The following is a 57,671-nucleotide window of genomic DNA, read 5'->3' on the forward strand; positions in this document are numbered from 1 at the left end:
AAGCTCGCCCGCGTCGCCCGCATGCACTTCTCACGCCTGCGTCTGGCCGCGGTGGGCCCGCGCCTTCCGGTGCGTCAGGAGCTGTTTAATAAACTGCTTAATTCCAAAGCGATCAAAAAAGCCATTGATGACGAGGCGCGCAGCAAGAAGCTCTCCCATGAGCGGGCGCAGCAAAACGCCATTGCCCTGATGGAAGAGATCGCCGCCGACTTTTCCTACGAAGCCGTGCGCTTATCGGATCGCGTATTAAGCTGGACCTGGAACCGCCTCTATCAAGGCATTAACGTCCATAACGCCGAACGCGTGCGTCAACTGGCGCAGGACGGGCATGAAATCGTTTATGTGCCCTGCCACCGCAGCCATATGGACTATCTGCTGCTTTCCTACGTGCTCTACCACCAGGGGCTGGTTCCGCCGCACATCGCCGCGGGGATCAATCTCAATTTCTGGCCTGCCGGTCCGATCTTCCGCAAATTGGGAGCCTTCTTTATTCGCCGTACGTTCAAAGGCAATAAGCTGTACTCCACCATTTTCCGCGAATATCTGGGCGAGCTATTTGCCCGCGGCTACTCCGTCGAATATTTCGTCGAAGGCGGACGCTCACGCACCGGACGACTGCTGGAACCGAAAACCGGTACGCTGGCCATGACCATCCAGGCCATGCTGCGCGGCGGCACGCGCCCCATTACGCTGGTGCCCATCTATGTGGGCTACGAGCATGTTATGGAAGTCGGCACCTATGCGAAAGAGCTGCGCGGCGCGACGAAAGAGAAAGAAGGATTTATCCAGATGGTGCGCGGTCTGCGTAAGCTGCGTAACCTCGGACAGGGTTATGTGAACTTCGGCGATCCGCTGCCATTGACCGCCTATCTGAATCAGCACGTGCCGCAATGGCGCGAGGCCATCGACCCGATTGAAGCCCAGCGCCCAAGCTGGTTATCGCCGACGGTGCAGGATATCGCGATGGATATCATGGTGCGCATCAACAACGCCGCCGCCGCCAATGCCATGAACCTCTGTTCAACGGCGCTACTGGCTTCTCGCCAGCGCTCCCTTACCCGAGAGCAAATGCACGAACAGCTGGACTGCTATCTGCAACTGCTGCGCAACGTTCCTTACCATAAAGATATCACCGTCCCTAAAAAGACGCCGGATGAGTTGCTGGAACACGCGTTGAGTATGGATAAATTTGAAGTCGAAAAAGACAATATCGGCGACATCATTATTCTGCCGCGGGAACAGGCGGTGCTGATGACCTATTACCGCAATAATATTCAGCATCTGCTGATCCTGCCGTCGCTTATTGCCAGTATGGCGATCCACCATCGCCGCATTACCCTGGGCGAACTGATCCGCCAGATTACGCTGGTTTATCCCCTGCTTCAGGCGGAACTATTCCTGCATTACAGCCAGGAACAGCTGCCGGAGGCGTTGTCCGCTCTGACGGCGGAACTGACGCGGCAACAGCTGCTGAGCGCCAAAGAGGATGAGTTGCTTATCAACCCCGCGCGCATCCGTACGCTACAGCTGTTAGCGGCCGGGGTGCGTGAAACCTTGCAACGCTATGCGATTACGCTGTCATTGCTGGGATCAAATCCGGGCATCAATCGCGGAGCGCTGGAAAAAGAGAGCCGCAATATGGCGCAGCGGCTGTCGGTTCTGCACGGTATCAACGCGCCTGAGTTCTTCGACAAAGCGGTGTTTTCCACCCTGGTCGCCACCCTGCGCAGCGAAGGCTACATCACGGATAGCAGCGAGGCGGCGCAGCGGGATATTCTGGAGATCTACAATATACTGGGCGATTTAATCACCCCGGAAGTCAGATTGACCATCGAGAGCGCCAGTACGCCGGTGCTGGCGGTGGCCGACAGCGAAAAGCCGACAAACGAAGAGAGTTCTCCCGCGGCGTAATGCCTAAAAAGAAAGGCGGCGCTTTCGCCGCCTTTCTCTCCATTTACAGACCGCACAACACGCCGACAAACAGCGTCATGCCGACATAGTTATTATTCTTGAAGGCCCGGAAACAGGCGTCCCGCTCGCGTCCGGCAATCAACTTCTGCTGGTAGACAAACAGCGCGGCGGCGACCAGCAGGGCCAGATAAAATACCGTCCCCAACGCCGCCATATACCCCATCGCCGCCAGCAGCGACAGCATGACCAACTGCAGCAGGCCGATAATCAAGGTGTCAAAACGGCCGAATAGGATAGCGGTGGATTTGATGCCGATCTTGAGATCATCGTCGCGGTCCACCATCGCATACTGGGTGTCGTAAGCCACCGTCCAGCAGACATAAGCCAGAAACATCATCCAGCAGGTTGCGGGCAGAGACTCGCTCACCGCAGCGTACGCCATCGGTATAGACCAGCCGAACGCCGCCCCCAGAACAAACTGGGGCAGGTGGCTGACGCGCTTCATAAACGGGTAGATCCACGCCAGCGCCAGCGCGGCGACGGAAAGCCAGATGGCCATCATGTTCAACGTCAGAACCAGGCCGAACGCCAGCAGCACCAGCACCACAAACAGCACCTTGGCCGACTGCTCGCTAACCATGCCGCTGGGCAGCGGGCGCGAGGCCGTGCGCTTTACGTGCCCGTCAAAATGGCGATCGGCATAATCATTGATGACGCAGCCCGCCGCCCGCATTAAAAAGACGCCGGCGACGAAAACCAGCAATGTCCACGGTTCAGGCGTTCCACGCCCGGCCAGCCATAGCGCCCATAACGTCGGCCATAGCAGCAGCAGAGAGCCTATCGGCTTATCAATACGCATCAACCGACAGTAAGCCAGCCACTTCCCCGCGGTTACACTTCTTTCCAACGTATTAATCTCCTAAATTGCCGGCTAGCCTTCACGGCTATCCATAAAATAAAGCGGCGCCTGTGGTAAAAACAGCTCGGTCAACAACAGTGGATGGCCGGAAAGACGCAAACGGGAACGACGCGCCCACAAACCTTCGCCGCGTCCGGTATGGATATAGTCACGCGTCAGGGCATCATGCTGAAACAGGTAGCGCCCCAGCGGTACGTTGCCGATGTTCATCAGCGCGGCGCCCGCATCGTCCAGCGTTTGTTGGGGTATCAGGGTGCGGCCAAACAGCCAGGGACGCCCGTCGCCATAAAGCATGACTTCACGCAGCCAATAACGTTCACTGACGGGCAGATGCGCGCGCTCGTCCTGCAACGCCTGCGGAGGGATAAAACGCTCATTGCGGACAGTCACCGTCAGGCGGTCGCAATAGCCGTCGAGACGCTGCGTCATTGATGCGGTTTCCATCAGCCAATCCCCGATGTGCGCAGGCATCATTGCGGGATGTTCGCTAAACCATTCAACAGTGTGCAGGGAAATTTGCGCATTATAGGACATTATCCCTACTCCACTCAGGGTTGCTTGGTGAATAAAGTAAACGTCTCATATTGTAGCGCAGAATAGCGCCCTGATAACACGCTCTAAACCAATTGATACCTGATACGGTAACATTTTTGCAATTTTCCGCGGAGGAAAGGCGTTACGAAACGGCATAGCGCTCGGGAAAATAATCGGAGGCAGGCGGGTTACGCAAATAGAAAAGGCACCGGCCGGCGATAATCAGCCAGACAGTGCCTTTTGCGGGAGAAATGACGCTAAACCCGACCAATCCGCCACGGAACGTCAGCCCCATGGCGGTGACGCGGTATTACATCATGCCGCCCATACCACCCATGCCGCCCATACCGCCGGCAGCGCCTAAATCGGCTTTATCTTCTTTCGGCAGGTCGGTCACCATACATTCAGTGGTGATCATCAGGCCGGCGATGGATGCGGCGTATTGCAGAGCGGAACGGGTAACTTTGGTCGGATCCAGGATACCCATGCCGATCATATCGCCGTACTCTTCGGTGTAGGCGTTATAGCCGTAGCTGCCTTCGCCCGCTTTAACGTTGTTGGCGATCACCGAGGCTTCTTCACCGGCATTGACCACGATCTGACGCAGCGGAGACTCCATGGCGCGCAGCGCAACTTTGATGCCCACGTTCTGGTCTTCGTTGTCGCCTTTCAGGCCGGCCGCGCTGATAGAAGAAGCGGCACGAATCAGCGCCACGCCGCCGCCGGCGACCACGCCTTCTTCCACTGCGGCGCGGGTAGCGTGCAGGGCGTCTTCAACGCGGGCTTTTTTCTCTTTCATTTCAACTTCAGTCGCCGCGCCAACTTTGATAACGGCTACGCCGCCGGCCAGTTTAGCCACGCGCTCCTGCAGTTTTTCTTTGTCGTAGTCGGACGTCGCGTCTTCAATCTGCTGGCGGATCTGAGTAACACGGCCCTGAATGGCGCCTTCGTCACCCACGCCATCGATGATGATGGTGGTGTCTTTGTTGATAACAACGCGTTTTGCCTGACCCAGATCTTCCAGCGTGGTTTTTTCCAGCTCCAGACCGATCTCTTCAGAGATAACGGTACCGCCGGTCAGGATGGCGATATCCTGCAACATGGCTTTACGGCGATCGCCGAAACCAGGCGCTTTAACCGCGGCCACTTTCACGATGCCGCGCATGGTGTTGACCACCAGCGTCGCCAGCGCTTCGCCTTCAACGTCTTCCGCCACGATCAGCAGCGGCTTGCCGGCTTTGGCAACCGCTTCCAGCACCGGCAACATTTCGCGGATGTTGGAGATTTTCTTGTCAGCCAGCAGGATGAACGGGCTTTCCAGCTCAACGGAGCCGGTTTCCGGTTTGTTGATGAAGTAAGGGGACAGGTAGCCGCGGTCAAACTGCATACCTTCAACCACGTCCAGTTCGTCCTGCAGGCCGGAACCTTCTTCAACGGTGATAACGCCTTCTTTACCCACTTTCTCCATCGCCTGAGCAATCAGTTTACCCACGGTTTCGTCGGAGTTGGCGGAGATGGTGCCCACCTGAGCGATGGCTTTGGAATCCGAACAGGGTACGGATTGCTTTTTCAATTCTTCAACGGCGGCGATAACGGCTTTATCGATACCGCGTTTCAAATCCATCGGGTTCATGCCCGCGGCAACCGCTTTCAGGCCTTCAGTGATGATCGACTGAGCCAGTACGGTGGCGGTGGTGGTACCGTCGCCGGCCGCGTCGTTCGCTTTGGAGGCAACTTCTTTCACCATCTGCGCGCCCATGTTTTCGAACTTGTCTTCCAGTTCGATTTCACGCGCAACGGACACGCCGTCTTTAGTAATAGTGGGTGCACCGAAGGATTTATCCAACACAACGTTGCGGCCTTTCGGGCCCAGGGTAACCTTCACTGCATCAGCCAGTACATTTACGCCGCGCAGCATTTTTACGCGAGCGTCATTACCGAATTTTACGTCTTTAGCTGCCATTGGTGTATTTCCCTTAAATTCGTTCAGTTCAGATGAGTTACGCGCAATTACGCTTCAACAATTGCCAGAATGTCGCTTTCGGACATGATCAACACTTCATCGTTGTCGATCTTCTCTGCCTTCACGCCGTAGCCATCATTGAAAATAACGATGTCGCCTACTTTCACATCCAGAGGTTTCACTTCACCGTTTTCCAGGATGCGGCCATGGCCGATGGCCAGTACTTCGCCACGGGTAGATTTACCTGCGGCGGAGCCGGTCAGAACGATGCCGCCAGCAGATTTGGACTCAACTTCTTTGCGCTTGACGATCACGCGGTCATGCAATGGACGAATTTTCATTGATAGCTCTCCTTTGAGAAAGTCCATATCAGTTTTGGGATAAACGCCGGATATGCCCTCATATCCGACCTTGTGGTGTTCTAAGTGGGGGCGTTTCCTATCCCTTCAAGGGAGGAAATTTATTTTTTTTGCGTCAAGTTGCGTTTTTTTGTTATCAATAAATAAAAAAACAAGGATTATCAATGTGATAATCCTTGTTTACTCTTCGATTCATCACCTCGCTCAGCGATCGTCTTTTTCATCCCGCTGCTCAATATTTCTACGACCGTCGTCTTTACGCTGGTATTCGCCTTCAAACGTATTGCCGCCGGAGGAAGGAGGAGCGCCGGGACCGGAACGCCAAATGTGCAAGTGGGGCATCAACCGGAGGGTTAACCGCTTTTGTACCGGCGGCAGCAACAGCAGCAGCCCGAGGAAATCGGTGAAAAATCCCGGGATCAGCAGCAGGAAGCCCGCCAGCACCAGCGACACGCTTTTGACCATCTCGGCGGCCGGACTTTCACCCAAGGCCATTTTCTGCTGCATCTGGACGATGGTTTTCATGCCCTGGTTACGCACCAGCGATACGCCGACGCAAGAAGTAAAGATCACCAGCAACAGGGTCATCGCCACGCCGAGTACCTCCGCCACCTGAATAAACAGCGATATCTCTATGTAAACGAAAAGAAAAATTAATAGCAACGGTAACCAGCGCACCTGACTCTCCTGTTTTTGAAACGCATGCTGTTAAAAACAAACGCGGCTGTTGTAAACAAATTATGTTATTGAAAACAAATATGACCAGGCATCACCGCACTACACATTATAATCTACCGAGATGGTAGCGCGATTGACTATTTTCAAGCCATGGCAGAGCCATTTATTATCTTAAAATAGTGACGCGTGATGACTATCACAGTTCGTTTGACTGCGTGCAAACGACGGGACGGATAGTGATCCGGCTACTATTTTTTTTCGACTTACAGAATATCATCATGACAACGGATGCAGTTATGGTTAAACATTCTGCGACCGTTGCCTGTGATCGTACAATAATTTCACTTTGGTGCTGGTCAGCAGCAGAATAATAGAAGGCTATCATGTCAGATAATGTTCGTATTGAAGAAGACCTGTTAGGTACTAAAGAAGTTCCCGCAGAGGCTTATTACGGCGTACATACCCTACGGGCCATTGAAAACTTTTATATCAGCAACAGCAAAATAAGCGATATCCCGGAATTTGTGCGCGGCATGGTAATGGTTAAAAAAGCCGCTGCACTGGCGAACAAGGAGCTGCAGACCATCCCGCGGAAAATTGCCGATGTTATCATCCAGGCCTGTGATGAGGTGTTGAATAACGGCAAATGCATGGATCAATTCCCGATTGACGTCTATCAAGGCGGCGCCGGCACCTCGGTAAACATGAACACCAACGAGGTGTTGGCCAATATCGGCCTGGAATTGATGGGACACCGGAAAGGCGAATACCAGTACCTGAATCCAAACGATCATCTGAATAAATGCCAATCGACCAACGACGCTTACCCCACCGGATTCCGTATCGCCGTTTATGCAGCCATTTTGAAACTGATTGATGCGCTAACGCTGCTTGGCGACGGCTTTGAACGCAAAGCCAAAGAATTTGCCAACGTATTGAAAATGGGGCGAACCCAGCTTCAGGATGCGGTTCCCATGACGTTGGGACAAGAGTTCCACGCCTTCAATGTGTTACTGAAAGAAGAAAACAAAAACCTGCTGCGTACCGCGGAATTACTATTGGAAGTCAACCTGGGAGCAACGGCGATCGGCACCAGGCTGAACACCCCGGACGGCTATCAGCAACTGGCGGTACAGCGGCTGGCGGAAGTCAGCGGTCTGCCGTGTATTCCGGCCGAAGACCTGATTGAGGCCACCTCCGACTGCGGCGCCTACGTGATGGTTCACAGTTCGCTCAAGCGCCTGGCGGTCAAGATGTCGAAAATCTGTAACGACCTGCGTCTGCTCTCTTCCGGCCCGCGCGCCGGTTTGAACGAAATCAACCTGCGGAGTTGCAGGCGGGCTCCTCCATTATGCCGGCGAAGGTTAACCCGGTGGTGCCGGAAGTGGTGAATCAGGTGTGCTTCAAGGTTATCGGCAACGACACCTGCGTTACCATGGCCGCGGAAGCGGGCCAGCTCCAACTGAACGTGATGGAACCGGTGATTGGGCAGGCCATGTTCGAGTCAACCCATATTCTGACCAACGCCTGCTACAACCTGCTGGAGAAATGCGTCAACGGCATTACCGCCAATAAAGAGGTGTGCGAAGCGTATGTCTTTAACTCCATCGGTATCGTGACCTACCTGAACCCGTTTATCGGCCACCATAACGGCGATATCGTCGGCAAGATCTGTGCGGAAACCGGGAAAAGCGTACGTGAAGTGGTGCTGGAGCGCGGTCTGCTGACCGAATCTGAACTGGATGATATTTTCTCTACTCAGAACCTGATGCAGCCGGCGTATAAAGCCAAACGCTACACCGACGAGAACGATATTTCCTAAAATCGCCACCAGGCGCGTCGGCTTTATCGGCGCAAAGAGAGCGGTAACCCGCAAACGGATCGGCCGGCCGCGCCGATCCGCATCATTCCCCTTATGCCGCAAAGCAAGGTATAGTGTCCGCATGTTTACCTGAAACCGAGGCCGCGATGTCCGACAGCCCAGCCTGCGACGCCGTCGTCATACTCTGTACCGCGCCTGACGAGACTTGCGCGCAACGGCTTGCCGTCTCCTTACTGGCGGTTCCGCTGGCCGCCTGCGTCACCCTCTTTCCCGGCGCCCGCTCGCTTTATTATTGGCAAGGCAGGCTGGAGCAGCAATCCGAAGTACAGATGCTGATCAAAAGCGACGCCTCACATCAGCAGGCTTTGCTGGATCACCTGAAACAACACCACCCTTATCAAACCCCGGAGCTGCTGGTGTTGCCGGTACTGGGCGGTGATAGCGATTATCTGACATGGCTCAACGCATCTTTACGCTGATTTTCCTGGTTTGGGCAACATGCGGCGCTATCACCGCCACGGCCGCGCCGTTCGCTCAAGACGCGATTGGCGGTAACCGGCATACGCAGTTTTTACCCGTCGATCGGGCTTTCGCCTTCGATTTCCAACAGCGGAAAAACCAGCTGATCGTACGCTGGGAGATACCGCCCGGCTATTATCTCTATCGCCAGCAGATCAAACTGGAAAGCGACAATGCCGTGCTCGGCAACGTCGATTTACCGCCGGGAATCAGCCATCGGGACGAGTTTTTCGGCGAGGTTTTCATTTTTACACAGCAATTGGCGCTGGCTATTCCACTGCTTCAGGCGCATGAAAATGCCACGGTAACCGTCACCTATCAGGGCTGCGCCGATGCCGGATTCTGCTATCCGCCGGAAACCCGGGTTATCCCGCTACGGCAGATTTCCCCAACCGCATCCGCAGATTCCGTCCCCAACCCGCTGCCCTTCTCGCCCTGGTGGGCGCTGCTAATTGGCATTGGCGTCGCCTTTACCCCTTGCGTGCTGCCGATGTATCCGCTGATATCCGCTCTGGTGCTCGGCAGAAAAGCGCCGCTCCCGCCCCGGCGAACCTTTTGGCTGTCGATGACCTACGTGCAGGGCATGGCGCTGACCTATACGTTGCTGGGGCTAATTGTCTCCGCCGCCGGGCTGCGTTTTCAGGCGGCGCTGCAACATCCTTACGTCTTGATTGCTCTGTCGGCGCTGTTTATCACGCTGGCGCTGGCGATGTTCGGTCTGTATACCTTGCAACTGCCGTCCGCCGTGCAAACCAGACTGGCTGAATGGAATAATCGTCAACAGAGCGGTTCTCTGACCGGCGTTTTCAGCATGGGCGCGCTGGCAGGACTGATTTGTTCCCCCTGTACCACCGCGCCGCTCAGCGCGATCCTGCTTTATATTGCGCAAAGCGGCAATCCGCTGGCGGGGGGCGGTACGCTGTATCTGTATGCTTTAGGGATGGGGCTGCCGCTGATTGCAATCACCCTGTTCGGCAATCGCCTGTTGCCACGCAGCGGTCCGTGGATGCAATACGTCAAAGAAGCGTTCGGCTTCGTCATTCTGGCGCTGCCCGTCTTTCTGCTGGAACGCATACTGGGCGAAAGCTGGGGAATAAGGCTATGGAGCCTGCTCGGCGTCGCCTTCTTCGGCTGGGCGTTTACCCTGAGCTTGCGCAGCCGAAAACGGGGAATGCGGGTTGTTCAACTGCTGCTGTTGGCGGGGGCGTTAATCGCCGCCCGGCCGTTGCAGGAGTGGGTATTCCCTCCCACGGGTTCTGAACGGCAACACGCCTCTTCCGCCCTCAATTTCATTCCGGTAACCAATATTGCCGGACTGGACAAGGCGCTGGCTGAGAGTCATCGCCCCGTCATGCTCGATCTTTACGCTGACTGGTGCGTGGCCTGTAAAGAGTTTGAAAAATACACCTTCAGCGACAGCGACGTGCAACGTCATTTATCGCGCATGTCGCTATTACAGGCTGATGTCACCGCCAACAGGGCGGAACAGAATACGCTGCTGCAACGACTGCAGGTGTTGGGGTTGCCGACGATTTTATTTTTTGACGCGCAGGGTAAAGAGATCCCCGGCTCGCGGGTGACCGGTTTTATGGACGCGGAGAAGTTTCGCGCGCATTTGCAGAAGTTCGCTCCTTAAACGACACTATTTATCTGGCCACCGCTCTTCTGGAGGAGACCCAATGCAACGGGAAGAGGTTCTTGAACATGCGCTCACTCTGCTGGAGCAGCACGGCTTCGCAATGACCACGCTGGAGATGCTGGCGAAGAAAATGGATGTTCCGGTAGCGGAACTCCTGCCTTTCTGGCCCGACCGCGAAGCCCTGCTTTATGACAGCCTGCGCCATCACAGCCAGCAGGTCGACGTCTGGCGGCGACAGCTCCTGCTGGACGACACGAAAAGCATTGAGCAAAAACTTCTGGCGCGATATCAGGTCCTGCATGATGCGGTAAAGCAACAGCGTTACCCTGGCTGCCTCTTTATTGCCGCCTGTAGCTTCTTTCCCGACGTTGACCATCCCATTCACCAAATTGCGGAACAGCAAAAGCAGGAGTCTTATCGCTATACGCGCGATTTACTGGAGGCGTTGGAAACGGACGATCCGGAAATGGTGGCGCAGCAGATGGAACTTATTCTGGAGGGCTGCTTAAGCCGGCTGCTGGTAAAGCGCCAGGCTTCCAACATTGCCACCGCACGGCGGCTGGCCGAAGACGTACTGCGCTTTTCACTCTGCCGCAAAAATGGCGCCCTGACCTGATATCCGGCGCAATGCGCGGCGCCTCCCGAACGCTGGCTGAAAAGTCGGCAGTCAGTCGGGTTTTCCGCTCTTTCACTCACAAACCCGTTGACGACGCGCAGGCAATACGGTTTAATGCGCCCCGTTGCCCGGATAGCTCAGTCGGTAGAGCAGAGGATTGAAAATCCTCGTGTCCTTGGTTCGATTCCGAGTCCGGGCACCACTAATTCTGCATCAAAGCACGCTGGTTAGAGGAGAAATCCTTTGACGGGCGGAAAAAATGGAACCGGAAAGTTAATATCGCAGTGTTTTTTAAGACCTGTACACTCGATGTTAATGATTAGGTTCCTCTCAAAAAGGATGCCTGTTGCTGCAGGCGTCCTTTTCTCGATCGCTGGTAATTCTTACAGTTCGTTAAAGTTATGTCAAGGCGTGACTGGTTTCTACCTCGCCCGCCGGAATGACATCCATATACAGCGACAATTCCTCCTCCAGTGCCTGCCCGGTGATCGCCAAATCCAACTCGACGTATTCCATTGTGGTACTGACGCTCCGATGCCCCAGCAACCCTTTGACCAGCGCCAGATTGCGATCGGGCGACTTCATCATTTCTGTCGCCAGGGTATGCCTGAATCGGTGAGGGCTCACCTTAAAACCACACTCCTTTGTCAGTCTGGTGAAAAACGAACGAACAGGCTGTATCGCCGGTTCGGGGCCGACTTCGCCTGATGGATTCAGGAATCTTGCCACATCAAACAGGTAGTTTTCGCGTTCGGCGCCTTGCGCTATAGCGCGTTCAACCAGTATCCGCACACGCTCGCGGACAAAACTGACAACAGGAACCCGCCACTCACGATGAGTTTTACTCCCCTCTCTGCACAGTAGAATGGCATTGGCCTCCAGATCGACGTCCATCAGACGTATGTGCAACAACTGGTTTTGCCGCATACCGGTCGAACGCAACACATCAATCACTGTCCGCCAATACCACACAGGATAAAGCGCGCAAGGCCGGTCTTCTCTCTCCCGGCGCTTTTCTTTTACTTCAAATTCCCCCAGAACCAGGTTCACCCTGACCAGTTGGTCACGACTCAGGATTTTCTTTCGTTTGCTCCCTAATGGCACCTGTGTTTCATTGAGCGGATTTTCCCCGATAATGAGCCATTTTTTCTTGATCCCCTGGTTGTAAAGCGCCCGTAAATGACGCACCTTATTATTCCAGGTGCTGGTCGTTAAACCTCTTCCCAGCATGTCCCTGCGCCATAAAAGCAAGTCACGGTGAGTCACTTCGTCAGGCAACCTGTCATGGCCGATGAATTTCCGAAACACCGCGACCACGCGCCGATAGCTATTTTCAGTATCCGGTCGCAATGGTTTGGAGAAAAAGTATTCATCAAGCAGTGCATCCCAGCTCATTAACCGTTCCTTATTCATGATTGACATCCCTCTTGTTTAACAGACATACAGCGAACGCCCGGCTCCCCAGGCCACAGATAATTCCAGTCAGGGGATAACCAGCATCTTGCTATCGTCAGGTACATTTTTTCCGCGAAAGAGCAAACTCGCTTTAATGAGGTAGCCTTTAGTTCGTTTATAAGGGCCCGAGCCATCGGCGCTTTCATACAGATGAGCAAAATAAAAACGTTTCCCTTTGACCCGACGGTGTTTTTCCAGACGTTCAAAGTCCTCCTGGAGGGCTTCGCGCTGATTGCCATCCAGTCCTTGCTGTTTCAGATAAAGATAAAAAATACCGGGTACGGTGATGAAGACAAAACCAGAAACAAAATGGACCCTCGCCCCTGCCGTATTGACCTCGATCTCGCCTGAATTAAGTCCTTCACTTAACCATTCCCAAAAATGCTCTCCCGGTTTATTTTCTGAGGACGGGTCACCAAACGGCGGCATTTGATCCTCTGGCGCGGGCGTTGTCCCACCGGCGCTCGCGGCAATGTCCAGGGGCTCGGCTGGCGGTAACGGTTCAATTTCAGGCCTGGCTGTTTGATCGGATAAGTCAGCAAATTTTTCCGTTACATCAGGCATATCCGGCACCGGGGTGTGGCTATCTTTAGGCGAAGGAACCTCTTCCTGATTTTTTGGGTGCGCCGGCACCTGTGCAGACACCTTCACCGCCATCAGTGACAATAAGGTCTCCATATCCTCTTCAGTGCCGGCAACCGGTTCCGGCGCCACAACCATTTCAGCCAGCGGTTTATCATTAACGGGTTCATCCAGTGCGGAGCTCAGCAACACATCGGCTGTTGGCGTTTTGCTCACCTCTGCCGCAGGCCCGCTTTCTACTGACCGCGCCTCTACCGTCGGTAAGGCACTGACCGTGCTTTGCAAATCCTCCGGCGGGGCCAATGGCCCGGCGGCGGCAGTGACCGTTTGCAGTGGTACCGGTGAAACGATAGCCACGCTCCCCGACGGTAAGGCAGGCAACAGACTCGCCCCTCGCGCCTGCCGAACGGCTTCCCGGACAATCTCATCAATCACCGGTAATGGGCTGGGCTGACGTGCAACAATCATTATGAGTGCCTGGGCGGCCGCCGGCAGCGTCGACAGCCAGGCAATGGCATCCGACGGCACCAGACGTGCGGCGATCAACGCACTCTGACTTGTCGTCAGTACCGGCTCTGGCGGCTTAACCCTGAAACGAAAACGGTATGGTTCACCCGGTACGGTGAGACCGGGCAACCAGGGCCGGCCGCTCAGCAGCTCGCCTTCAATTTGGCTGAGGGCTGGCAGGTAACGACAAAGGGCGGCGTAAAAAATGACGGCATTCCACAGTACATTCTGGGCGGACTGATCTTCCGGCGCGGCACCGGGGGGAAGCATATGCCCCCTGGCCAGGCGTACGGCAAAAGTCGTCGTCTGCAGGGTGACCTCCGCCAGCCCGCCCTCTCCGGCATACTCCCCTTGTTGCGTCGCCGGCAACGATTGCATCAGCGTTACCAAATGCTCCAGGGGCTGCAGATAAAATTGCCTGTAGAGGTCTCCAGGTAATGCACTGCTTTCCCATAGCTGTTGCAGGCATTGTTTACGGGATATCGGGTTCAACAGTTGTCCGGCGGATACCGGCATAAAATAGCCTGCGGGGCATGCCGGAGATGAAGACTGAAGCACAGATTTTGCCGGTGCCACCCGGCTGCCAACCAGTAACGCCCTGATGGCTTTCAGCATGACGTCTCCCCGGCAGTATCACGCTCTTCGGCCATAAGCGCCTGCAGCAACGTATTGATCACCAGCGTTTGCCGGGCGCGCGTCACCGCCACATACAGCAAATTGGTTTCATCTGTGCGCTCGCACTCTGCCATCAACGGATCGGTGATATCGGCAAAATCCTCATCCAGCACCACCACCGGCCACTCCAGCCCCTTGCTGCGATGTGCCGTTGAAACGGTGACCTGTGCCTGATTTTCATTCGTCACCGCATGCTCACGCATTACCTGTAGCTTTTGTGGCAGGGGGAAATACCGATCAAGCAACCGCAATGCCTGATTCATGTCGGCATCTTTGGTGGCTCTGGCCACGGCTTCAAACTCGTCAAAATTGCGATATTCCCGCGCCAGCTGTGGCGATTGCATGCGTTCCGGCATATCGGCCGAGAACCAGTACAAATCTTCCATTTCCTCCGTTTTGTAGCCGGCGATGCCGCCCACCCAATACACTTTCTTCCCTGCCAGACTGGCCTGCAGCGCCGCGCCGATGACGCCGGCAATGGTACGGCTCAAGATGGCGACATGCTCCTGCCCGGCGTCTTTGGGCAAATGCGCCACGACGTTATCACTGCCCCCGTTACCCACCACGGCCAGCGTTTCCCCCTGGCGGGCCAGCAGCATATTCGCCACGCCGGCCACCGCCGGGCCAAACCGAAAACTGTGGGTCAGGCAAAGTTGATCCGCATCAGCCAGTTGCGGCGCATCGAGCGCATTTTCGGCGCCGCGAAACCGGTAAATCTGTTGATGACGATCGCCGACCAGCACCACGTTGCAGCGCTGTGTCAGTACCAGCGACTGCGTCACCGGGTTTGCATCCTGCCCTTCATCGAACAACACGGTATGCCAGCGCGTCGAGAAGTCGGGTCGCGAGAGCTGGTACAGCTTAAGATAGACGTCATGGGTGACAGGAAAATGTCCATCTGGTCGGGCAGACTCGTGCCAGAGCCGCTGCGCCGCCGCTAATATCTTTCCGTCGGACAATCCACTGCGTGCCTCGTCGCTCGGTAAGTGTTGATGCCCAAACCCGGTATCGCCACTACAGAGGAAGGCATTGAACGTGATGATAGCCGCTCGTGCCAGCGGCCAGTGGCGGGTATTGAGCTGTCGGGCAACGTCAGTGATGCGCAGATTCCCGGTCAACCGGTGTTGGTAGTGACGGCCAAAATTGGGCCAGGCCAATTGATGTGATGTTTTGCATTCCACGTTGAACGGGAATTTTTGCTCGGCTTCATCCCTGACCGCCCGGTTATAGGCGAGATAGAGCATCCTGCGTTCAGGGTTGGCCAACGCAAAACGCACCAGGGTCGAGGTTTTCCCTGTGCCGGCAAAGGCCCTGACCACCAGGCGGTGTCCGGACCAGCCGATGACGGCGGCCTGTTCAGGCGTATCAGAATAGGACATCAGCAGCACTCCGTAAAATCATGACGGGCGTTATGCTGCGCGGGTCGTTACGACGTTCGCCACAGAAAAACCTTTTCCCGGAAAGAAAAGATTATTTTCAGGCAGGCTTAATGCCTACGACATCGACTGACCGAAAACACCGGTGAACTGTCTGATAAAACAGACGAAATCATACGGCCTAAAATAAAAAAAAACCGGCCAACAGGCCGGCACAAAGATAGCGTTTATTGCCCTGAGTCAGGCAATACTTTCCCGTCTTGACTGTAACCGATGTGTCCAGTTCCCCAGATAATGTCCGGGCGTGTAGAGGATCCGACGACGCTCATCGTTAAGGCTGTTCCCAATCACGACTTCACCCGCTACTCCACAAAGCGACAACTGTATGTAGGCCATTCCAGCCGCCAGTGGATCAACATCCGTCGCGGAAACCCACAGGTAACGGTGCGAAGCGTAACCTGCCTGGTTAAGAACATCGGCATAGGCCAATACCATGCAACCCGCTCCGCATGCAGGCTCACTGAGCGTGATAAAGGGGCGCTGCTTAAACACCTTATTCACATCGCCCAACTGAATTTTTGCCATCATGAGTGAAATTTCCCACGGCGTAAAAAACTGGCCGCGGTATTTGTCGCCCAGTTCCAACTGCATAAACACCCGGCCGAGGAAGTCACAGAACCCTGTTTGCAAGCCGTTAACCACATGGGCAAGCAGTTGCGCCAGAAGACTCACATCCGTTTTTTCATAGCCACTGATTATTCGCATATATTTGTCCTCCCGCTTTTGGCTGAAGCAAAGACGGTTCTCCAGCGCAATCACGCTGCAACTGACAAAATCTTCGAATACCTTGTGGCGCTTATGGTACCGCGCAGTCTGGTTAAAAAGAGAAACAAAAGCCTTTTCATGGTTAATAACGCCGTTCATACGTGCTCTCCACAAAAAAGGGAACACGTATCCCGTCAGGGAAACAATGTTCCCCAACGGGTAAAAAGGCCACCGTTGTCAGCGGTGGCCACAGGTTAATTTAAACGAAATAGATGACGGTTAACTGGCAGTTGCATTTGACGAAAGCGGCACTGAATCCTTGTCTGCATAGGTCATGTACACAACCTCACCTTCAGGCTCTATTCGTCCACCATCAACATGTTCACCACGGTCGTAACAGTCATAGCCACTGCGTTCCGCATCCGGCATAAACCAGGCATGCTCGACCTGGCAACTAAACTGCTCTGATAATATCCCGATAACTTCGCCTGCCGGCGGATACCACGGAGAGTCGAAATGCACCGTTAACGTGTTGATACCGTCACGAACGCAGCCGACGTTATGCCCACATGGCCATTCAACCCCGTACTGGCGGCCATAAAGCCCGGGCGTTGTCGACACGTTCCGTAACAGATCCCCAGAACCATTCAGTTCAGTGGCCAAACGTGTCGGTATCAGCATCAGCATATCGCACGGGGCGGTATACTCAGGCATCATGCCCAGACGTTCCCAGCAATTGCCGGCATCAATAACGGGGCTGATGCCGACGATGCCAAACCAGTCCGCATACTGACGGGTGAGCACATCCGCAATACGATCCTGCGCTACGGCCGGGATATTTTCCCACTTCACCGCATCGATGCCTGACTGTCGATAAAGACGTTCAATCAGTCGAATGTTCTCTGTCGTTAACGGCACATCCGCTTTCAGCAACCCAATCCATTGTTCAAAGGCCAGATTCTGCGGCGATGCCACGCCAGGATGCGCCAGTAATCCTGGATAGGGTTCATAGATACCGGGCTTTACCGTCGCCGGCTTCAATATGCCGGCGCAACCTGCCAAAAACAGGCGGCAGCTCTGCAAAATGGCATGACGATAATCAGGCACCAGATGGCCATTGGCCCATTTTTGCACCTCATCCACAAACACGGATTGGCCAGTGATAATCAAACGATTGTTGCACCAGTTCGACATGGTAGTTCTCCTCTTCTTTACAAGAAAAAGAGGGAGTTCCCCCATAGGGGAATGTCTCCCCCTATGGGTCAGGTGTTAAATCATGACAGTCAGGCTGATTACGCCTTTCTCTCTGTTAGCTGTATTCCTCTTCCGCCGCCAGGATAACCTTCAACTCGTCGGCTTCACGGATATAGGGTGATAGTGGCTGATAGTCAGTGGAATCAATGCGTTCAAGGTGGTACTTGTCCACCAGGGTGTTGATCGCCTCAAATGGCCGTATCCCGGCCTCATCTAAAGCAATAACGCAATCGTCTTCACACAGCTCGGTATCGTTTAACGTCAGGCCAAAATATTTGGCCAGAAGCATGCCGGCAGTGGATTGCCAGATTTGTTGTTCATGATTCATCATGATGCCTCTCTCATGCCGCCACCGCGGATTCAGTCGTCCCCATTTCTGCTTCGGCCAGAGGCGTTAACAGAAACTCGGATGCCTCCCTTGCCTGTTTGCTGGCACGAAAAATCGCACGTTTATCCTCATGCAGCACCTTAAGCCAGGACTCAAGGTAACTGTCGTGCTGGACATGACCGAAGAGCCCCAACTGCGCACATAAAAAAGCGCTGCCCAGCTCGGCCACCAGTTCTTCAAACGCATAAAGCGGATCGCCGAACCGGCGCGAAGTTAAGGTGATCCCCTCACGATTAAGCCGTTTGGCATGACCGGTACTGTGTACCAGTTCATGCAGCAACGTTGACCAGTAGTCCGCCTCGGTTCGAAACTGCCGAACCTGCGGCAAAACAATCTGGTCGCGGCCCGGTGAGTAAAACGCCTTGTCCTGGTAAATCCGGTCAAATTGAACGCCACAGGCTTCAACCATCGTATTAACCTGTTCCTGAACTTTCCCATCAACCCGCGTGACATCCTGTTCCGGAGCATCTGCCGGCGGTTCGCCGACAACGCAATCCGGGAGGTCATCACACTGGGCGACGTTAAACAGATACAGGGGTTTCAGCATGGGTATTCGCATTTTCAGCGGGTTCCCGTCGTCGTCCAGTTGCGGCTTACCGTCGGCATCTTCCACCTGTTTATCCCAGGGTTTGAATACCACGGCCAGTGTCGCGCTCTCGCCTGCGCGCACATGGCCACCGACGGCTTGCGCCTGTTTGTAGGTTAACCAGCGATTAGCCTCATAGCCCTTCTCAGCAGCAGCTATCCATAACAGCAATACATTGACGCCGCTGTAGAGATAACCGGTCGTGCCGTTACACGGCATGGCGGCATGCGAAGAAATACGGCGCTGATTGGTTCGCCATGGCTTACGCCAGGGCAAGGTTCCATTCTCTATGGCCACAATGATTTTGTCCGTCACCTGCTGATACAGATCCGGACGGTCGCCACGAGATTGAGTGAACTGACGTGATGTTTTTTTCATGGAGTGCTCCTCATAAAAAAAGGCGCATTCCTCCCCTGGTGGCGAAGAATACGCCCTGGGGGACAGAAAAAGGGTTAGCAAGCGGGGTAACGTATCGCCCCTAGCGCGTTGACCGAGTCAATGCGTTGTTTCAGTAACCTGAAAGCGGCCTGGAACTCTTCCCGATCGCGCGGTTTAGCCCGTTTGCAAGCGGTGTAGCAAGCCGTTCCCAGCAAGTTGATGGCGCTGTTACGCCAGCGTTTCAGTTCCGATTTACCGACACATGCCGGATAATGGACGTTAGCCTGTTGCAACAGACGCGCCGCCATTCGACGGTAATCAGCAACGCATACCCACTCAACAGGAGCAACATGAATGATGAGTTCCTCTTTGAGTAAATGTATCCGTAACTGATTGCCTTCAGACAGTATTCGTTCAGCAGCCTTTGCATCCAGTTTGAGGTGCTCGCAAAAATCATCACCACCGGCAAATTCACAGGCAGTATCGTACCAGTCCTCATCCTTTTCAGGATTGCAGCCATCCGCATAAACCAGATACTTGATATGACCATCTTTTCGCCACGCTCCCTCCGCCGACATCAGGTAAATCCCCTGATCCTTGACCAGCAACAACTCACACTGGTTAGCCAAAGTTTCCTCGACGACCGGACGCAATTCCGCAGGGTTAAAATGCAACATGTTTGTCTCCTTCAATAACGGAGACAGCTTCCCGGGAAGGAAAGCTCCCTCCGGGGATTAACGCCTTAAAGGCGCAGGGGTGTTTAGCTCAAAGCCGTAAAGTCATCAGTATTCGTAAAAACTTTCCGCTTTTAGTTGATACAAACGATGTTCGGTTTCAGTCAGGATCCGCCAATCGTCTTTATTCAGAGAACGCTTCGGATCGGACAGAAAAGTAAGTAAAAGCTCGTCTACAGAGCCCGCCATCACTGTCACGGAAGACGGTGAAAGCGGAGCCGATAACACAGGCCAGCCCAGATTCCGGTTCAGCCAACGTAACGGCATAGACCAACTGGCTTCGCCGGCAGAGGAATGCACCCGAAAATTATTTCGGCAGAGACTGTGCAACAGCACCATGACAAGCCGACTAAAAAAATCATAGGGTTGATGCTGCGGGGTAAATTCCTGAACGCAAAGTGTGTTGTTGCTACGTATACGTTCGACAGTAATGACATCCGGTCGGTGTTCAGCATCAGTTTCGCCTGAAAAGACCAGAACGCCAGCGTCAGGGAACAGACCAGAGGCATCAGTCAGTGCCCTGTGCTGCCCATCATACGGACGCAAAACAGAGGGTAATTTCCAAAATGTGTCCGTCACTGCCAGCACAAAATTTTGCCAATCGTGAGGGGCAACAGTATTCACCTGCTCAATGGTGTAAGTGATGGGTTCAACCGTGGGGTTGAAAGATAACGCGCTCATGAATAAATCCTCCAGGAAGAAATGAAGGGGGATTTATCCCCCGGACGGGAATAAATCCCCGTCAGGGTCAGTCGTTACAGAAAACCAAACGCTTTAATGGTAACGATAACGAAGTGAAGCAAGATGTTCGGCCAGAATCATTGCCGCCGCCATTGCCTCCCTTTGAGTACGAAACACCACTGAAGCCGTTCCTGCTGTCAATGGCCGGATAGAAAAACGGTACTTCCCGGCATGGAATCCAGAACGAGAGATGATTGACGCCCCCCAACCACCAGATGGCAGTGGGAAAGCTCTGGCCCTAAAGCTCAGATCGCCCATAGCGGTATGTTTCCACTCCCCTTCAATTACGCCTTCCAGTGCCGGGTTTATTCGGCACCAGAGCGAACGCAATTTTTCGGTGACGCGAAAAGTTGGGCGTAAGTAACGCAGTGAAAAGGTATGCATGGTGTTTCTCCTGTAAAAACGGGAAACACCCGTCCCATCGGGAAGGTATTTCCCGATGGGTAAGCCAACTGCAAAGCAGACTGGCCTCTAGGTAAAATGACAGAAGCTCCCTCACAGGGAGTCCCCTGCCGGGTGAATAAAAACACACGCTATGCCGCCGAATCTGCGCGGAGGCATAGCCGCAACATCGTCATTCTCAGACTCAGAAGCCGAGCACCGCAATGGCTTCGTCGCCCTCGCCGTTAATTTTGCCGTTGGACAAGCTCCATGCCCACGCCTCTGCGTGGACTTCGTTACCCAGACGGTGCAGGTTGCTCAACACTTCCCGACCGCTCTCAGAAAGTTCCGGCAGGACATCCCGCTTCAGGTAATACAGGAAGAAACCGAAAGTTTCGCCGACGCTAATAACAGTATTTTCCAGATCGGTCAGCTCATGAGGTGCTTCCCGTTCCTGACGAAGTCCGAGCCGACGACAGGCTCTTGCGGTATACAGCTCGCCTTCAATCGCGCAAAGGTAGAAAAGCACATCCAGGGACGTTTTCAGGTCAAAAACATTAGTACGGAAGTTAATTGGGGTATTCATCGGTAAATCCTCTTTAAAGCGGGATTTACCCCCTGAACGGAAGTAAATCCCGTCAGGGTATTAGTGAGTAAAATGACCGTTTTAAAAGCGATAACGCAGTCTGGCAGATAACATGCGCACGAGCGGCAAAATTACCTGCTTCATTGACGTACCAGCGACTAAAGCGCGGCGGGCGTCATACGAAGTGATATTCGCTGGACGGTCGATTTGACACGCTGCAGGGTTGAGAACAAATCAGAAACAACTGAATACGTAAAAGCCGGCATGGTGTTTCTCCAATAAAGAAGGGAAACACTTGCCCAGGGGGAAGGTATTCCCCGGGGGACTGGATTGTGACAACCACAATCACATCAATTTCGTGCATAGAGTCTGAAACTACCTTCATCACCGTTAAGTGATCCCTGTTCTCAAAGGCTAAACAGGGTTACCGCCACTGGGGCTTCCTCTTTCAGGCTACAAGGATATTCGCGATCGCCGAAGGCGTTTCTCACAGATCGCTGAAACATTGGATGGCACTCACCCGAAGGCGCCTCTCACAGAGTGCTGAGGCATTGGCTGGTTGTCCGAAGACAACAAGTAAGCCTGTTTATTTTCAGACCACATGAGGGCTCTGTCAAGACGATTTACCGACAAATCAGAAGCGATAAAAAGCCGCAGCCCTGTGTGAGCTGCGGCGGCTACATCAATCATAACCATTAGTAAAGACGGCCCAACAGTTTGCAAATCGTCCCTAACGGCTATCTGGCTTGCAGTAACGGGAAGGCCAGATTTCCTCAGGCGAAACACCCAGTTCTTCCGCAATCAGCTTTTCCCCTTTGGGCCAGTGCCTGGTGAGAGTATTCGCCAACGTAGAAGAGGCCAGCCCTGCTTTACGCGAAACCGCCGCCAGCGAAGTCCCCTGTTTTTTCAACGCCGCAATAATATCGGCGGGATGCCAGTCCTGTTGATTCATGCAGGCACCTCTTCAAAGCTTTCAGTGAAACATTCGCAAAAGCGGGAAGGAATGGTAAATCGGGGGTAAATCCGGGTGAGGGTTTGAGCCATGAGGCAACCTCCAATGAGTAACAGATTATACCCACCACCAGAGAGGCTAATCTCATGGGTGGTGGAACCGGACGGGGTTAGCCTTACCGGCCTCACTGACACCGGCGCATCTTTTGATGCCCCCGCCCGGCCCACCATTGAAACGTAGCCGAACGCACGACACAAAAAAAGCGCAGACGCGCCTTGTGTCGTCAGTGAAGTTTTTCAGGAGGCTAATCCCGGCACCTGATTTTGCAGGTGCGGGTAAAAGATACCGCGTTTGATTATCTTCGGCAAGATGATGCTGTTACATAAAATCGTATTTCACTTCAAAGTGATGGATCACGCTTATCCTATTCAAGGTGTTAAATCGATTTATCGACAAGTTAAAGAAATAAAAAAGCCGCAGCCCCGATTGAGCTGCGGCGAAAATTTTAAAAAAAATTAATAACTCAGAAAATATCTTCACACACGTATTCATCATATGTTATTGACACAGAGCAATCTGAATTGATTAACTGTTAACATAGTAGTTGCAGTGTATTTAATCCACATCACCTCTAAAATAAACCTGTTTGATATAACGCCCTCGCCCATCGCCGTGCCCCAAATCCATGGATACTAATGCTTCAGCCTCTGCCCGACTCATTCCATTTTTAACATGAAAACTTACGGCATCACGTGAATAAGCATAACGTAAACTATGAGGAGCATCTTTACCGACCATCCCCGCCTCACGAACGATATTTCGATAACGTTCAATTGCAGTGTGTAAAGATGGCTTATCAATCAGCTTCCCATTATTTTCATCACAGTATTTTATCGCTGCATCTAAAATAGAAAAAACTTTCTCTCGATTGAACACGGTTGTTTCCCGTGGACGTCCGCCCTTGGTCCCGAAAACAACCCGAACTCGTTCGTTACCATTAATCAAAGACTGCTTCCACGTTTTTAATGATTTTGCCGACTGGACGATTTCTTCAGTTCTCAAACCTAAATAGCGAGCCAATTGAACTGCTATTGCAACGCCCTCATCTTTTTTTAATGAGTGGTTGATGACCGCCGCCAGCTTCTCATCCGTTATTGGTGTTTTCGTTCCATCACGGTTTGCACCGGAAATACCCAACGCCTGGTTACTCAATTTTTCATGATTTGGGTCGGCCAGCTTATTTCTACCCGCCGCAGCCATGATTGAACGTACCGCTGACATTTCATTTTGCAACGTGCGAAGCGATATATTCTCAGCCTGACGACTATGAATATATTTCTCAATATGAGACGTCTTGATGTGTTTTACATCCCTAATCTGAATATTTAACTTTGCCAAGCGCTCAGAAAAACGGTCGGCAATTCTGGAACGGTCAGCGACGGTTTTAAAACTCCCTCGTCCCTGGCGGGCGAGTGTGACAAGCTGTTTGCCGAGTTGTTTACTGAATCTGGACATCGCAATATCTCCATAAGGAACACACATCCCCCAACTTTCGCAAAAGCAGGCAGATCGGTATTCCACATTTCAACCCCGACGACACGGTTACTTTTGCGCTTCCTGCGTCTCGACTGGTATCTGTGCATCGGGGCGGCGAAATGTTGAGTTCTTGCGAGGCACCTCAGGTCTCTGACCTGTTTGCTGCTTATGCAGAGCTGACATTCGTCAAGCTGCCTCCAACACTACTGTTCGTAGTGTCGCCATCGATACCGAGTCGATTTCCTCCTTATAGATAATGAAACGTTCAAAACGGTTGTTTCCGTCGTAGTTACGTTGAAGTGAATGTAAGTTTAAGACCGTACCGACACAGACTACGTGTTGGTCAGATGGTACTAAAACGTTGAAAACCACGTCGTGCGTGGGTTGAGACGTTGTGCGCTGCGCGCGTCACTTGGTAGTGTCTTCGCCACTTCACAAGTGACGCGCACTCCTCTGCTCCCAATGAGACTCACGCAAGCAGCCAAATGTACCCATTGGCTTTATACGTTCGTTCAAAGGTTGCCTCGTCAGCAAGACGTCATAAAAGATAAAATAATCAAAGCGTTGAAACAGTGAAACGCGTCGTGACGGGCTTCTCTGCTAAGAGACGTAAATACATACGTTTATAGTGTGAGGAACTGTCCCTGAACGGGAACAGATTAGTCATTAATGAACCTTCATCACTGTCGTGATCTCCGTTCTCAAAGGGTAAACGGAGTTACCGCCACTAAGGCATCCTCTTCCAGGCCAGGAGGATTTTGCGATCACCCGAAGGCGTTTCTCACAGACCGCTGAAACATTGGATGGCACTCACCCGAAGGCGCCTCTCACAGAGCGCTGAGACATTGGATGGTCGTCCGGGGACGACAGTACAACGCGGCTAGCTTAAGCGATCATGGCGATCGTCGTCAATCGCTGTTGCCCACACATCTATTTATTAGGCAGTTCCCATTCGTCAAGAGGCATGATTGGTTTATTCAGCCATAGATATGATGAATGAAAACTCATCTTTTCACTTTAATAATATGATTTAAATCATCATTAAGCTCATCAAGTTTCATTTGTACCCTTATACTTTCAGCCTTACTTAAAATATAACTTATTTTATAATAAGGATATGAATCCAGGCATGACAAACGATATGAACTTACATTGTAGCCATCAAAAACAAACGCTCTGTAATCATTATCCGAAACTTTAATAAACCTTGTTTCTTTGTCACTCCCAAATGTTTTATATCCGCCACCGCAATAGAACCCCTCGGAAGAATCAAATTCTATAGATTGCCTAATGACATAGGTATCAACAACTACATGATGTTTCAAATAACAAGCACCAATAGTGATAATCAATAAGACTAAAGGAATAGCAACAGGTATTGAATCGTATTTTACACATAGCTTAATGGTCTTTTTACCACCAGTCACATTAAATTCTTTCTCAATCACTTTATTTTCAAATAGAGTCACAAAAATATAAATAAAACCAGAAAAAACAAAGGACAAAACAATCATTACGATAATAAAATAAGCATATATTATAGTTCGAGATGAAGCGTCACCATACGTCAAATCCATATAATTCATTGTGGAACTTCTCGCCCAAGAAAGTATACAATAGGCGATAAAAATTGAGATAAGCCGAGCCACCCAAATTATTCTCCCTTTATCTTTTTCGAAATACCCATTCGAGTTAGATATATAAAAGTAAGCTGAAATAAACATTGCAGAGATAGAAAAAATAAGAAATGAAACCGCAACATTATAATAGCCTACAACTTCCGTAAGAAATAAGAAAGGCAGCATTGTCACTCCTGCCACATACATCAATACAAGAGACTTGTTATATCTACTCAATTTTCTCTTTCTTTTTCTTCTATTCGTGCCAACCCCAGATACATTATTTATAATCCAGAATCGAGGAAACATAAACATTGAAATAATCATCAGCATTATTATAAAGATGAATAATGGTAGGATTTTAGCGTCGGGAGGGCACAATAAAGACAAGGCCAAAAAGACAAACAATACATAATGACTATAAATTGATTTAGGCGGTTTTATCTTCTTATCCATGTTGTACATATTATAATCACCATCCAAGATTAGATTGTTCAGCTAAAATGAAAATTTTGGCTTTATTGCTGTAGCAGCGTAAGCGCACATCGAGCGCCGTGTTGACGCTGATCAGTCAGGCAGAACCACGTTCCACGGCAGCAGTTCAGCCACTTTGTTGACGGGCCATTCCGGCAGCACGCTGAGGATATAGCGCAGGTAAGCCTCTGGATCGATTCCGTTGAGGCGGCATGTCCCGAGCAGACCGTATACACTAATACAAATGAGTTGAATGCCTTTATTTCTCGGTTGATGTTTATATTAAAAAGACCAACCAGCCCGCTTAGGACTGGTTGGTCGTTGTATTTTTTACCGTGTTATCAGAATTCCATCTGCCAGGTACAAAGCCGCCAGACAAAAAGGATGTCTGCAATAATGCCTTGAATGTACATATAGTTGCGAGCATCATCGCAAACATGTGCTCATGGATTCTCCAACGCAATGACCTCTGACAAAACCCTAAAGCAAGCGATATCAAATATTACTATTTGGCGCAAAGGCGAACAGCGTGCGCCACATAAGCCATTATTGCTGCTGCACGTCCTCTCACGCCACGGCATGATCTCTCGCCAGTAATGATTTTTTGCTCCACGTTTGTTGTTACCAACTTCAGTATGAATGGATTCCAGCGATCTGTATTTTTCCGGTAACTATCCATAGTTGGTTGCCAGAAAACCACCGGTGCCGCTTCACCCGTAACCTTCACCACTGGTGGCGATGGCTTTAGGCCAGGATTTCTCTGCATTACAGGCTATTTCCATTTTGTCCATAGGCTAGCATCTGACTGGTGACAAAAGCTCAATTTTGTCACCAACTGTTCCGAAACGATTTTCATCAAATCAACCACATGCTAAACCGATCAGCTTGGCTGAATATGACTGCTCAGGTTTCACGATATTCCGGTGATGAAGTTCACGCTCCAAGACAGCTTCAATTTTATGCGAATCCACTCCGTGAGCGCTGTTCTTCCCCTTAGCTTTAAACACGGTATCTATTTGCTTTTCTAAATGAGGTATTCGGTTACCATCTCCATCGACAGCAAGTTTCATGATAGAGTGAATATTATGTCCTTTTTCGTTGGCAGCCCTTACTTCCCACACAGAAACGGTTTCACCAGAATTCAGCTCACTGGAATAGAAACTAAGGTATTCAGGATCAAGATTGCGGTATTTGTCGAGCAGTTCTGCAATCACTGGATGATCCAAACCAACCAAATGCAATTTTTCTGAATTGGTTGCTTCTTCCCGATCCGTGGTAAATAGCATTTGTTCGAAACCATCTTTTACCAAGGCAAATTGCTTTTGTCCGCGAATCTCAATGGCTTCACCTTCGTATGGTAACGCCTTCTGCATAAACCTGATCAGGTCATCTATGGATTTCCCGGTATCTGAAAGTTGTACATAGTCATCCAAACTGAAACCATCCAGATCCTGGAATAGTTCGAATACCGCATCCTTAGCATGGCGGGCATTATCCATGGCCGCCTCAAGCTCCAGCCGGGTACGCTTCAGCTCAGGGTCTTGCAGTGCCTGCGAGTAAAGTTGCTGATAGTTAACCTGCTCCGATAATTGGCCGAGGATCTGTGATCGAAGATCTTCTTCCACCTGACCCTTCTCATCCACTTTGCCAAGCGCCTTGGCAATCTCCTCCAGCTTTTCATCAAGCAGCAGGAAAATGCGACCTTCAATGGTGTCACCCAGAACGAGGTTATAAACCTGTGCCGTATCACGCTGCCCATAGCGGTGAATACGGCCAATGCGCTGTTCCATATCCATTGGGTTCCACGGCAGGTCAAAGTTAAACAACACCCGTGCATGTTGCAGGTTGATACCTTCCCGACCGGCTGCTGTACAGATCATCACACGAGGGCCATTCGCTTGCTTGAAACGCTTTTCCGCCGCGAGCTTACTTCCGTGATCGCCACCTTTCAGCACAACAACGCCTTGGCCTGGGTATGCCTTTTCAATCTGCTCACCCAGCATTTCCACCGTACCCAGATAGGTGGCAAATATCACAATGCGTTCCTCTGGGTTTTGCTGCCACAGCACACCCAAAGCTCCAATGAGCTTATCTACTTTAGTTTCTCGGGCTGAAGGGAACAGCCCCAGTAGTTCTTTAATGCGGAACCGCTCTTCTGGTAGCGCGTACGCCACAGCATCCATGGCCGCATCTTCAGCGGCGGCAGTTTCCAGCTCATCGGAAAAAGTATCGGATACAGCGGCCAACTGCTCTTCATTGATCTTTTTGAGCAGACGACGCTTGATATCATTCAGTATGCGGTCGATCTCAAGGTCAGACAGACGATCATTGCCAAAATCAAATTCGACGCGAATTTGTTCTTTTGCCTCGTTAAACGCAATGTCTCTGGCGTCGATATCGAGATTCTCATCGTGCATTAAGCCCTCATGAACAGTCAGGGCCAAAAGTCTTCGCCTCAAGGTGCGATGCACGGCAGCAAAGCTGGACGCTGCAATCTTTTGGAAGATCGTCATTACAAAGCCCAACGCAGTTCCTTTCCCGCCTTGCTTCTTCGCCAGAGCAAAACCGTCGCGCAAGTACTCATTCAAGGCGTTATAGAAATCGCGCTCTTGCTCTGACATCGAAAAAGCTTCGGTATGAACCCAGCGCCTAGCGAACAGCGTGGAACCATCAGCTTTGCAGGCATCGGCTTTGGTGCGGCGAAAAATAATCGGATTCAAGCGGTGACGCTCTTCCACCATCTCGGTTTCACTGGAAAACAACGTGGGGTCAAGTAAATCAATCAGCTTCCAGAAACGGAAATGATCGCCCTGGTGTGGTGTGGCTGACAGCAGAATCATATCTCTACTGTGATCGCGCAAGGCTTCCGCCAGTTTGTAGTTCTGGGTCTTGCGCGTTTTGCCACCTTGCTTATATGCAGTACAGTGATGCGCTTCATCAAAAACGATTAAGTCCCAACGGGGTGCCTCGAGTATTTTCTTGATTCTCGCCGGGCGCTTTAAGGTATCGATACTGGCAATTAGCAGATTATGCTTCGCAAACGCATTACTGCGGCGGTCGCTGACATCACCTTCGTGCCCGAAGACTTCAAAGTTTAAATTGAAAACTTCATTCAGCTCGCGGTGCCAGTTGTTAACCAGACCCGCCGGAACAACCATCAACGCCCGGTTCAGCTCACCACGACTGGCCAACTCCCTCAGAACCAATGCGGTTTCAATAGTTTTTCCTAATCCCACTTCATCGGCAATCAGAAAACGACGCGGGCTTGCACAGGCAACCCTATGAGTCAGCACCACCTGATGGGGTAGCAAATCAATCTTGGCCGAAGTCAGTGAGCTGGCTGAATCCTGAAGCGGTAATTCATGCGCCTTCCAGGAAAGCCACGCTTTCGTGTCGCTATCTGCATGTTTGCCAATACTGGCCACCACGCGCTCATTATGACTGAGTGCTGCCACCAAGGTGCTGAAAGGCACCTGCCGCTCACCTTGGGGAAAAAAGACACGGGCGTAACCGCCCGCAGCTGAGATAACAACACCCTGGCCAAATTCATAATGACTGACACGTTCACCGGGTTGAAAATTCATGGCTACCCCTATTAGCTGATCCGCTCTAGGTATAAACCCAGCCATTCGTTAGTTTTTCCACCTGAGGAGGATTCAATACGGCGCACATCTTTCTGTGCACCGTTCCAGATGCATTGCCCTAACGGAAACATCTGAGCATCGTATTTACCAGCCAAGCACCAGTGGTAGGTACTGGTGGTCAGATCTTCCTTCCAGCGGCCCTGATCTGGCATCCAGAAAATCAACGCCGCATCAGCATGGTTCTGGAAGTCGTAGATCATTTCGTAAATCTCTGACTCCAGCCATTCCAGTGCATCTCCTGGCGATAAAGCGTCTACTGCTACGTCCAACCCTGCGACGTATAAGCCATCGTCATTTAGCAGTGGCATATCATCCGGCCAGCCCGCTTCGTAGTAGCTGATGAATTGACGAAGGCTGATAACCTGGCTAGCAGCATTTAGTTCAGCCAAAGTTTTGCCACACCAGAGCACTGAGATACCGCGTCGTTTCCATTTATCGTTGGTCAGAACATCGCTCATACTTCATCTTCCATACCAAACAATGATATTTGTGCCTGCATAATCTGCTGATGATCTGCTTCCCATCTATTAAACAATTGCCTTGCCAAAGTACAGGCATTGCGCATAGAAGAGTCGGCTCCGTTGTGAACAAGCCAATCCAATAGGTTCCCTAATGCGGGGTGAGGCTTAAAGTCTTCATCTAGAATTTTCTTGGTGTTGATGCCGCTTTCCGGGTAACAGGCACCAACAAGCAACATCGCCTGATCGAAGTCACGGCTCACACTGCGATTGCTGGTCATTCGTTCTTGCGCGAATTCTAGTGGCGAGCGCCAATGAAATGCCTTTGGACGAGTGGTTTCAGTGGCCCAGCCCAAAGCGACAAAAGTAGAAGGCGCTATACCACTACCGCGTAGGAATTTCTGCATCTGATCGCGTTCTACTGAGGGTTGGTGTGCAAAAATACGCAGGAATTGGCGGGTGTTTGGCTCACACACTACCGGGGTACCGCCCGATTCTGATTCTGATTGGTCATCCAGAATTTGGTTAATCCCTACCAACGCTTCGTTAACCGTGAATTCGCGGCCTTCCTCAACATACACCTGGCCATAGTGGCGTGAGAAATATTCCAAAGCTTTACCGCGCTTGATGACCTGAATATCTGCTACTGGCAAACCTTTTGACTGGTGATGTTCTAACAAGCCTTGTAGCTGACGCACATCGGCGAGAATCTTGCGACGCAGGCGCGCCCAGCTGATTTTGCTGGGTGCTTCGGTACGCTTGCGGCATACATGAATGATGTCGTATTCAATAGTCTTGGAGCCAAACTCACCTTTGCCCTTGGTTTCATCGCTGCGAATAGGATAGGTTGCTTCAAGGTAATAGCCCGCGTCGAACAAGCTTTCTAATACATCAACCCATGGCTCATCTTCGCTGTGATGGAAGGTAAAAGCCAAAATGCCCCCCGGTTTCAACAGACGATTCGCCTCCCGCCAACATTCGGTCAGCAGACGCTTATAGAACGCATCTGGGTCATCTGGATGGCGCGCTCTGTTAGAAACAGCTTCCAGCGTTTTTGGCGTGTATTCCCCTGCGTAAACCTCAGGGTATTTATCTTTCAACAACAGACGTAGCCACACATAGAAGAAATCCGCTAACTCAGCGTAGTGCAGCAGACCACCAAATGGTGGATCAGTAATTACGAGATCATACGATTGATCAGCATACTGTTTTAATTCCGTCGATGAACCACAGGTTACTAAGGTACCCGGTAACACAGGGTCATTTGGCATGGTTTTGGAGCTTTTCCCGCTGACCAATTTGCCGATCTCGTCGGACATATTGCTCAGCATCTCGTTAGATACGGTTTCCCATGGCTGTTTGCACCACTCTAGACCTTTCAGAGTGTTTGCCCGGCAGGATGACCAGTTTCCACGACCAAGATCTGAAAAAACCGAGTTTTCAATCACTGTTGATTTGGGATGATAATTATTATTGCTAAACATGGGCTCAGGGGTGTCCCGCTGAGGATTCCAAAAGCAAAACATGTTCTGATTGCGAAGATACTGCTGAAATGCACCTAAAACTATTTCTTTACTGGTGTCGCTGAAGCCATGAGATATATTAATGGCCTTGAGAATTTGCGCATGAATCAGAAGCTGAAGCGGGTTAAACATAGTGTTCCAGTGCGTAAAACCATGATTGGGAACGCCGCCTTGCAAGTGGTGTGTCATAAATCCATAGGGCAATTCTGATTCGGGCCAATAACCTCGCAAATCCGAATTTTTCCTTTTCTCCCACTCAGATACCGCCAAATTTTGTCGCTTGGCAGCATTGCTGTCAGTTGGAGCAAAGTAGCGGCCATTGTAAGGAGCACCTGCTGCATTACGGCTAGGTGAATAACACTGCAATACGTAAGCAGCCATCGGGCCTGTTTGGCCAGAAGCTTTGATGCTGTCGAGTACATCTTGCTGACGACCACATGTACTTTCCTGACAAGTGAAATTAGATTTCTTAGGAATGGTGCCTTGCTGAGTGTTTATTACCAACCCTGAATCCGGACAAATAATTTCTTCAGGCAATTTACCGCGCACTTCAAGCAGTTTCAGTGTCTTTGTTCTGTGTAGATTCCAACGCTGCGTTGCTTCAACTTCGCTTAAGGTGGTGCCGCCAAATATTCCTGTATCGTCAGCCTTTGAAGAACCTTTCAGCCAATCAGGATGAACAAGGAGAGACAAATCAATCTTTTTATTTTTACTCATCTTCTTAAGTAAACGCGGGGATTCGCCTTTTTGCGCCGCAGCTTCATCACGATACGGATGCTGGCAATGAGGGCATTGGTAGTTGCCAGCGTTGTCCATAATGGCGTAAGGAGCTTCTGAATCGGTTACGACCAGCGGAACATTAGGAGCCATGCGGGCTTCCTGGCGCTCAATATCAAAGCTTGATCCGCAGTGTTGGCATTCAACACCTTGCCAAGTTTTAACCGATAGAGATTTGACCGCTACCACTGGGGATGTCATCAATGGAGTACGGTGACCGCATCCGGGAGCAGCACAAGGGCCATGCTTAGCCCAGAAGGTATAAATGACCTCCGGGCCTTCGTATGCGTAATCTTTGCGCTCTTCAGGTGTCAGAGCCAGTGGATCAAAATCATTGCCCATGACTTTGCCAGTAGAACGCTGTGTCCATTTGCCTTTTTCGCCATCAGGGCCTTCACAGGCGTAAAACGGCATGACCTGGGGTTTTACTTCATGTTCGACGTGATCAAATAGTTTGTTCACCTCATCCAGATCGACATCAGCTAATTCGTTCTTTACAACCAGCCAGGCAACCGGGTTGAGATCGTTGCCGGTCATCTGCATGCCGAGCCGAGCACCTTCCACCAATGTGGTACCGCCTCCCATGAAAATATCAGCCACTTTCAATTGTCTGAACGCTTGGTTGTTCTGGTGATTGGCGTAATAGTTGTCCCAAACTAATTTGGCAGATTCTGATGGTTCATCGGGCGCTTTGGTAGCAGCCGCAATCAACATAGAGCGGAATACACTGGAACGGCGACGTGCCCACCACTTACTCATCTGGTAGATGGGTTTGCCTGCATTACCTTCAATCTGCGCAATCTGGTTAATCGGCAGAATCGGAAAATCAATTTCAAGACAGGTTAAAGGGCGATTGGGGTCAGAAAAATCGACCGATTCCAGTTGTGCTTTTTTACCGGCACTAACGGCTTCTGCCACCAATTCTTCTGTCAGTTCTGCTTTCGTTTTGTTAGATGCCATAAAATTACTTATCCAAAGGCCAGCACAGAATGCTGACCATTAATTATTCGGTTTCGACAGTTCGACAAAGGGTACAGCCACTTCTAACAGGCTCAGCCCACCATGGGCAAGGCTTGGGTAGCCGCCTTGTGAACGCCATTTTTTGCGGCCCAGCACAATGTTCCAGTTGCCATGCTGCGTCGTCAGTACCTGAGATAATGGCGGAACCCAATGTTGTTCGGTTTTTGCGTCTTTAATTTCGTTATTACGACCAGACTTAAATTGCCCTTTTAGATAGGCTTTTTGGTCTTCCGGGTAAACATCAGGAAACAACGCAGGATTTGAATACCCATGGTCAGCAGTAATAACCAGACGACGACCTGTGGCAAGTTTGTCGATGAAAGTCCAGAATTCATCGCCAATTAATACAGCTGCGGCTTCTTTAGCCAACACCCGGTAACCAGCCCCCTGTTCAGCCAGGTGGTGCATACGTTCATCAGGCCAGTGATGCCAGAAGATAATGTTGGGATCAGCCTTGATCAGGGATGCACAATCCACCCATGGCAGGTCGGTGGATTCTGTGAAGGCCTCAGGGAACGCAGCACTATGCCCCTGGTTGTTTTGCAATTTAGTACGCTGTCCAAACCCGATTGCTCTGGCAAACGGCGTAGTATCACCTGGTAGCTCAGAGGCTGTGGCACGGGCACTGTGAATGGTGTAGCCCCGCCGCTGCGCACCTTCGATTATCCATGGCGCTTCGCGGAGCGATAACGCATCGAGAATCAGGATGGCTTTCGGTGTTGTATGGCGTTGCCAGAATGCTTTCAGGGCATCTGCTGTTTTTGGTGATGCACTCTCGAATGACGCCCACAAATCCCAGGCACTGCCTGCCAACACATCATCCAATGGTTTGATGGCTCTGTCCCGTTCGGTTGTTTTTGCATCCGCCAGATCCTGTCTGATAGGTTCCGCAAACAGGGGCCAGAGAGCCGAAAAAATTTTCGGCCATACTTCCTGTGCGGGCAGTCGGTGTATATCAGCGATCAGTGACTTATCCATATGCTTTCGCTCGTCGATTATTGTTCTTTATCCAGATCCAGAGAGTAAGTAACACCATCCGGTAAGTTTTTCAGCAGATGCTCTAATTGCGCTCCAGTGAGCTGTGAGGTGGATAACTTAACGTCCTTCACCTTACTGCCTTTGTTAATTCCCCATTGCTCCAGCTTGCCGAGCAGGCTCAGTGTCGAGGTATTTTGCGCACTGTGGTGAGCAACGCCTCCCCCACTTGAACCACCGAAAAGCGATCCTGGTGTTGGTGTGGTACCGGATGCTGTGCTGCTATTGCCTGAGCCTACGGGTGGCTCGTTAACACCACCGGTGGTGAATTCTTCTGGCATGCCGGGAACAGGCTGAACAGGGACTGAACCGCCTGAGCCTACAGAGCCTCCGGGCAGGTGCAGTGTTGTATCTTCCAAATCTTTACCGCTGCCCAGTTTTCCACGTACTCGCAACCAAGCATCTTCTGTGGTTTCTGACGGCTTTTTCTCGTACAGACTGCCTTTGGCATTAATAGCAATTTTGCCTTCTGCACAAGCTCGGCCAATGCGTTCTTTAACGGCTGTTTCACCCAGCCAAGGAATGCTTTCTGCACCTTTTGGGGCTGGCTCTTTCAGCTGGTCGATGAGGTCAGCCACGCTGCGGCTATTCGTTGCGGCATCAAGCAGCATAGTGTCGAATTCTTCGGGAATAAACAGCTCGCTGCGGATTTTCTCATCCAGTTTTTCGAGGATCTGTAACCCTTCTGCGCCGTGCTGTGAAATCTCAAACTCGCATTGAGATGGGTCTGCGAAATTCCACACTACCAAGACTGCAAAACGATCAAAGCGGGATTGCAACTGCTCACGCAGTTCCTTCTGGTACTTCAGATGCAATTGAGCGTACTCACGCTCTGAATTTTTCCAATCGCTAGCGAGATAAACTGCACGTGCTAATACCAGCATAGACTTGTCGTAAAAAATATCGCCAGTACCCACACGTGGCAGCAAAAAGCGCACGGTGTTTCTTGCTTTGGCCACATGGATCTTCAGCCATTCACCCAGCTCTTTGTTATCCAGCGATGCTTTGGGCATAACAATCACTGGAATACGGTTATCCCAATGCTGAGGATGGTCTTTTTCTTCAATGTCCGACCATGGCGCAGTGCGCCACTGTTTCTTCAATACAATAGTTCGATAGATACTCGACTGATTGCCCTCTCCAACTAGGGCATAACGAATCTCTTTGGCAAGATGTTCTACATCTTCATCCTTTTGAAAAAGCTTGTCGTTTTTAGCATGTGCTAACAGCTTGGCCTGTGGATTCACCTCATTCTTGAACACCAAACGGTTGGCTTGGCGGTGAATGTTGAAGCTGTTGTCCTCGATTACTGCAAGCTCGGCGGCAAACAAGTTGTCATCTATCGCTTTGCGCTCGGTAATATCCAGCTGCAGTTCTGACGGTTCAGCACCGGCATGATTTTCCAATGACAAAGAACGAAGCCAGAGAGCTGAAAGAATAGACTCAAGATGCGGCACCTGAGCAGTAGGTACACCGTTTTTAACAGCTTCAAGATTGCGCAGTGCATTCTCACGCAAATCCCTATGCAGCTGACTTGCTACCGAATCCAGTAGTGAGGTAACGCCTGATTTTTCACTGGTTAAGCTGAAGTTCGCTGGTGTGAGTATGGCCGTGTCGTCACCTGACTCCTTAAAGACATCCACCAGAATACGCAAGAGATCACGTGTCTCTTGAGTTTCGGTTGCGATAAGCACCTGATCATCCAGCAATTGCAGAAGTCTTGGCGAGTATGGCCAAGCCTCAATGAATTGCAGTCTGTGTTTTTCATGCTCAGAGCCTGAGATATGACTTAAACGCAGAAATTCATCCACGTGTGTTTTAATCAGAGAGGCAATATCAGATTCTGGGATGTTCATCCTGTTTTCGAAGATCCGATAGAGCAACAAGCGCTGTCTGTCTCGTTTGGCTTCTGGCCCTTTAAAATCGATCCGCACTGGATTTACGCGGAACAGCTGCTGCGCCGCGTCGGAGTTACCTTCGCGCACAGATACCACAAGCGTCAGAAGTTCAGGGTGCTTTTCAGATATTTCCGATAGAATTTGGATGAAGTTAAATGCCCAAGTCTTGCGCTTGTACTGGTTGGAGTTAGTTAAGCCTTCAAACCACGTCTGGAATTCATCCAGAATAAGGATGAATGGTTTATTCTCTGCCATTTCCAGAATCAGATCATAACTCGGCACCTCGGTACCGTGCACTTCCCACTTGGCTTTGATGATGTTGCCGTGCGGATGCTGGTCGAACAGAACATCCCATACATGCTTATAGCGTTGCAAATGTAAGCTTTCGGTAATGACATGCATGCCATACTGTAACTTAAGGTTCGCAATGTCTGGGTTTTTCAGTCGGGCAGACCAGTCATTCAACCAGTTTACTGTTGCATCCTTATCCTGATGCATATGTGACAGTGCGGCCATAAGGTGTGATTTACCTTGGCCCCGCGCACCGATAATTACAACAGGCTCAGCCCGGCCAGCTTGTACCGCTTCCACGGTCTTGAGCATGTCGATTGAGGGGTAAGTGATTTTCAGAAATTCACTTGCAGACTTATCGAGCGCACCAGTGCCATTCCGGTTATGCATTTCGATCATCGTTCCTTTGATACGACGACCGGAAAATTCCTCACGTAACTTCAGTCCTAGCATGGTTAGATCTCATTTTTACTTGATATTTGGTTGTGTTGCTGCGTTATCCAGGTATCTATCTCTTCTTTCTTGAAACGCCACGAGATGTCCACTTTAAACGCAGGGATCTTTGCTGCTGTGGCCATGCGATAGACAGTACGCTCGTTGAGCTTGAGGTACGACGCGACATCCTTGATGGTCATTATTTGCTCACTCATGTTTGTTGTCCGTAGTGAGTACAATGTTTTGTCGGTATAGTACAAGGAGGTCTTCTTTTGTTCAAAATTATCTCTAAATGTCAAGGCTGTGCTTGCTTAATACCTAGCTCCACCGCTCTAGCTCCCGGACAGGGACATCGTAAAAATCTTGAGTAATGCGATTCTGGATAATGGATGAGACAACAATAACTCAGTACGTCGGGATTGTTAATCCGAGCAACGCAGTAACATGCTATACCCTGACTCCTCATGCTTACCATCATTACGGCACAAAATTCAGCTATGGCAAAGCGAGTGCGCTGTTGCGTTCTTTTGAGTCCGAAGAAAATAACTAAACCAGGGCATGCCCCTGGTTTAGTTATATCGACGTTATTTCTGCTCGGCTTTCAGGTGCGCGGTCTCTTTACCCTGCGCCTCTAACTGATTTACCACCCATTCAAACACGACCTGTGTGCCAATCGGACCATCCTGCGACAAGCGCGGATCAGGGTCAAAGGCCGTTTCAATCACATAGGGGTTCTGCAGGCGTGTTTTGGCGACATGAACCATTCTATCTTTATCATTCGGGCGCAGCATATCCACCTTGTTCAGACAGACCAACACAGGCTTGCCCTCCGCCTTTAACTTCTCCAGTGTCTGCACGTCATGACCTGACACACCACGGTTGACGTCTACCACCAGCAGGAACAGATCGGTATGCTTGATATTATCATTCACCAAGTCATTGACCTCGGAACGCACGTCGTGAAATCCAGGGAAGTTAATAAGTTTAATAGTACCTGTGTGCCCAAGGTCATACACCTTAGTATCGGATGTAGAGCCAGCAATAGGATTGATATTGCCGGTATCAACACCGAATACGCTTTTAAAGAGCGCATCTTTGCCGACGGAACCATCTCCCACTACGCTGATAGTCAGGCGTTTTAATACGTTCTGACGCAGCATCGCGATATGTACGATCGCCGGAACCGTCTTACGAAACGCAGGGCCTGCAATTTCTACCGCCAGCCATGCGCCGGAAGCGATCCAACCAATTGGCCCTAAGAATGCACCGACACCGCGTACCAGCGCCGCATTTGCCGCAAAGTTGAGGCCATTACCCATCAGCGAGCGGGCCAGCATCCAGTTTATCGAGCAGCATCGCCAACTGGGCGCGGGTGATGGAGATTTTGCCGTCGCGGACGGTGGGCCAGACGAACTGGCCTTCCTCCAGCCGTTTGGTGAACAGGCACAGCCCGTCCGCATCGGCCCAGAGGACCTTCACTATATCGCCCCGGCGCCCCCGGAAGATGAACAGGTGGTCGGCGTGCGGGTCGTCGTCCAGTGTGCTCTGTATCTGCTCGCCCAATCCGTTGAAGGACTTGCGCATGTCGGTGGCGCCGGCGATCAGCCAGATGCGGGTGCCTGACGGGAGAGATATCATCGCGCCCTCCCGGTCAGCTCACGGGTAAGGACGGACAGCAACTCCGGCGATAGGTTCTCCAGCGTCATATTGCCGTGGCGGAACTCGACGCGGCAGGATGCGGCGCTGGCGAGCGAGGGTGTCGCCGGGGGCAAGGCGTGAGTCTCTTCCGATGATGCCGGTTCCGGTATGACTTCAATGGGCAGCAGCGCCGCTGGCTGGGGGAGAAGTGTTTGCCCCGGCGGGCACAATGCCCCTTCACGCCAGCGTTGACGCCATTTGAACAACAGATTGTCGTTAATGCCGTACTTGCGGGCTACCTGGGCAACAGAGGCCCCGGCTGATAAGAGAGCTCAACCACTTTGAGCTTGAACTCAAGGGGAAAGTTTGGGCGTCTGGGGCGTTTGGCTACGGGTGATGTCATAAATGGTGTCCGCTAAATTTGGTGGACACTATCCTGTCAGATATTTCAGGTTCGGAAAGTCGGTACGGGCTGGACGCTTACGTAGCAGCGTACCCTTAAAACGTATGAATATCGAGTAGTACGATGCTTGCAACATAAACGCTTGGGGCCTTCAGAACTGGTGAAACCGAGCGAATAGAAATTGGTTGTTATTTAAGCTATAGTTGACTCAATTTCTACACCAACACCGTATCCAGGAGGGATAATGAACCAGACAAAACAGCAGCACGCTTACCAGCGCGGAGCCCGCATTGCGCGGCTTTGGAAGAAAGTAAAAGGTAGCGTTTTGCACTGGGATGAACGCTGTGTCACCTGGGCCAATAAAAAGCATCTCCCGCCATGGATAGGACATGCTCCAATCATTATATTTATTGCCTTTTTTATCAGCACAATAGCGTTTGGTAGCCTTATCATAGCGGCATGTTTCCTGTTAATCTTTGCCGTTGCATGTATTATCCAAAATCCAGGTTCATCCCAGGCAACGGCTGATGAAGCTGAATTTTATGACGATACGGAAAAAACAGGACCAGGGTATAGGTACGGTCAGGAAGGGCATGGCTATTATTCAGGTTCCGATGACATCACATCAGAACGCTTGGACTAAGCGAGGTACAGAATACCTCGCTGATTAGTTTCACTTTATAATCTCGCGGCTTTCTTCAGGGAATCAACTCCACTACCACCGGTTTCTTGTGGTTTCGATACTCCAGTTTTCATTGCACTGGTGAGGGAATCACCAACCCTAACCCCAGCCCATGATAAAGCGCCAAGCCATAATGCCGGCAGCACGATAAACATCGTCCCCATCACCAGGTTCATGATGATATCGTCTGTCGTGTTCTGAAATCCTGCGAGGTTCCAGCGATCGTGTGTGCTCGAACTGTAGAGCGCTTCCATAAGCCAACTGTCTAGCCAGCGAGCTAACTCCCACCAGAAGGTCAGGAAGTTAAGTGCGAAGAGCACAAACGTCACCGTAATCACGGTCTTGTACTCATACGCCGCAAACGCCAGGATTAACGGGAGCATCACATAGATAGCCATCAACAGCACAGCCTGCACCATGGGTAAAGCCTGACGCATAGCATCAAACGCAGGGAAAGCGGCCAGGCTTCCCAACGATGTGCCACCAAGGGCGGCCAGGCGAGTCATGGCGTTATCATTAGTAAAATCCGCATTACCACCGTAACCGGCATAGGCATGCCCTCCCTGTGACACAGTCAGGCTCTGCGGGCTCACCAGCCAACGAACCACCATTTCTTTATAATCGGCCGTGGATTCTCCGATCATCTTAACGGCCGCAGACATCCGCAACATGACGTCAGGATCAACCTGCTTCAATACACGGGCTTGCAGGCCAGTATCGGCCGTTGACCACCATTCGCTGCAGGTCGGATATCCGCCACGGCCGGTGTTCGGCCGGCCACTGTCCCGTGAATCGTTCCAGGGAAAACTTGCCCGCGGCATTTTTGACTGCAGGTTCGCGTAATAGCCCCCATTCAGGAATGTACCGGAGCCCAGCCATTCAATATCACGCAATGTCGCTTTATCCGTTGTCTGCCCCTGGTCACGGTTCTGCCAGGTGTAAAGCGCCAGAGAGTAACAATCATTGGTAAAGTCCTGCAGTTCTCTGGCCAGAGCCGGATTGTTCACCCGGCTATGCTGAACTTCAAAACGCACCTGCCGCAAATCCGGTCGGCACGGAATGCTGGCCACCGCCGCCTGGGTGATCCCTTTGGAGAGCTTATGCACCACCAACCACCACACCGGCACCTTCGCCGCCTGGCCATTCATGCTCGATACAATATTGGCATACCCGGTGTCCGCCGGTTTTTTCGGTGTCCAGGTACCACAGGTCGATGCCCGGCTGCTGTCATATTTGATCGTGTCCAGGCTGACGTTGATCAGCGGCAAGCAGCAGGCGATCATCACAAAGAAAGCGACATAAAGCAGGTTCTCGATGCGCGGCAGGGACAGCATCCCTTTGTTACCTTCGTCATCGCCTTCTTCACGTACTTTCAGCCAGATGCCGACAACCCTGAACAGTAACGGCAGCACGAATAATCCAGTGCTGACCAGCAACTCCCACAAGCCATTGTTGATCAGCCAGCCGAGCAGCGTCAGAAAGTATTCGAGATAGCTGTTGGTCATCATAACGGCAACCCTCCGCCAAAGAGGGAGTATTCACAGACCAGCGCGAACAACGCGCATGCGATCGCCATACGTTTCAGTGGTCCCCTGTATGCCGGTTTGCAGCCCGGAGAATGCCAGATTTTCCAAAATCCCCAGGCCAGCGCGGCGTAAAGCGCCAAACGCCAGACCAGCCAGCCGTAACGAGTGCTTTGCATCCAGTTTCGCAACGCGGCGCTATCAGTTGGGTGATTAATGCCCCAGTGCGCTATCACCAGGGCAATCGCCATCATGGCCACCATCGTGCCCAGCAGTTGCAGAACACGCTTTGCCCGGTGGCTGAATTTGCCGTCCCGTCGGGGCGACAACGTATTCTTCTTTGTTTCGTTCATCACAATGTATCCCCTCGGCTACTGGTCGCTTTCCGGCACGGCCAGCCGATTAAATTTGGTATCCAGACTGTCGGTAGACTGGCGCTGCGGGTTGGTTTCGACGCGGTTGTTCTCACGCTCAATGATGGTCAATACCGCGTTACGGGAGATTTCACGTTTCATTTCCATCTCGTTTTTCAGTGCGGCAATTTCTCTGTCCAGCGCCTCGATACGACGCCCACCTTCCTCCATGGCGGTTTTCAATGCGGCTGCGTTCGGCTCCGACATCCCGGTGGTGATCATTCGGCGCATGATGAAGGCCGTTTCGATGGTATCCGCCATCGCCAGTTCGCTGGCCAGACGGCCGACTAACGCCGCATTATCCGGATCTCGCTGCAGTGCTTTGATAACGCCGGCGGTGACCGCCAGGCTACCGGTTTTGAGCTTTGCCAGGTTGGTCGCATTGGGCTTTTCTGTTCCGTTAACCAGTTTGGCCAACTGCTCATTATTGGTTTTGGTGGCGTCTTCCAGCATCGGCGCAAAGCCGGTGCCGGCCACGGTGCTGCCCGGCTGTTCCGTGCTGTCACCACTGGTGCATGCGTTGGCGTCCTTGCAGGTACGCAGCGAGGCATCCCCCAGCACTTTCACGACCGCGGCAGCCGCTTCTTCGCTATTGGCATATTTGGCGCAGGCCCCGCCGGTGCAACTGCTGCCCGTGACGCTGGAAGTACTCGTTACGGCCTGCCCGTTCATCATGTTGTAGCCGGCTGCGGCCAGGTCATGCGTCGGCTTGATAGAGGGTTGCCCGGCACCGCCGCGCTTCTGGCCGCCGATCCAGGTCTGCCCGGATTCCCCGGTCACCTTTTCGGTGGCGTTCATTGAACGTACCGCATCCGCATCACCGCCGTTGACCAGGCTTTTGGCCTCTTCCATCGCGGCCGCCTGGCTCCAGCTACCGGTATCGGCCATGTCCATCATGCGTTTGGAGAGGTTCTGACAGTTCAACTGAGCCTTATCGAACGCGACACCACCCTGTAATACCCCGTTGGTGAGCATTTCATACAAACCCGGGTTGGCGCGCTGGATAATCATCGCCGGCAGGCTGGCCACCGCCCCCGTTGCCCCCTGGATAACCTCACTCATCAGGTTCTTGAAACCGGAGGTAACGCCGTTAAGCTGGTTGCCGACCGTGGTCTTCAAGTCAAAGTTGCCGCACATCAAATCCGAGCTCCAGCCCAGATTCATACCGAGACGCTGCATATTGCTGCGCGTCGCCGGCTGAGAAATCACCGAACCGCCGCCCAGGGAGTAGAACAATTTGTCCGAAACGGCTCCGCTGGAGTTCAGTCCATAGCCCATATTGCTTTCATTTACCTGGGGCAATGACACCCCGAATAGCGTGTCATTATCATCAGCGAATACGTTCCTACTGCCCGTAGTGCCGGTCATGAGCAGACTTCCGGTCACCATCAAAGACAGGGCGCGGTATCGCCTCCTGGAAAACTGATTTTTTTCCGTTTTCTGCATTATTCGTTACCTCATCAAAAATTCGTGCTGTACAGGAACGTCTGACCGCGTCGCTGGCAGCAACTGTAGGGTTGCCACAGGGCAAAAGCGGCATTGGCATCAGTCGCGGGTGTGTGGTCTCCGTCAGGAAACACGGCGCAGGACTGGCTGAGCTGCGGGGAAAGACGCTGCCATTTGTGGTTTTGGGTACCAGTGTTTTCCTGAACTGCATCCGGCGGCCAGTAGCCAGCGGAGCGATGGCCAATCAGGGGCTGGTAAACATGGGGTTGTCCCGAACGGGTGATAATGTCGGCCACCCGCTGTGCCACCAGAGCACCGGCCTTGTCATCATCGACCTGCGTCACGAACCCCGAGCGGGGATAGACGTTCCCCCACATGTTACCGGCAGCCTGACTGCCGACCTCGCGTTGCCCGGGGACCAGGGCTTCCGGATACAGTGACTCCGGCATGCCGGTACGCCATACCAGGCTATCCAGCGTGCTGAGAAAATAGGGAACGAACGGCGTCGCCGCACTGTTGCACGAATAGCCGGGGATACTGCCGCCGATTAATGACGTCGCCGGATGGCCAATGGCATCGGCATACTTGAAATGCAGATTGGTTTTACGTTGCCCCGGTGCTTTCTGCTCGTTATTGCCGCCGCCGGCAGACAAGCCACTCAGCGCGTTGGTGACGGTGTTCTCCAGACCGCCGGCGCTCTGGCTAACGAAAGCCATTTCCTGCCACGGATTTCCGCCAGGGGCGTTATAAGAAGACACGACGGCTTCCGGAATAAAGTGGGTCACCTTAACGGAGGTACGCACCTTACAACCAAATGGCGTACACAGCAGCCAGTAACAAATACCGGACACGCGCCAACTGATACAGGACTGTGATACGGCGCTGGCAATAATCCGGGCGCTGTTCAGCGAAGCATTAACGGCAGGCACGCTGGCTGCGGACAGCATGATGGCCACACTGAGAGACTTGAGGTTAAGATGGGGTTGATTTGGTCGTTGCCCGAGGATCGAATGGAGATGAGTAAATTGCATATTACTGTCCTCCCTGAGCCTGGATGCGCAGCGCCCTGGCGCGTGCAATATCGGCCGTGCCATACACCACGTCCTGATCATCAAATACCACCGCAGGTACCTTTTTCACACCCAGCTCCCAGGCGCGAACAACGGCACGGTAAACCGTCGCCAGTTGCTCTTCCTGCGCCTGCCATTGTGGGGATTGAAGTACCGCTTTCGCCTGACGCTCTGCCAGAGCGGGATCGGAAGGAAGCTCGCCGAAGATCTGCGCCTGTAGTTGGTCCGGTCCGTCAAGGTAAATGACGGCGACAGACGCATCGCTATCCGTCGGGGGATGATGGGAATCGGTATAGAGCACTGTGTCGGCAAGCACCGATGCCGGCATCAGCAGTGGGAACAACGTCAGCAACGTGCTGATTTTCATGGCCTGCACTCCTGTGTGGATAGAATTCACACAGGGTGCTATGGGGAGCTCAATAAGGCAGCAAAGAAGTCTTTATTGGATTGTGAAAATTTTTTAGCACCAAATGATAATTTGGATTAATGTGATTACCAAGGGGTACTGACGGTATAATTACCAGGCGATTTTGACGCAACCAGATTACCAACACCTCATTGCTCTATCAATCAAACAGACATCAGGCTGTTTGTTGTATAGATTTTGCTCTGGCGACACGTAAAGCAGTCGTGTTCATGTTTTGGCGAAGCCAGATACTACGAACCCCTCCGGGGCTGATGTCCATACCGTACTCAGCCTTCACCTTCAGAGCGACTTTTTGTTGACCCAGATGAGGATACTCAATGGAGAATTGCACAACCGTATTCTCAATGCTGAGCTCTGTGCAGTTTTTATGCCTCAGATTAGGCGTCTCTTGCCGTTTAAGTGCGTTGCTTCCACCTTCTTTTAGAAGTCGCCTGTGGCGGTAATTTGTATCGCGAGACACGCCGCTCAAGCATGATGCTTCGGCAAAATTGCCAAGCTTGTCAGCCAGGGCCAGTACATCTAGCTTTTTCTGGACGTCGATATCTTCCATGGATGTTTTAACGGGCTCCGTAACCTCTGACACCTGTAATTGTCTGCCGGCAAAGTAAGCACTGAACTGTTCATTTTTGCCTTGTCTGATTTCAATTTTCTGGTGCGCTATGGAGTGTTTTATCGGTGATTCGATGAAATAGAATTTATTGCCGCAACTGAACGTATGGTCATTACGGATTTTACGATAAACCTTGGTAATGCAGATATCATCAAGGTTAATGTGCCTGGACAACGGCGTATATTCGGTGGCTGCTGTTCTTGTTTTAACGGTCAGTTGCTTGCGCCAGAACTGCGGTATAAACACATGCTGAAGGTGGCTGTTAGCGCCCGCCATATCAATAATGTTGTGCAGCCTCAGCTCCGGTATGAGTCGGTCTTGCAGGGTATCAAGGGCACGTTCGATACGCCCTTTGCCCTGTGGTGAACTGGCAAAGATGATTTCGATACCCAACTCCTCACAGGCCCGCTGCATCTGGGAGAAGTTGCAGCGTTTGGGGCCACCGCCCGGTCAACGAACAACGTCTTAAACACGCCGTACCTCTCAATGACGGAGCGCATGACTTTCAGGCAGCCTGCGGTGGTTTCTGACGGGAAGAATTCAGCGTGGATATCGCTGTTGGCATCATCAATCATCGCAATCAGACAGGATTTGTTATTGCCAAACCAACGGTGCGTGCTGCCATCCATTTGCAGCATCAATCCTGGCGCTTCCATTCGCTCCCTGCGTTTGTGAACCCGACTTCGCCTGCGCTTTGCACGTTTTACATGATGAATATCGTGTGCCCATTTTCTCAATGTTTCACGCTTCACTACAATATGTTCATTGGTTTCCAGCATTTCGGCGAGATGTAGCAAATTCAGGTCATAGTATTTTTCACGGATAAGCGCCTGAACCTGTTGCTTTACTGTATCCGGCGTTTTATTCGCAGGTTCACTCCCGGCGTTGCCATGAACAACAAACTGGAGCCCCTTGTCTCGATAACGCTGGAGATAACGTTCAATGGTACGTCTGGATTTATTGAGGAGCTTAGCAGCATTGGCAACAGTGATTTTACGCTCAGCCACTTTTGCAATGACATCCACGGTCAAGGCTTTGGAGTTCAACGTGATCATCTTTAGCGTTCCTCAAGTGTACAAAAAACACTCAAAGAGCACGGTTATCGATTAACCGTCAATTTCCCTTGGTAATTAGCGACTACGACAGAATCGCGTGGTAATTAAAGTACGACAAAATCGCTTGGTGTTAACACAATGATCTGTATTGGCTTAGACTTGATCTGGCAGTATTCTGTGCTAGAGCACGATTAAACCTGACAGTCGGCAATAAGCGAAGTTCGCCAATTGTGGCAAAGCGTCAGATAGTAATGGTTTGGCTACTAATTACTCTGTATCTGTATGCTAATAGAAAGGAAGCAGATCAGGTAAAGTTAGTAAAGGAGGTGTTAGGAAGATTAATGAATATAGTGAAAGACACTTAAACACTGAGTAATATTTCACAAGTAAAAATAAATACTATAGACTAAAAAAGGAGCTTGAAATGGATTTACTAAAAATAAAGATAAAAAACCTTAGGACCATAAAAAAACTAGACATTTCACTAAATCTAAAAAAGGGGGTTTATGCAATATCTGGAATTAATGGCGTTGGTAAAAGCACTTTCTTTAATGTCATGGCTAAGTTGGTTTACCGCTCTGCGTTAATAAGCTATTTTGCGAAGGATGGAGATTCTAGTACTGAGGTTGAATATAGCTACGGAAATGTTATTAATTCGTGGCATAAACAATCGGGTCAGTGGCGGGCTAAAGTTAGAAGTGGCGGGGAACTGTTTTTTTCTGGCATATATGAAGCATCTATAATTTACGGCAATAGATTTATTGATGCGGACAAAAAGAAAATACATGCAATATATAAGTTAGTTGACGCAGATCTATGTCCAGCATCCGATTTTGTTTGTCATAACTTGGGAAGTATTTTAAAAGGTGACTCTGGGTTTTATAATGGCTTGAAAAAAGTTAAAAATGCAAAGCATGCTGAATCTTTAGGATTCAATAGTCCACCATACCTTATGGATATTGGTGGTCATCGAGTCCATCAGTACAAGATGTCTACAGGTGAGTTTTTAATGATTGGCTTGCTATCATATATTAAAAGGAGGATAGATTACTCATCTCATTCAAATGAGATCACACTTCTTTTGTTAGATGAAGTAGATTTAGCACTTCATCCTTCCGCTCAGGTTAGGCTTATAAAATTTCTAAATGAAATTAGTTCAAAGCATAATCTTTGCATATATTTCTCCACACACAGTATCCAAATACTTAGTGCAATAAGAAAGGACAACATCTATTTCCTTGAGCGAGGGGGGGATGGTTCTGTTGAAGTTACCAACCCTTGCTATCCTATATATGCTTCAAGGAGTATATATGAACCAGATGGCTTTGATTTTATAATTTTGCTTGAGGATGAACTTGCGAAGAAAATTGTTGATTCGATAATCTCAAGAAATCAACTTAATTCAGCCAAGTTGATCAGAACTATACCTTGCGGTGGATGGGAGAAAGTTATTGAGTTGCAGAGAGAGATTAATATCTCTAAATTGGCCGGTCACTCCTGCAAAACAATTTCTATACTTGATGGTGACATCGAGGTTCTTTTTGATGCTAAATTTAAAAAAACAGACTCCAATGGAGATTCATTAATACCAAAGCAAAATATAAAATTCCTCCCAGTGAAAAGTTTGGAAAAATATCTTAGAGAGCATCTTTATTTAAGCCCAAACTCAACCCTGACAAATAGGATTGGCGATGAGTATTTTCATGTTGAAAGTCTAACATCCATCCTAGATTCATACCGAGCAAGAAAAGATTCAGCAGATGACAGCACAGGAAAAGGGCTGCTCATGGCTCTGAAATCATGCGCGGTACAACAAGGGCATAACAGTGATGTTTTTACTCAAACGTTATGCATGATGATTGCGTCAATGTTTCAAGAAGAGTCACTCGAAAAAGCACTCATCCGCGAACTTCAATAAAAGCGTGAACACAAAATAAGCCTATATCAGATAACAGCCCTCTAAGGGCTGTTTTTGCTTATAATGCTCGATGCACAGTCATGACTGAAGCAAGTGATCGAGGACGAGTGCAGATCTTTCAGAGTGCTCATGACGAGTAAGAGTTACGTTTGAATCTCATCATAATGTACCACAGGCACAGCAACTGACCGGAAAAGGTCACAAAACTCTGGCCGCGTAGACCTGCATTCCATTGATTACAAATGATCTTATGCGAAAGGCATTCTGAAGGGCTGTTCCGATCATTAGGTTTATAGCTTCCTTAATTTCTGAACCTCTTTAAAATAGTAACAACCTGCAAATTTAGCAACGATTCATCCCATAGGGTCTGTAAGTATTCTGCTCATTTTAACATAGCCCCATGAGGTGCCATTACCTTTGAGCCTGTGCCATTTTTTGTTTTCTCATCGTATCGAAAATGACCGACAGAGGAAGAGCCCTTTGATTGACATTCAGAAATAGGAATGGCTAATCAAATGCTTTTATTTGAGCAACGTCCGCTTCACGCCCTGAACTGACAGTCGGACCTAATTGAACCCAAAGTAGAAATATGTCACGGATTAAGCATGAGTATGAGCCAGTACAACTATCAGGGGCGATTCAATAACAATCGATGTGCCTTTCGACGGATAGAAAGCCGATGCCCGCCACTGCGGGACATTGCCAGTAAAAAAAACCGGCCATCAGGCCGGTGCAACGAACTCTATAACATTCAAATCGCTATCAGAAATAAAGTACACCCAAGCACTAATTCACCTGAAATCGCTCGCACATATCACTCAGATGGAGCAGCAGATACACCACGTCGGCCGCATCCGGGACGGTGATGTACCAGCGTGGATGGCTGTATTCCTCAGGCTGTGGCCACAGGGTATTGCCGGTCACCGTTATCAGGACATCGATGCACCGCCCCAGACGGCCTTCCAGATGCAGCGCCACACTGGTGCGACTTCCAATCCGATGAGGGTGCGCGGTCAATGAGACCGGCCCCGACAGCCGATCGCGGATAGCCTGACAAAATACATCCAGCGCCCGGGCATCGGTTTCACTGATACTGGCCCCCCCCTGGGGCGGCAGGGTAAACAGAGACGGCTCCCGATACAGGTTATGCGGACGAACAGCGAGAGCGGGGTATTTCAGTGTCATCATGCAGCCTCTTCCCCCTCGTCTGTCAGCAACCCGCGCAGGCGGTCAAGCTTTTGCGCCACTTTGCGGGCGGCTTCCAGCTCACTGCAGCCAAATTTTTGCATCAGCGCGCGACGCTCAGCTTTTTCCTCTTTTTCGGTCATACCCAGTGCCAGGTACAGGCTGGGCGGGACAGCCCGGAACAGCGCCTCCACTTTTTTCGACAGTATCACCCCTTCGGTATAGCAGCCGGACAGTTTACTGGCGGACAGCAATACCGCCTTTTGTTCATCCGTCAGCGCCTTGAATCGGGCGATATCGTTGACCTCTTCCGGCGGCATCGTCAGACAAACCCACCATTCCGCCATGTTCAGCATCTTCTCGGCGATGTCCGGGAAGTCTTTCAGGTTCTGCGTGGCCAGCCACAGCCACGCGCCGAGCTTACGCCACATTTTGACGATTTTGGTCATGTACGGCGCCAACAGCGGGTTCACCGTCACGATGTGCGCTTCATCCACGGCAAACACGATATCCCGCTCCGAGTACTGGTCTCGTTCGGCAATGTTGTTGATGGTGTTGGTCAGGCTCACCATGGTCAGCGCCATTTGTGCTTCATAGCCTTCCCGCGCCAGATGGCCCAGGTCGATCAGCGTCACATCCGCCTCCGGCCACAGGCTGCCTTCACGATTGAACAGTTCGGCTTCAAAGCTGCCTGTCTGTGTGAACATCCCCAGCGATTCCGCCATTTCGGCGGCTTTTGCCCGCCGTTGCGCATTACGCACATCGTTGCCGTCATCTTTGGAGATGTCATACAGCGCCTTCTGCAGGTCGGTCGGCAACATTTGACGCCCCTCTTCATACGTCTGGCGTGCCGCCATCAGCAATGCTTCACGGATCATCGCGCGGTCGGCGCGTTTCAGTTCAGCCTCTTCCTTCTCATCCCCACCGGTGATCATCATGCGCGCCGAAATTTCCATTTCGCCCAGGTAATCACGCTTGTCCTCATCTTCGTCGTCAGCATCAAGATCCGGCAGATCGTTTTCATCCAGGTTCAGGGCGGTTTCTTCAACCAATTTATGTGCATAGGTGAACGGCGGCAGTGACACGCCGCTACCCGGTTTGATGCTCACTTTATTGACGCTGAGCCCCTGGTTTTCATAATAATCGGCGAGCAGCCCAAAACTGTTGCCCGCTTCCGCAATAAACAAACGTGGACGGTGTATCGCCATCAATTGAGACATTACCGCGCACAGCGTCGCGGATTTCCCGGCGCCGGTCGGACCGAAATACAACATGTGCGCATTCTGACTGCGATCGTGCTTGTTCAGCGGGTCGACCGTCAGCGTATCGCCGCCACGGTTGAAAAAGCTCATCCCCGGGTTGCCGGTACCGGTCTCACGCCCGGTTACCGGCAACAAGCCAGCCAGGTGTTGTACCCAGGTCAGGCGGGTATACCAGTGTTTTTTGTCCGTCTCCGGGTTAAAACACATCGGCAGCGCCCGCAAATAGGTATTGAGGGGCGCCACGTCAAATTCGGGACGAATGGGCTGCAGGCCGGCGCCGAGCAACACGTTAGTCAGTTCCACGCGTTTGTGGTTGAGTGCATTCAGGTCGCCGGCTCGCAGCAGGAACGTGATGCCGGCGCGGTACAATTTGTGGCGATTGCCCAGGTATTCCTTCACCTGCGCCACATCCTGACGCACGCGCCCGGACTCGGTATTTTCGCCGACAGCATTCTTAGACAGCTTGTTGAAATCGTTCTCCAGCGTATCCTGCGGCTGCACCACGATGGTCATACACACCATCGTCCCTTCCGGGAACAAATCCATCAGCGCATTGATTTTCTTCTCACCGCGTTTCATTTCCCCGGTGATCGTGCCCGGCTCCGGCGGGCGGCGCAATTTCTCGACCGGAATGGCGCAATGCGCCTGATTATCGAACCACCAGACACCGTTGTCCGGATCGGACCGCGGCGGCGTAAACCATAATGTTTCAGCAAAATCGTTCATCACCGGCATCTCGCCTTCCGGTGTATCACGACGGTCAAAATAGGCCGCCTCCCGGTACAGGGTCTCTTTACTCACCCAGTCCGGACTCGGATTAAAATGACGAAACAGCCAGTCATGGACCTGCGCCCCGTTCTGCCGCACGCAGATGACACCGGCGCCGGCGAGGGCGCCGGTGACACGTTCACAGGCCTGATCGAGCATCGCGATTGGCGGCATCGGATCCGCGTTATTTTTTCCAATCCAGCGATAGATCACCATGCGGGTGCGCCGCTGCTGGCCCCGCCATGGCTGATCGGTGATAAGCGTATCTTTAAACAGCCCCTCCGGACGGGCAATCCCACGCAGATGTCGCTCTGTCTCTCTTAGCCAGGACTCGGACAATTTACTGCCCTGTGCATGGGGTTTAACGTAGGCTCTGAGCCGGTCGATATAGGCCTCGACATTGTTTTCATCCTGGCAGAAAAACTGTACCACCCAGGGGTTTTCGTCATGTTCATCGAACGAATCCTGCAGCGCATCCTCGACCGTGTCGCGCATCTGCTCAAGGCGGTCGTCAGTACGCCCTTCTGTCGCCACAGGCGTGACATCAAATACCGCGCCCACGGAAACGCCGTCATCGAGCAAAATACATTGCTCGCGATCTAAAAATTCCGCCCAGGGCAGATAATCAATGATGGATGGATTGGCGTGATACAACTGCTTTTCATCATCAATCGTCATTTTTCCCGATCGCGTCAGCGCCTCTCGCCCGGCGACGATCAGGGAAACACCTTCCTCAGCGGAAGTGAGCGGGCCGGTCGTATCATCAGCGGGAAGCGCCGGACTTTTTCGTATCAGGCGCTTTTGATCAAACAGAGGAAATCGCATCAGTAGGCCTCCGTCCGCTCACCCGGCATCGCATATTGCACCTGGCTGTAGAACGGGAATACGGTGCTGTACCCCGGCACCGGCGCGTTACCGTCCGCAAGATGCGGGAACACGTACATCACCAGGTCGGGATTCGGCAGCCGCGGGAACTGCTGGCTGATTTCATTTTCCTGCGTACGGCTGTAGCTGCGATCGTCTGTCAGGGTTGACTGCTGCTCGTTCTCCGTAAGCGGACGCCGCAGGCTGTCCCGGGCGGCCACCGCATGGCGCGTGGAGCCGCCACCATCTTCTCCCTGCCACAATTCCAGCATCGTGCTGTCGCCCGCTGGCAGCATTTCTTCTTTCGATGTGGAACACCCCTGAAGCACCAGACCACTCGCAAGCATAAGAAATATGGCTGATAAATATCGTTTACGCATGTTTAACGTACCTCCGAAACAACCCATCAATGACCACGACACACAGCAAAGAAACAACCAAAACAAACAACATGTACCGGATAGAAAACATGGCATTCTCCTCGTTAATCCAGTCCGCCTGGCGTGCCGGAGTCCGGCAGACTGAAGTCGTCATAACGCACCTTACGTCCCTGGGTCTCAAAATCGATCGCCAGTTGACGGGTAATATGGATAGCCAGCTTCTGACCCGGAGGCACATAAATGGCATCAAACATCATCCCGTAACGCTCACGCACCCAGTCGGCCGTTTCTTTCATACTGCCGGACAGCGCCTTGCCCAGAACAGCCTGGCCGGCACTGCCCGTCATGGTGGAGGTGATACCGTTGACGTTATTTTGCGAGGTGTACTGCCCCTGACTGAATGCGTCACCGGCGGCGCTGGCGCCGGAAAGGGCAGCAATGGTAGGCAGGTAGGTCGAGGCATTGGACTTACGTTCGCCACCAATACACGGGATACCATTGTCATCCGAGATCCAGCCAATACCGGCATTGGTGCTTACATCCTTGCCGTTGCCAGCGCCGCCGCTGTTATTGCTGCCGGTATTGGCGTTGGCTTTCGGCAACGTACGAATCGTGCCATCCGCAAACACGAACGTAATGCTGTTGACCTGGCCACGCACACAGGACAGCGTCCAGTCGCCGCTGGCGGTGCCTGATACGACGGCACCTTCGACGTCCGGCAGTTCAATGCCGTTGGCCGTCAGGTTGTCTTTGCCAATAAGCAATTTAAACGGGTAGGGATCGGTGACCGTACCGTTGATTGGCACCCGTCCCAACAGCGCGGTCATCGCGCGGCTACCCACCAATGTGGCATTCTCCGGCAGGGTATATACCGGCTCAGCGTTCTCCTCCTCCCCTTTTTCATGGGTGTGGCCCTTTACCTGCTGCTCATACGCGGCTTTTTGACGGGTTAAAGCATTATCAGCCAGGAAAGAGGTCGGGAACTGAGGCCCTTCTTTCGCACTGTTGGTATTGCGCGGATCGGGTTCTTGCTGATCTTTGGGGTTCACCCACATCAGGCCGTCCTGTCCAGGTTCGGCGCGCCCATCACTGGCACCCATTCCGTCCAGCCCCAGCCCTAACGGGATATCTGAGTCGTTTTTCTTCTTATCCTTATTGTTGGCCAACTGATCGGTCAGACTCTGAATTTTACCCATCAGAGTCTGCTGCTCCTGCTGGAGCTGCTGCTGACGCTGCAGTGCCTGTTTCTGGAACCCGGCAACCGCCTCGCTCACCTGACCCGAAACATTCTGATTACGCTTGCGCAATTCCTCGTTTTCTTTCAGGACATTATCGATATTTTTCTGCAACTCCGCCTGCTGAGTACGCGTGGTGCGTAACGTACCGACCAGGGTGCGTAGCGTGTCCTCCGGGGTATCGCCTTCAACCCCCAGCGCATGCAGTTCTTCGGGAGATAAGTTGGCCAGCACACTTTGATCGTGCTGGTTTTTTTCGGGTGATTTGTTACCACCGCAGCTTTTCAGCCCGACAACAATCGCAGCCGCCAGTACCCCGACCACTATCACCTTGGGCAGCATATTGGATTTAACGCTCGCCATGATCGCCTCCTTTCTTCACCGTTTTACGCACAACGGTTGGCTCGGCAACAAAAGCGCCGTCCGGACGCCCGGCCGTGACCAGATACAGCGTAGTCGTGTCCTCCGGCGTGCCGACCGGACCGAGGAAGCGGTGCTGGAATGTCGCCGTCACAAACTGTCCCTGCAGGTTGCGTGGATCCAAAACGATCTTGCGGCTGGCGGTGTTTTGCACCTTGAGCGCGACGACATTGCGACGGCCAATCCCCCATCCTCCCAGCGGCGTGACCGCCACCGGCTCTGACGGGTACAGCGTGGTGATACGTTTTGGCAGGTGAGGGTTAACCGGATGAATACCCGGTACCGCTTCAACCGTTCGCACAGGACCGTACAGGCTTTGCGCCGCATAGCGTGTCAGCACAATCGGAAGCGGGGCGTTATATTTCACCGGCTTGCGTTTCGTCTGGGTACCGTTATCAGCGCCGGGAGTCGAACTTTCTTCGCCAGTGGCGACGGCATTGTCTTTATCACTGCTGACCGATGTTACATCGCCGCTGTAAACAAGACGCACCGGCTCGGTGGGGCCATTTTCTTCGGCAGTAACATCAAGGAGAATGAATTCACCACTCTCCACGTCCTGCAACTGCAGCCGGGTTTGCGGAAAGGCGCTGTCGGCTTTCAGATATACCGCGCCACCGCTGCTTTGCACGCGTAACTTATCGTTCAGCGCCGGCGGGAAACCCACGCGCACATTTTTATCGACGAACAATACCCGCTCCTTACCCACGGCCAGCGGGATTGGCAGAGGAATACGCTCCCACTTCATCAACTCATCCGCATGGGCAGCCGGTGCGATAAACGTCGCCGTCAGCGGTAATAAACCAAGGGCAAGCGCCAATACACGTACGTTGATCATTGGAACACTCCTTTCTTCTCCGGCGCGGGTTCTTGCGGTGCGACGGCCAGGCGCTGTGGGATACCGTCGTAGCAATCCAGCGCCATACCAAACTCATTACGTTCCGGATCGCCTTCCCAGCGAACAATTTTCAGCGGATAGCGTGTCAGCGCGCGCTTCACCGGCTCCCCGGCAAACGACTCATCGGCCACCAGATCAAGGCGCACAATCCAGTTGTCCCGTCCCTCGACCGTTACCGGATCCTGGTTATAGCGCCCGTTGTAGCCATGTTCCGGGATTTCGAACACCACACGCGTCCTGCCGGTCAACTCGCCGTTATCACTGCGTTTTTTCGCATCCGCCTGCAGGAAACGTTCGCACGATGGCGTCAGGTAGGCAGAGAGCGTGTTAATTTTTGCCGGGTAATCTACCTCGCCGTTTTTCGGCCAGGCATTGAGTTGCTGGAAAATATAGAATGCGAAGCTGTACACCGTGGAGGGCGGTATTTCCCACCAGGCGCGGGTAGAGCCGCTGCGCAAGTCAGGAGGATTATGGATGGTGAGATTATCCGGCACCCGCATCCAGCCGACGCTGGCCACCAGAACGAAGAAGACCAGCACGCCGCAGGCTATACGCAACGTGAGAATATGCTGGTCACGGTTTTTTACCGCATGACGGAAACGGCTCATGTTGACCTCTTAACCACTCGGCTGCGCCGCAACGACCAGCCTTGTTTGTCGATAATGAGGGTGGGGTCGCCCCACCCTATGCGACGTTTGCGCTCCTCGAGACGCTGCCAGATATAGTTCTCCGGTTTACCGCGCTTGAGGCGCGTCAGCCGGCTGCCACCAAACCAGATGACAAGGAGTGGCATCACCAGCATGCCGGTGGGGACAACGACCCAGCCGGCAAGCGGAAGAAACGGCAGCGACACAAGCAGACCCAGTCCCACACCGGCCAGCGCCGCCAGCCCCATCTCCGGGGTGGTAAATCCCCGGAAAACCACCGGTTCAGCGTTGAGGCGATCGGGTAAAAAACGGATAGTCTGCATCGTCTGCGACCTCAGAACAGAATTTCGGCAGATTTGCCAACCAGCCAGATAACGATGACCAACAACACGACACCGACCAGCACGATGGCGCCAAATTTGGCCCAGTTCGCTTTACCGTCACGAACTTCCGCAAAGGTGTGAATGGCCGCATTGGCGACGATAAGGAAGGCCACCGCGGCGGCAACCAGGCCAATGACGACGATCCCATCCTGGAAATAGCCTTTGATGGTTGACATCAGACCACCGCCACTGCCGGTAGACGGCGCTTCAACAGTGGGTAATGCGGCCTGTGCCGGTTGGACAGCGGCATACAACAGTGACGTCGCCACCACCAGCCGCGCGGAAAGATGACGAAAAAGACCTACAACAGCGTTCATAAGAGATTCCTTTTACGATAAGAAAAAACAACACATTCAACTGGCGAACATCCAGGTTGAGATAACCAACAAAAGAACGAGCCTGACGCCGAAATGAATCAGCGCGCTGTTACGCACGTTCTCGTTACTCCACCCTTGCCAGACATCAACCAATGCCCAAGCCGCCCACAAGAACAGCGTCGCCAGTAACCCGCCGATGCAAATCAACGAAAGGATATTGATTTCAACTCCGCCGCTGGCGGCGTTGAAGGCCTGCTCCTGTGCGCTACTCATGGCCATCAGGGGCGCTCCCGGCGGTACTTGCCGGCAACAGCGCCGACGTCGCGCGGTTGCGCACGGGACGGCTCCAGGTAGCGATCGATACCGGCATTGATGGTTTTGAGGTCGGACGTGGCGCGTTGATAGTCAAAGTAAAAACGGCCTTGTTCCGACGGATCCGCCTGAACAGCGGCGACACGAGCACGCTCCAGCGCCGACTGCACCTGAATCAGCATGCGCTGGGCAGACGCCAGCTCGTCCTTTTCAGATGCCAGGGCTGGCAGCGCAGTCAGCAGAGTCAGGCCCAGCACACAGCCGACGCCGACACGAAGGGTCACAACGGGGATAGGCATACGAGCACTCCTTAGTGATTTAGGGTGCTGTTAGAGTGCGGTATCAGGCGAGGAAGGTCAGCGGATAACTCTTTATGGGTTTTTGATAATTTTCGGGGAAAAACTGTATGGGCTCATCTCAAAAACGGAAAATAAAGCATGCTAAGCTGGGCTGCCGCCCTAGCAACTTTCTGCTAACGAAATCGCTCAAGTAACAGCCTGCCAAAGACGATGGGATGGAACCATGATTGACGAAAATAAGCACCAAATACTCGACACATCTTCTGCGACTAACATTAACAGTGATATACAAAATATAGATAAAAGTATCGCCATATACAAAGTTCAACTTGAACAAGGGGATATCCAGAAAGCATATCAATATCTACTGCGGTATGTGATGCACCTAAAAGTGTATTTCACAAGTAGCCTTACCGATAAGTTCTCTTGTGGGAACGTATCACCGGGATATATGGACTTTACCTACTTTCCGTTCTTTGATGGTTATTT

50 protein-coding genes, 1 tRNA gene and 5 pseudogenes (2 of these 56 cut by a window edge) are annotated in these 57,671 nt (G+C 51.8%); 10 read left to right on the forward strand and 46 right to left on the reverse strand.

All coding sequences use genetic code 11. From position 1 onward, the window contains the following. On the forward strand, positions 1 to 1,911 hold the 3' portion of the coding sequence (plsB, locus tag EH206_RS19150) for a glycerol-3-phosphate 1-O-acyltransferase PlsB (protein WP_009114519.1). 567 nt of this gene lie to the left of the window's left edge; the window shows 1,911 of its 2,478 coding nt (coding positions 568-2,478); its start codon lies off the left edge, out of view; the stop codon is at positions 1,909 to 1,911. A gap of 43 nt (positions 1,912 to 1,954) precedes the next feature. Here the strand turns inward: plsB and ubiA are convergent, their stop codons facing one another. From ubiA to EH206_RS19175, 5 genes are all read right to left on the reverse strand, one after another. Then, entirely contained in the window at positions 1,955 to 2,770 is an 816-nt protein-coding gene (gene ubiA, locus EH206_RS19155; RefSeq protein ID WP_425456681.1) for a 4-hydroxybenzoate octaprenyltransferase, read from the reverse strand. Between the two features lie 72 nt (positions 2,771 to 2,842). Next, positions 2,843 to 3,364 carry a chorismate lyase gene (gene ubiC / locus EH206_RS19160; RefSeq protein ID WP_009114521.1) on the reverse strand — a complete coding sequence of 174 codons (522 nt, stop codon included), beginning with the start codon at positions 3,362 to 3,364 and terminating at the stop codon, positions 2,843 to 2,845. 310 nt (positions 3,365 to 3,674) lie between these two features. Further along, the gene (groL, locus tag EH206_RS19165; protein WP_009114522.1) at positions 3,675 to 5,327 is read right to left on the reverse strand and encodes a chaperonin GroEL; all 1,653 of its coding nucleotides are present in this window, start codon (positions 5,325 to 5,327) and stop codon (positions 3,675 to 3,677) included. Between the two features lie 47 nt (positions 5,328 to 5,374). Then, positions 5,375 to 5,668, reverse strand: a complete 294-nt coding sequence (locus EH206_RS19170) for a co-chaperone GroES (RefSeq protein WP_009114523.1) — start codon at positions 5,666 to 5,668, stop codon at positions 5,375 to 5,377. A 222-nt stretch (positions 5,669 to 5,890) separates the two neighbouring features. Continuing rightward, positions 5,891 to 6,364 carry an FxsA family protein gene (locus EH206_RS19175; RefSeq protein ID WP_009114524.1) on the reverse strand — a complete coding sequence of 158 codons (474 nt, stop codon included), beginning with the start codon at positions 6,362 to 6,364 and terminating at the stop codon, positions 5,891 to 5,893. A 383-nt stretch (positions 6,365 to 6,747) separates the two neighbouring features. Here EH206_RS19175 and aspA point away from each other — a divergent pair. The 5 genes and pseudogenes from aspA (at position 6,748) to EH206_RS19200 (ending at position 11,162) form a co-directional block, all read left to right on the forward strand. Further along, positions 6,748 to 8,186 (forward strand): annotated as a pseudogene (gene aspA / locus EH206_RS19180) (aspartate ammonia-lyase). A 146-nt stretch (positions 8,187 to 8,332) separates the two neighbouring features. Next, positions 8,333 to 8,665 carry a divalent cation tolerance protein CutA gene (gene cutA, locus EH206_RS19185; RefSeq protein WP_009114526.1) on the forward strand — a complete coding sequence of 111 codons (333 nt, stop codon included), beginning with the start codon at positions 8,333 to 8,335 and terminating at the stop codon, positions 8,663 to 8,665. Further along, positions 8,641 to 10,341 (forward strand): protein-disulfide reductase DsbD, encoded by a 1,701-nt coding sequence (locus EH206_RS19190; protein ID WP_009114527.1) that lies wholly within the window; start codon positions 8,641 to 8,643, stop codon positions 10,339 to 10,341. The genes cutA and EH206_RS19190 overlap by 25 nt, the downstream gene beginning before the upstream one ends. Positions 10,342 to 10,384: 43 nt before the next feature. Then, a complete protein-coding gene (locus tag EH206_RS19195) occupies positions 10,385 to 10,960 on the forward strand; it encodes a transcriptional regulator (protein WP_009114528.1) in 576 nt (191 codons plus the stop codon). A 126-nt stretch (positions 10,961 to 11,086) separates the two neighbouring features. Beyond that, positions 11,087 to 11,162, forward strand: a tRNA-Phe gene (locus tag EH206_RS19200). A gap of 197 nt (positions 11,163 to 11,359) precedes the next feature. Here the strand turns inward: EH206_RS19200 and EH206_RS19205 are convergent. The 16 genes and pseudogenes from EH206_RS19205 to EH206_RS19285 form a co-directional block, all read right to left on the reverse strand. Further along, positions 11,360 to 12,373, reverse strand: coding sequence for a tyrosine-type recombinase/integrase (locus EH206_RS19205; RefSeq protein ID WP_009114208.1), 1,014 nt, complete (start codon positions 12,371 to 12,373; stop codon positions 11,360 to 11,362). A gap of 69 nt (positions 12,374 to 12,442) precedes the next feature. Continuing rightward, positions 12,443 to 14,119: a TraI domain-containing protein gene (locus EH206_RS19210; RefSeq protein ID WP_009114209.1), complete on the reverse strand. Its 1,677-nt coding sequence runs from the start codon at positions 14,117 to 14,119 to the stop codon at positions 12,443 to 12,445. After that, positions 14,113 to 15,558, reverse strand: coding sequence for a UvrD-helicase domain-containing protein (locus EH206_RS19215; protein WP_009114210.1), 1,446 nt, complete (start codon positions 15,556 to 15,558; stop codon positions 14,113 to 14,115). The genes EH206_RS19210 and EH206_RS19215 overlap by 7 nt, the downstream gene beginning before the upstream one ends. A 237-nt stretch (positions 15,559 to 15,795) precedes the next feature. Beyond that, positions 15,796 to 16,479, reverse strand: a complete 684-nt coding sequence (locus tag EH206_RS19220) for an N-6 DNA methylase (protein WP_009114211.1) — start codon at positions 16,477 to 16,479, stop codon at positions 15,796 to 15,798. A gap of 120 nt (positions 16,480 to 16,599) precedes the next feature. Continuing rightward, a complete protein-coding gene (locus EH206_RS19225; RefSeq protein ID WP_009114212.1) occupies positions 16,600 to 17,514 on the reverse strand; it encodes a DUF1281 domain-containing protein in 915 nt (304 codons plus the stop codon). Between the two features lie 115 nt (positions 17,515 to 17,629). After that, positions 17,630 to 17,902, reverse strand: coding sequence for a TA system toxin CbtA family protein (locus EH206_RS19230; protein WP_009114213.1), 273 nt, complete (start codon positions 17,900 to 17,902; stop codon positions 17,630 to 17,632). Positions 17,903 to 17,915: 13 nt separating this feature from the next. After that, the gene (locus EH206_RS19235; protein WP_009114214.1) at positions 17,916 to 18,926 is read right to left on the reverse strand and encodes an ArdC family protein; all 1,011 of its coding nucleotides are present in this window, start codon (positions 18,924 to 18,926) and stop codon (positions 17,916 to 17,918) included. A gap of 74 nt (positions 18,927 to 19,000) precedes the next feature. Continuing rightward, positions 19,001 to 19,603 (reverse strand): DUF3085 domain-containing protein, encoded by a 603-nt coding sequence (locus EH206_RS19240; RefSeq protein ID WP_009114215.1) that lies wholly within the window; start codon positions 19,601 to 19,603, stop codon positions 19,001 to 19,003. Positions 19,604 to 19,708: 105 nt separating this feature from the next. After that, a complete protein-coding gene (locus EH206_RS19245) occupies positions 19,709 to 20,341 on the reverse strand; it encodes a hypothetical protein (protein ID WP_009114216.1) in 633 nt (210 codons plus the stop codon). Between the two features lie 93 nt (positions 20,342 to 20,434). Next, positions 20,435 to 20,785, reverse strand: a complete 351-nt coding sequence (locus EH206_RS19250; RefSeq protein ID WP_136163979.1) for a hypothetical protein — start codon at positions 20,783 to 20,785, stop codon at positions 20,435 to 20,437. A gap of 202 nt (positions 20,786 to 20,987) precedes the next feature. Further along, positions 20,988 to 21,368 (reverse strand): hypothetical protein, encoded by a 381-nt coding sequence (locus EH206_RS19255; RefSeq protein ID WP_009114217.1) that lies wholly within the window; start codon positions 21,366 to 21,368, stop codon positions 20,988 to 20,990. Positions 21,369 to 22,098: 730 nt separating this feature from the next. After that, positions 22,099 to 22,320, reverse strand: a complete 222-nt coding sequence (locus tag EH206_RS19265; RefSeq protein ID WP_009114218.1) for a helix-turn-helix domain-containing protein — start codon at positions 22,318 to 22,320, stop codon at positions 22,099 to 22,101. Further along, complete coding sequence (locus EH206_RS23670) at positions 22,317 to 22,550, reverse strand: ash family protein (RefSeq protein ID WP_136163980.1); 234 nt, start codon at positions 22,548 to 22,550, stop codon at positions 22,317 to 22,319. The genes EH206_RS19265 and EH206_RS23670 overlap by 4 nt, the downstream gene beginning before the upstream one ends. Before the next feature lie 385 nt (positions 22,551 to 22,935). Then, on the reverse strand, positions 22,936 to 23,835 hold the full coding sequence (locus tag EH206_RS19275; protein ID WP_009114220.1) for an integrase domain-containing protein: 900 nt from the start codon (positions 23,833 to 23,835) through the stop codon (positions 22,936 to 22,938). A gap of 1,025 nt (positions 23,836 to 24,860) precedes the next feature. Beyond that, positions 24,861 to 25,940, reverse strand: a complete 1,080-nt coding sequence (locus EH206_RS19280; protein WP_040343401.1) for a hypothetical protein — start codon at positions 25,938 to 25,940, stop codon at positions 24,861 to 24,863. Between the two features lie 102 nt (positions 25,941 to 26,042). After that, positions 26,043 to 26,183: pseudogene (locus EH206_RS19285) on the reverse strand (transposase domain-containing protein); the annotation flags it as partial. Positions 26,184 to 26,411: 228 nt separating this feature from the next. Between EH206_RS19285 and EH206_RS19290 the strand changes: the two are divergent. Continuing rightward, positions 26,412 to 26,525 (forward strand): annotated as a pseudogene (locus EH206_RS19290) (phosphorothioated DNA-binding restriction endonuclease family protein); the annotation flags it as partial. Positions 26,526 to 26,809: 284 nt separating this feature from the next. Here the strand turns inward: EH206_RS19290 and EH206_RS19295 are convergent. The 9 genes and pseudogenes from EH206_RS19295 to EH206_RS19335 form a co-directional block, all read right to left on the reverse strand. Further along, positions 26,810 to 29,533 carry a DEAD/DEAH box helicase gene (locus EH206_RS19295; protein WP_009114222.1) on the reverse strand — a complete coding sequence of 908 codons (2,724 nt, stop codon included), beginning with the start codon at positions 29,531 to 29,533 and terminating at the stop codon, positions 26,810 to 26,812. Positions 29,534 to 29,544: 11 nt separating this feature from the next. Next, a complete protein-coding gene (locus tag EH206_RS19300) occupies positions 29,545 to 30,051 on the reverse strand; it encodes a hypothetical protein (protein ID WP_009114223.1) in 507 nt (168 codons plus the stop codon). Beyond that, entirely contained in the window at positions 30,048 to 33,311 is a 3,264-nt protein-coding gene (locus tag EH206_RS19305; protein WP_009114224.1) for a site-specific DNA-methyltransferase, read from the reverse strand. Before EH206_RS19305 ends, EH206_RS19300 begins: the two co-directional genes overlap by 4 nt. A gap of 39 nt (positions 33,312 to 33,350) precedes the next feature. After that, positions 33,351 to 34,349: a hypothetical protein gene (locus tag EH206_RS19310; RefSeq protein ID WP_009114225.1), complete on the reverse strand. Its 999-nt coding sequence runs from the start codon at positions 34,347 to 34,349 to the stop codon at positions 33,351 to 33,353. A 17-nt stretch (positions 34,350 to 34,366) separates the two neighbouring features. Continuing rightward, the gene (locus tag EH206_RS19315; RefSeq protein ID WP_009114226.1) at positions 34,367 to 37,048 is read right to left on the reverse strand and encodes a hypothetical protein; all 2,682 of its coding nucleotides are present in this window, start codon (positions 37,046 to 37,048) and stop codon (positions 34,367 to 34,369) included. A gap of 2 nt (positions 37,049 to 37,050) precedes the next feature. Beyond that, entirely contained in the window at positions 37,051 to 37,245 is a 195-nt protein-coding gene (gene mads1, locus EH206_RS19320) for a methylation-associated defense system helix-turn-helix domain-containing protein MAD1 (protein ID WP_009114227.1), read from the reverse strand. A gap of 369 nt (positions 37,246 to 37,614) precedes the next feature. Then, positions 37,615 to 38,367, reverse strand: coding sequence for a GTPase (locus EH206_RS19325; protein WP_009114228.1), 753 nt, complete (start codon positions 38,365 to 38,367; stop codon positions 37,615 to 37,617). Next, a complete protein-coding gene (tnpB, locus tag EH206_RS19330; RefSeq protein WP_009114229.1) occupies positions 38,342 to 38,668 on the reverse strand; it encodes an IS66 family insertion sequence element accessory protein TnpB in 327 nt (108 codons plus the stop codon). The genes EH206_RS19325 and tnpB overlap by 26 nt, the downstream gene beginning before the upstream one ends. Then, a pseudogene (locus EH206_RS19335) lies at positions 38,665 to 38,952 on the reverse strand (IS66-like element accessory protein TnpA); the annotation flags it as partial. The pseudogene EH206_RS19335 and the gene tnpB, both read right to left, overlap by 4 nt. A 363-nt stretch (positions 38,953 to 39,315) precedes the next feature. On the opposite strand from EH206_RS19335, the gene EH206_RS19340 reads away from it, so the two are divergent. Further along, positions 39,316 to 39,714, forward strand: a complete 399-nt coding sequence (locus EH206_RS19340) for a hypothetical protein (RefSeq protein WP_009114230.1) — start codon at positions 39,316 to 39,318, stop codon at positions 39,712 to 39,714. Positions 39,715 to 39,749: 35 nt separating this feature from the next. Here the strand turns inward: EH206_RS19340 and EH206_RS19345 are convergent, their stop codons facing one another. The 6 genes and pseudogenes from EH206_RS19345 to EH206_RS19370 all read right to left on the reverse strand — a co-directional run bounded on the left by EH206_RS19345 (position 39,750) and on the right by EH206_RS19370 (position 46,297). Beyond that, positions 39,750 to 41,261, reverse strand: coding sequence for a conjugal transfer protein TraG N-terminal domain-containing protein (locus tag EH206_RS19345; RefSeq protein WP_009114231.1), 1,512 nt, complete (start codon positions 41,259 to 41,261; stop codon positions 39,750 to 39,752). Beyond that, entirely contained in the window at positions 41,258 to 41,629 is a 372-nt protein-coding gene (locus EH206_RS19350) for a hypothetical protein (protein WP_009114232.1), read from the reverse strand. The genes EH206_RS19345 and EH206_RS19350 overlap by 4 nt, the downstream gene beginning before the upstream one ends. Before the next feature lie 18 nt (positions 41,630 to 41,647). Next, complete coding sequence (locus EH206_RS19355; protein ID WP_009114233.1) at positions 41,648 to 43,135, reverse strand: integrating conjugative element protein; 1,488 nt, start codon at positions 43,133 to 43,135, stop codon at positions 41,648 to 41,650. Between the two features lie 14 nt (positions 43,136 to 43,149). Then, the gene (locus EH206_RS19360; protein WP_369750676.1) at positions 43,150 to 44,082 is read right to left on the reverse strand and encodes a TIGR03756 family integrating conjugative element protein; all 933 of its coding nucleotides are present in this window, start codon (positions 44,080 to 44,082) and stop codon (positions 43,150 to 43,152) included. Positions 44,083 to 44,167: 85 nt separating this feature from the next. Then, complete coding sequence (locus EH206_RS19365) at positions 44,168 to 44,572, reverse strand: TIGR03757 family integrating conjugative element protein (RefSeq protein ID WP_009114235.1); 405 nt, start codon at positions 44,570 to 44,572, stop codon at positions 44,168 to 44,170. 214 nt (positions 44,573 to 44,786) lie between these two features. Continuing rightward, positions 44,787 to 46,297: pseudogene (locus tag EH206_RS19370) on the reverse strand (ISNCY family transposase). Positions 46,298 to 46,721: 424 nt separating this feature from the next. Here EH206_RS19370 and EH206_RS19375 point away from each other — a divergent pair. Continuing rightward, entirely contained in the window at positions 46,722 to 48,215 is a 1,494-nt protein-coding gene (locus EH206_RS19375; RefSeq protein ID WP_009114238.1) for an ATP-dependent nuclease, read from the forward strand. A gap of 786 nt (positions 48,216 to 49,001) precedes the next feature. Here EH206_RS19375 and EH206_RS19380 read toward each other — a convergent pair. The 10 genes from EH206_RS19380 to EH206_RS19425 form a co-directional block, all read right to left on the reverse strand. Continuing rightward, on the reverse strand, positions 49,002 to 49,403 hold the full coding sequence (locus EH206_RS19380) for a hypothetical protein (protein WP_040343405.1): 402 nt from the start codon (positions 49,401 to 49,403) through the stop codon (positions 49,002 to 49,004). After that, entirely contained in the window at positions 49,400 to 52,255 is a 2,856-nt protein-coding gene (locus EH206_RS19385; RefSeq protein WP_009114240.1) for a conjugative transfer ATPase, read from the reverse strand. Before EH206_RS19385 ends, EH206_RS19380 begins: the two co-directional genes overlap by 4 nt. Beyond that, positions 52,255 to 52,674 (reverse strand): TIGR03751 family conjugal transfer lipoprotein, encoded by a 420-nt coding sequence (locus EH206_RS19390; RefSeq protein ID WP_009114241.1) that lies wholly within the window; start codon positions 52,672 to 52,674, stop codon positions 52,255 to 52,257. The genes EH206_RS19385 and EH206_RS19390 overlap by 1 nt, the downstream gene beginning before the upstream one ends. Before the next feature lie 104 nt (positions 52,675 to 52,778). Further along, complete coding sequence (locus tag EH206_RS19395; protein ID WP_009114242.1) at positions 52,779 to 54,272, reverse strand: TIGR03752 family integrating conjugative element protein; 1,494 nt, start codon at positions 54,270 to 54,272, stop codon at positions 52,779 to 52,781. Beyond that, positions 54,259 to 55,164 (reverse strand): TIGR03749 family integrating conjugative element protein, encoded by a 906-nt coding sequence (locus EH206_RS19400; protein WP_009114243.1) that lies wholly within the window; start codon positions 55,162 to 55,164, stop codon positions 54,259 to 54,261. The genes EH206_RS19395 and EH206_RS19400 overlap by 14 nt, the downstream gene beginning before the upstream one ends. Further along, positions 55,161 to 55,832: a PFL_4703 family integrating conjugative element protein gene (locus tag EH206_RS19405; protein ID WP_009114244.1), complete on the reverse strand. Its 672-nt coding sequence runs from the start codon at positions 55,830 to 55,832 to the stop codon at positions 55,161 to 55,163. The genes EH206_RS19400 and EH206_RS19405 overlap by 4 nt, the downstream gene beginning before the upstream one ends. Next, positions 55,829 to 56,194, reverse strand: coding sequence for a TIGR03750 family conjugal transfer protein (locus EH206_RS19410; protein ID WP_009114245.1), 366 nt, complete (start codon positions 56,192 to 56,194; stop codon positions 55,829 to 55,831). The genes EH206_RS19405 and EH206_RS19410 overlap by 4 nt, the downstream gene beginning before the upstream one ends. Before the next feature lie 11 nt (positions 56,195 to 56,205). Beyond that, entirely contained in the window at positions 56,206 to 56,571 is a 366-nt protein-coding gene (locus tag EH206_RS19415) for a TIGR03745 family integrating conjugative element membrane protein (RefSeq protein WP_009114246.1), read from the reverse strand. 36 nt (positions 56,572 to 56,607) lie between these two features. After that, entirely contained in the window at positions 56,608 to 56,850 is a 243-nt protein-coding gene (locus tag EH206_RS19420; RefSeq protein ID WP_009114247.1) for a TIGR03758 family integrating conjugative element protein, read from the reverse strand. Next, positions 56,850 to 57,182, reverse strand: a complete 333-nt coding sequence (locus EH206_RS19425) for an integrative conjugative element protein, RAQPRD family (protein WP_009114248.1) — start codon at positions 57,180 to 57,182, stop codon at positions 56,850 to 56,852. The genes EH206_RS19420 and EH206_RS19425 overlap by 1 nt, the downstream gene beginning before the upstream one ends. 223 nt (positions 57,183 to 57,405) lie before the next feature. Here EH206_RS19425 and EH206_RS19430 point away from each other — a divergent pair, with 223 nt between their 5' ends. Further along, positions 57,406 to 57,671, forward strand: partial view of a DUF7000 family protein gene (locus EH206_RS19430; RefSeq protein WP_009114249.1) — the beginning only. 304 nt of this gene lie beyond the right edge of the window; only the first 266 of its 570 coding nucleotides appear in the window; it begins with the start codon at positions 57,406 to 57,408; its stop codon lies beyond the right edge, outside the window.

The organism is Brenneria nigrifluens DSM 30175 = ATCC 13028, from assembly GCF_005484965.1.
Classification (GTDB): Bacteria; Pseudomonadota; Gammaproteobacteria; order Enterobacterales; family Enterobacteriaceae; genus Brenneria; species Brenneria nigrifluens.

What these genes read in the sequence shown, in the direction of transcription:
- ubiA (WP_425456681.1), bottom strand. Translation starts at nt 2,770, where the DNA reads ATGCGTATTGATAAGCCGATAGGCTCTCTGCTGCTGCTATGGCCGACG.
- ubiC (WP_009114521.1), bottom strand. Translation starts at nt 3,364, where the DNA reads ATGTCCTATAATGCGCAAATTTCCCTGCACACTGTTGAATGGTTTAGC.
- groL (WP_009114522.1), bottom strand. Translation starts at nt 5,327, where the DNA reads ATGGCAGCTAAAGACGTAAAATTCGGTAATGACGCTCGCGTAAAAATG.
- EH206_RS19170 (WP_009114523.1), bottom strand. Translation starts at nt 5,668, where the DNA reads ATGAAAATTCGTCCATTGCATGACCGCGTGATCGTCAAGCGCAAAGAA.
- cutA (WP_009114526.1), top strand. Translation starts at nt 8,333, where the DNA reads ATGTCCGACAGCCCAGCCTGCGACGCCGTCGTCATACTCTGTACCGCG.
- EH206_RS19190 (WP_009114527.1), top strand. Translation starts at nt 8,641, where the DNA reads ATGGCTCAACGCATCTTTACGCTGATTTTCCTGGTTTGGGCAACATGC.
- EH206_RS19195 (WP_009114528.1), top strand. Translation starts at nt 10,385, where the DNA reads ATGCAACGGGAAGAGGTTCTTGAACATGCGCTCACTCTGCTGGAGCAG.
- EH206_RS19205 (WP_009114208.1), bottom strand. Translation starts at nt 12,373, where the DNA reads ATGAATAAGGAACGGTTAATGAGCTGGGATGCACTGCTTGATGAATAC.
- EH206_RS19210 (WP_009114209.1), bottom strand. Translation starts at nt 14,119, where the DNA reads ATGCTGAAAGCCATCAGGGCGTTACTGGTTGGCAGCCGGGTGGCACCG.
- EH206_RS19215 (WP_009114210.1), bottom strand. Translation starts at nt 15,558, where the DNA reads ATGTCCTATTCTGATACGCCTGAACAGGCCGCCGTCATCGGCTGGTCC.
- EH206_RS19220 (WP_009114211.1), bottom strand. Translation starts at nt 16,479, where the DNA reads ATGAACGGCGTTATTAACCATGAAAAGGCTTTTGTTTCTCTTTTTAAC.
- EH206_RS19225 (WP_009114212.1), bottom strand. Translation starts at nt 17,514, where the DNA reads ATGTCGAACTGGTGCAACAATCGTTTGATTATCACTGGCCAATCCGTG.
- EH206_RS19230 (WP_009114213.1), bottom strand. Translation starts at nt 17,902, where the DNA reads ATGAATCATGAACAACAAATCTGGCAATCCACTGCCGGCATGCTTCTG.
- EH206_RS19235 (WP_009114214.1), bottom strand. Translation starts at nt 18,926, where the DNA reads ATGAAAAAAACATCACGTCAGTTCACTCAATCTCGTGGCGACCGTCCG.
- EH206_RS19240 (WP_009114215.1), bottom strand. Translation starts at nt 19,603, where the DNA reads ATGTTGCATTTTAACCCTGCGGAATTGCGTCCGGTCGTCGAGGAAACT.
- EH206_RS19245 (WP_009114216.1), bottom strand. Translation starts at nt 20,341, where the DNA reads ATGAGCGCGTTATCTTTCAACCCCACGGTTGAACCCATCACTTACACC.
- EH206_RS19250 (WP_136163979.1), bottom strand. Translation starts at nt 20,785, where the DNA reads ATGCATACCTTTTCACTGCGTTACTTACGCCCAACTTTTCGCGTCACC.
- EH206_RS19255 (WP_009114217.1), bottom strand. Translation starts at nt 21,368, where the DNA reads ATGAATACCCCAATTAACTTCCGTACTAATGTTTTTGACCTGAAAACG.
- EH206_RS19265 (WP_009114218.1), bottom strand. Translation starts at nt 22,320, where the DNA reads ATGAATCAACAGGACTGGCATCCCGCCGATATTATTGCGGCGTTGAAA.
- EH206_RS23670 (WP_136163980.1), bottom strand. Translation starts at nt 22,550, where the DNA reads ATGGTGGGCCGGGCGGGGGCATCAAAAGATGCGCCGGTGTCAGTGAGG.
- EH206_RS19275 (WP_009114220.1), bottom strand. Translation starts at nt 23,835, where the DNA reads ATGTCCAGATTCAGTAAACAACTCGGCAAACAGCTTGTCACACTCGCC.
- EH206_RS19280 (WP_040343401.1), bottom strand. Translation starts at nt 25,940, where the DNA reads ATGTACAACATGGATAAGAAGATAAAACCGCCTAAATCAATTTATAGT.
- EH206_RS19295 (WP_009114222.1), bottom strand. Translation starts at nt 29,533, where the DNA reads ATGAATTTTCAACCCGGTGAACGTGTCAGTCATTATGAATTTGGCCAG.
- EH206_RS19300 (WP_009114223.1), bottom strand. Translation starts at nt 30,051, where the DNA reads ATGAGCGATGTTCTGACCAACGATAAATGGAAACGACGCGGTATCTCA.
- EH206_RS19305 (WP_009114224.1), bottom strand. Translation starts at nt 33,311, where the DNA reads ATGGCATCTAACAAAACGAAAGCAGAACTGACAGAAGAATTGGTGGCA.
- EH206_RS19310 (WP_009114225.1), bottom strand. Translation starts at nt 34,349, where the DNA reads ATGGATAAGTCACTGATCGCTGATATACACCGACTGCCCGCACAGGAA.
- EH206_RS19315 (WP_009114226.1), bottom strand. Translation starts at nt 37,048, where the DNA reads ATGCTAGGACTGAAGTTACGTGAGGAATTTTCCGGTCGTCGTATCAAA.
- mads1 (WP_009114227.1), bottom strand. Translation starts at nt 37,245, where the DNA reads ATGAGTGAGCAAATAATGACCATCAAGGATGTCGCGTCGTACCTCAAG.
- EH206_RS19325 (WP_009114228.1), bottom strand. Translation starts at nt 38,367, where the DNA reads ATGCTGGCCCGCTCGCTGATGGGTAATGGCCTCAACTTTGCGGCAAAT.
- tnpB (WP_009114229.1), bottom strand. Translation starts at nt 38,668, where the DNA reads ATGATATCTCTCCCGTCAGGCACCCGCATCTGGCTGATCGCCGGCGCC.
- EH206_RS19340 (WP_009114230.1), top strand. Translation starts at nt 39,316, where the DNA reads ATGAACCAGACAAAACAGCAGCACGCTTACCAGCGCGGAGCCCGCATT.
- EH206_RS19345 (WP_009114231.1), bottom strand. Translation starts at nt 41,261, where the DNA reads ATGATGACCAACAGCTATCTCGAATACTTTCTGACGCTGCTCGGCTGG.
- EH206_RS19350 (WP_009114232.1), bottom strand. Translation starts at nt 41,629, where the DNA reads ATGAACGAAACAAAGAAGAATACGTTGTCGCCCCGACGGGACGGCAAA.
- EH206_RS19355 (WP_009114233.1), bottom strand. Translation starts at nt 43,135, where the DNA reads ATGCAGAAAACGGAAAAAAATCAGTTTTCCAGGAGGCGATACCGCGCC.
- EH206_RS19360 (WP_369750676.1), bottom strand. Translation starts at nt 44,082, where the DNA reads ATGCTGTCCGCAGCCAGCGTGCCTGCCGTTAATGCTTCGCTGAACAGC.
- EH206_RS19365 (WP_009114235.1), bottom strand. Translation starts at nt 44,572, where the DNA reads ATGAAAATCAGCACGTTGCTGACGTTGTTCCCACTGCTGATGCCGGCA.
- EH206_RS19375 (WP_009114238.1), top strand. Translation starts at nt 46,722, where the DNA reads ATGGATTTACTAAAAATAAAGATAAAAAACCTTAGGACCATAAAAAAA.
- EH206_RS19380 (WP_040343405.1), bottom strand. Translation starts at nt 49,403, where the DNA reads ATGATGACACTGAAATACCCCGCTCTCGCTGTTCGTCCGCATAACCTG.
- EH206_RS19385 (WP_009114240.1), bottom strand. Translation starts at nt 52,255, where the DNA reads ATGCGATTTCCTCTGTTTGATCAAAAGCGCCTGATACGAAAAAGTCCG.
- EH206_RS19390 (WP_009114241.1), bottom strand. Translation starts at nt 52,674, where the DNA reads ATGCGTAAACGATATTTATCAGCCATATTTCTTATGCTTGCGAGTGGT.
- EH206_RS19395 (WP_009114242.1), bottom strand. Translation starts at nt 54,272, where the DNA reads ATGGCGAGCGTTAAATCCAATATGCTGCCCAAGGTGATAGTGGTCGGG.
- EH206_RS19400 (WP_009114243.1), bottom strand. Translation starts at nt 55,164, where the DNA reads ATGATCAACGTACGTGTATTGGCGCTTGCCCTTGGTTTATTACCGCTG.
- EH206_RS19405 (WP_009114244.1), bottom strand. Translation starts at nt 55,832, where the DNA reads ATGAGCCGTTTCCGTCATGCGGTAAAAAACCGTGACCAGCATATTCTC.
- EH206_RS19410 (WP_009114245.1), bottom strand. Translation starts at nt 56,194, where the DNA reads ATGCAGACTATCCGTTTTTTACCCGATCGCCTCAACGCTGAACCGGTG.
- EH206_RS19415 (WP_009114246.1), bottom strand. Translation starts at nt 56,571, where the DNA reads ATGAACGCTGTTGTAGGTCTTTTTCGTCATCTTTCCGCGCGGCTGGTG.
- EH206_RS19420 (WP_009114247.1), bottom strand. Translation starts at nt 56,850, where the DNA reads ATGGCCATGAGTAGCGCACAGGAGCAGGCCTTCAACGCCGCCAGCGGC.
- EH206_RS19425 (WP_009114248.1), bottom strand. Translation starts at nt 57,182, where the DNA reads ATGCCTATCCCCGTTGTGACCCTTCGTGTCGGCGTCGGCTGTGTGCTG.